This window comes from Pseudomonas sp. UF-293 (assembly GCF_058245595.1).
The window spans coordinates 1-55,734 of sequence record NZ_JBSICA010000019.1 but is presented as its reverse complement, the minus strand read 5'-3'; the positions used below and the strand labels follow the sequence as shown (position 1 = coordinate 55,734).

At 59.6% G+C, this 55,734-nt stretch carries 57 protein-coding genes, 2 tRNA genes and 2 pseudogenes (1 of these 61 only partly in view); 45 read left to right on the top strand and 16 right to left on the bottom strand.

Annotated elements, in window-relative coordinates; genetic code table 11:
- Positions 1–600, bottom strand: the 5' portion of a protein-coding gene (hemA, locus tag AC4IHP_RS19225; protein ID WP_016773209.1) for a glutamyl-tRNA reductase. 687 nt of this gene lie to the left of the window's left edge; only the first 600 of its 1,287 coding nucleotides appear in the window; its start codon is at positions 598–600; its stop codon lies beyond the left edge, outside the window.
- A 182-nt stretch (positions 601–782) separates the two neighbouring features.
- Between hemA and AC4IHP_RS19220 the strand changes: the two genes are divergently transcribed.
- From AC4IHP_RS19220 to ychF, 8 genes are all read left to right on the top strand, one after another.
- Positions 783–2,507, top strand: coding sequence for a tetratricopeptide repeat protein (locus AC4IHP_RS19220; protein WP_490832472.1), 1,725 nt, complete (start codon positions 783–785; stop codon positions 2,505–2,507).
- A 3-nt stretch (positions 2,508–2,510) separates the two neighbouring features.
- Positions 2,511–3,128, top strand: coding sequence for a lipoprotein insertase outer membrane protein LolB (gene lolB / locus AC4IHP_RS19215; RefSeq protein ID WP_042609700.1), 618 nt, complete (start codon positions 2,511–2,513; stop codon positions 3,126–3,128).
- A 3-nt stretch (positions 3,129–3,131) separates the two neighbouring features.
- On the top strand, positions 3,132–3,983 hold the full coding sequence (gene ispE / locus AC4IHP_RS19210) for a 4-(cytidine 5'-diphospho)-2-C-methyl-D-erythritol kinase (protein WP_490832471.1): 852 nt from the start codon (positions 3,132–3,134) through the stop codon (positions 3,981–3,983).
- 37 nt (positions 3,984–4,020) lie between these two features.
- Positions 4,021–4,095, top strand: a tRNA-Gln gene (locus AC4IHP_RS19205).
- A gap of 45 nt (positions 4,096–4,140) precedes the next feature.
- Positions 4,141–5,082 carry a ribose-phosphate pyrophosphokinase gene (locus AC4IHP_RS19200; RefSeq protein ID WP_003171603.1) on the top strand — a complete coding sequence of 314 codons (942 nt, stop codon included), beginning with the start codon at positions 4,141–4,143 and terminating at the stop codon, positions 5,080–5,082.
- Between the two features lie 141 nt (positions 5,083–5,223).
- The gene (locus AC4IHP_RS19195; RefSeq protein ID WP_310868415.1) at positions 5,224–5,823 is read left to right on the top strand and encodes a 50S ribosomal protein L25/general stress protein Ctc; all 600 of its coding nucleotides are present in this window, start codon (positions 5,224–5,226) and stop codon (positions 5,821–5,823) included.
- 171 nt (positions 5,824–5,994) lie between these two features.
- Positions 5,995–6,579: an aminoacyl-tRNA hydrolase gene (pth, locus tag AC4IHP_RS19190; protein ID WP_016773203.1), complete on the top strand. Its 585-nt coding sequence runs from the start codon at positions 5,995–5,997 to the stop codon at positions 6,577–6,579.
- A gap of 22 nt (positions 6,580–6,601) precedes the next feature.
- Complete coding sequence (gene ychF, locus AC4IHP_RS19185) at positions 6,602–7,702, top strand: redox-regulated ATPase YchF (protein ID WP_490832470.1); 1,101 nt, start codon at positions 6,602–6,604, stop codon at positions 7,700–7,702.
- 171 nt (positions 7,703–7,873) lie between these two features.
- Here the strand turns inward: ychF and AC4IHP_RS19180 are convergent, their stop codons facing one another.
- Positions 7,874–9,091, bottom strand: a complete 1,218-nt coding sequence (locus tag AC4IHP_RS19180; protein WP_039761258.1) for an MFS transporter — start codon at positions 9,089–9,091, stop codon at positions 7,874–7,876.
- A gap of 439 nt (positions 9,092–9,530) precedes the next feature.
- Between AC4IHP_RS19180 and AC4IHP_RS19175 the strand changes: the two genes are divergently transcribed.
- The 21 genes from AC4IHP_RS19175 to AC4IHP_RS19075 all read left to right on the top strand — a co-directional run bounded on the left by AC4IHP_RS19175 (position 9,531) and on the right by AC4IHP_RS19075 (position 25,959).
- Entirely contained in the window at positions 9,531–11,588 is a 2,058-nt protein-coding gene (locus AC4IHP_RS19175) for a methyl-accepting chemotaxis protein (RefSeq protein WP_490832469.1), read from the top strand.
- A gap of 114 nt (positions 11,589–11,702) precedes the next feature.
- A tRNA-Met gene (locus tag AC4IHP_RS19170) sits at positions 11,703–11,779 on the top strand.
- A gap of 170 nt (positions 11,780–11,949) precedes the next feature.
- Entirely contained in the window at positions 11,950–13,191 is a 1,242-nt protein-coding gene (locus AC4IHP_RS19165; RefSeq protein ID WP_490832468.1) for a tyrosine-type recombinase/integrase, read from the top strand.
- 168 nt (positions 13,192–13,359) lie between these two features.
- Positions 13,360–14,304 carry a hypothetical protein gene (locus AC4IHP_RS19160; RefSeq protein ID WP_490832467.1) on the top strand — a complete coding sequence of 315 codons (945 nt, stop codon included), beginning with the start codon at positions 13,360–13,362 and terminating at the stop codon, positions 14,302–14,304.
- Between the two features lie 84 nt (positions 14,305–14,388).
- Positions 14,389–14,658: a helix-turn-helix transcriptional regulator gene (locus tag AC4IHP_RS19155; RefSeq protein WP_490832466.1), complete on the top strand. Its 270-nt coding sequence runs from the start codon at positions 14,389–14,391 to the stop codon at positions 14,656–14,658.
- On the top strand, positions 14,659–15,027 hold the full coding sequence (locus AC4IHP_RS19150; RefSeq protein WP_490832465.1) for a hypothetical protein: 369 nt from the start codon (positions 14,659–14,661) through the stop codon (positions 15,025–15,027). It begins immediately after the preceding gene.
- A gap of 472 nt (positions 15,028–15,499) precedes the next feature.
- A complete protein-coding gene (locus AC4IHP_RS19145; protein ID WP_490832464.1) occupies positions 15,500–15,814 on the top strand; it encodes a hypothetical protein in 315 nt (104 codons plus the stop codon).
- A complete protein-coding gene (locus AC4IHP_RS19140; protein WP_490832463.1) occupies positions 15,811–16,071 on the top strand; it encodes a hypothetical protein in 261 nt (86 codons plus the stop codon). Before AC4IHP_RS19145 ends, AC4IHP_RS19140 begins: the two co-directional genes overlap by 4 nt.
- A complete protein-coding gene (locus AC4IHP_RS19135) occupies positions 16,068–16,283 on the top strand; it encodes a hypothetical protein (protein ID WP_490832462.1) in 216 nt (71 codons plus the stop codon). The genes AC4IHP_RS19140 and AC4IHP_RS19135 overlap by 4 nt, the downstream gene beginning before the upstream one ends.
- Positions 16,280–16,777, top strand: coding sequence for a hypothetical protein (locus tag AC4IHP_RS19130; RefSeq protein ID WP_490832461.1), 498 nt, complete (start codon positions 16,280–16,282; stop codon positions 16,775–16,777). Before AC4IHP_RS19135 ends, AC4IHP_RS19130 begins: the two co-directional genes overlap by 4 nt.
- 4 nt (positions 16,778–16,781) lie before the next feature.
- The gene (locus AC4IHP_RS19125; RefSeq protein WP_124304115.1) at positions 16,782–17,057 is read left to right on the top strand and encodes a hypothetical protein; all 276 of its coding nucleotides are present in this window, start codon (positions 16,782–16,784) and stop codon (positions 17,055–17,057) included.
- Entirely contained in the window at positions 17,050–17,271 is a 222-nt protein-coding gene (locus AC4IHP_RS19120; RefSeq protein ID WP_480417742.1) for a hypothetical protein, read from the top strand. The genes AC4IHP_RS19125 and AC4IHP_RS19120 overlap by 8 nt, the downstream gene beginning before the upstream one ends.
- Entirely contained in the window at positions 17,268–18,149 is an 882-nt protein-coding gene (locus AC4IHP_RS19115) for a toprim domain-containing protein (protein ID WP_490832460.1), read from the top strand. Before AC4IHP_RS19120 ends, AC4IHP_RS19115 begins: the two co-directional genes overlap by 4 nt.
- Positions 18,136–19,938 carry a DUF927 domain-containing protein gene (locus tag AC4IHP_RS19110; RefSeq protein WP_490832459.1) on the top strand — a complete coding sequence of 601 codons (1,803 nt, stop codon included), beginning with the start codon at positions 18,136–18,138 and terminating at the stop codon, positions 19,936–19,938. The genes AC4IHP_RS19115 and AC4IHP_RS19110 overlap by 14 nt, the downstream gene beginning before the upstream one ends.
- Before the next feature lie 336 nt (positions 19,939–20,274).
- Positions 20,275–20,586, top strand: a complete 312-nt coding sequence (locus AC4IHP_RS19105) for a hypothetical protein (protein ID WP_490832458.1) — start codon at positions 20,275–20,277, stop codon at positions 20,584–20,586.
- Positions 20,583–21,188, top strand: coding sequence for a hypothetical protein (locus AC4IHP_RS19100; protein WP_490832457.1), 606 nt, complete (start codon positions 20,583–20,585; stop codon positions 21,186–21,188). The genes AC4IHP_RS19105 and AC4IHP_RS19100 overlap by 4 nt, the downstream gene beginning before the upstream one ends.
- A gap of 110 nt (positions 21,189–21,298) precedes the next feature.
- Positions 21,299–24,256, top strand: a complete 2,958-nt coding sequence (locus tag AC4IHP_RS19095) for a phage tail tape measure protein (RefSeq protein WP_490832456.1) — start codon at positions 21,299–21,301, stop codon at positions 24,254–24,256.
- A 1-nt stretch (position 24,257) separates the two neighbouring features.
- Positions 24,258–24,545, top strand: coding sequence for a hypothetical protein (locus AC4IHP_RS19090; protein ID WP_490832455.1), 288 nt, complete (start codon positions 24,258–24,260; stop codon positions 24,543–24,545).
- Entirely contained in the window at positions 24,542–24,892 is a 351-nt protein-coding gene (locus AC4IHP_RS19085; protein ID WP_490832454.1) for a hypothetical protein, read from the top strand. The genes AC4IHP_RS19090 and AC4IHP_RS19085 overlap by 4 nt, the downstream gene beginning before the upstream one ends.
- A 3-nt stretch (positions 24,893–24,895) precedes the next feature.
- On the top strand, positions 24,896–25,480 hold the full coding sequence (locus AC4IHP_RS19080; RefSeq protein ID WP_426160050.1) for a tail assembly protein: 585 nt from the start codon (positions 24,896–24,898) through the stop codon (positions 25,478–25,480).
- Positions 25,481–25,524: 44 nt separating this feature from the next.
- Positions 25,525–25,959, top strand: coding sequence for a hypothetical protein (locus AC4IHP_RS19075; RefSeq protein ID WP_434698875.1), 435 nt, complete (start codon positions 25,525–25,527; stop codon positions 25,957–25,959).
- Positions 25,960–26,174: 215 nt separating this feature from the next.
- Here AC4IHP_RS19075 and AC4IHP_RS19070 read toward each other — a convergent pair whose 3' ends face one another.
- Positions 26,175–26,447, bottom strand: coding sequence for a hypothetical protein (locus AC4IHP_RS19070; RefSeq protein ID WP_490832453.1), 273 nt, complete (start codon positions 26,445–26,447; stop codon positions 26,175–26,177).
- An 859-nt stretch (positions 26,448–27,306) separates the two neighbouring features.
- On the opposite strand from AC4IHP_RS19070, the gene AC4IHP_RS19065 reads away from it, so the two are divergent.
- The 4 genes from AC4IHP_RS19065 to AC4IHP_RS19050 all read left to right on the top strand — a co-directional run bounded on the left by AC4IHP_RS19065 (position 27,307) and on the right by AC4IHP_RS19050 (position 30,760).
- Entirely contained in the window at positions 27,307–27,534 is a 228-nt protein-coding gene (locus AC4IHP_RS19065) for a helix-turn-helix transcriptional regulator (RefSeq protein WP_490832452.1), read from the top strand.
- 500 nt (positions 27,535–28,034) lie between these two features.
- Positions 28,035–28,739 carry a hypothetical protein gene (locus AC4IHP_RS19060; protein ID WP_166221129.1) on the top strand — a complete coding sequence of 235 codons (705 nt, stop codon included), beginning with the start codon at positions 28,035–28,037 and terminating at the stop codon, positions 28,737–28,739.
- A 242-nt stretch (positions 28,740–28,981) separates the two neighbouring features.
- Positions 28,982–29,971 carry a hypothetical protein gene (locus AC4IHP_RS19055; protein ID WP_166221128.1) on the top strand — a complete coding sequence of 330 codons (990 nt, stop codon included), beginning with the start codon at positions 28,982–28,984 and terminating at the stop codon, positions 29,969–29,971.
- A 588-nt stretch (positions 29,972–30,559) separates the two neighbouring features.
- Complete coding sequence (locus AC4IHP_RS19050) at positions 30,560–30,760, top strand: hypothetical protein (RefSeq protein WP_490832451.1); 201 nt, start codon at positions 30,560–30,562, stop codon at positions 30,758–30,760.
- 481 nt (positions 30,761–31,241) lie between these two features.
- Here AC4IHP_RS19050 and AC4IHP_RS19045 read toward each other — a convergent pair whose 3' ends face one another.
- Positions 31,242–31,580, bottom strand: coding sequence for a helix-turn-helix domain-containing transcriptional regulator (locus AC4IHP_RS19045; protein ID WP_206421567.1), 339 nt, complete (start codon positions 31,578–31,580; stop codon positions 31,242–31,244).
- Between the two features lie 398 nt (positions 31,581–31,978).
- On the opposite strand from AC4IHP_RS19045, the gene AC4IHP_RS19040 reads away from it, so the two are divergent.
- The 5 genes from AC4IHP_RS19040 (at position 31,979) to ggt (ending at position 36,184) form a co-directional block, all read left to right on the top strand.
- On the top strand, positions 31,979–33,226 hold the full coding sequence (locus tag AC4IHP_RS19040) for an S-type pyocin domain-containing protein (protein ID WP_490832450.1): 1,248 nt from the start codon (positions 31,979–31,981) through the stop codon (positions 33,224–33,226).
- A 6-nt stretch (positions 33,227–33,232) separates the two neighbouring features.
- Positions 33,233–33,508: a bacteriocin immunity protein gene (locus AC4IHP_RS19035; protein WP_122693172.1), complete on the top strand. Its 276-nt coding sequence runs from the start codon at positions 33,233–33,235 to the stop codon at positions 33,506–33,508.
- 97 nt (positions 33,509–33,605) lie between these two features.
- Positions 33,606–33,872, top strand: a complete 267-nt coding sequence (locus AC4IHP_RS19030; protein WP_490832449.1) for a bacteriocin immunity protein — start codon at positions 33,606–33,608, stop codon at positions 33,870–33,872.
- The gene (locus tag AC4IHP_RS19025) at positions 33,869–34,135 is read left to right on the top strand and encodes a bacteriocin immunity protein (RefSeq protein WP_490832448.1); all 267 of its coding nucleotides are present in this window, start codon (positions 33,869–33,871) and stop codon (positions 34,133–34,135) included. The genes AC4IHP_RS19030 and AC4IHP_RS19025 overlap by 4 nt, the downstream gene beginning before the upstream one ends.
- A gap of 216 nt (positions 34,136–34,351) precedes the next feature.
- Positions 34,352–36,184 (top strand): gamma-glutamyltransferase, encoded by a 1,833-nt coding sequence (ggt, locus tag AC4IHP_RS19020; protein ID WP_490832447.1) that lies wholly within the window; start codon positions 34,352–34,354, stop codon positions 36,182–36,184.
- A 54-nt stretch (positions 36,185–36,238) separates the two neighbouring features.
- Here the strand turns inward: ggt and AC4IHP_RS19015 are convergent, their stop codons facing one another.
- The 4 genes and pseudogenes from AC4IHP_RS19015 to AC4IHP_RS19000 all read right to left on the bottom strand — a co-directional run bounded on the left by AC4IHP_RS19015 (position 36,239) and on the right by AC4IHP_RS19000 (position 39,763).
- The gene (locus AC4IHP_RS19015) at positions 36,239–36,838 is read right to left on the bottom strand and encodes a flavin reductase family protein (protein WP_490832446.1); all 600 of its coding nucleotides are present in this window, start codon (positions 36,836–36,838) and stop codon (positions 36,239–36,241) included.
- Positions 36,839–37,018: 180 nt separating this feature from the next.
- Positions 37,019–37,456: pseudogene (locus AC4IHP_RS19010) on the bottom strand (methyl-accepting chemotaxis protein); the annotation flags it as partial.
- 102 nt (positions 37,457–37,558) lie between these two features.
- Positions 37,559–38,245: pseudogene (locus tag AC4IHP_RS19005) on the bottom strand (PAS domain-containing protein); the annotation flags it as partial.
- Between the two features lie 204 nt (positions 38,246–38,449).
- Complete coding sequence (locus AC4IHP_RS19000; RefSeq protein WP_490832445.1) at positions 38,450–39,763, bottom strand: MFS transporter; 1,314 nt, start codon at positions 39,761–39,763, stop codon at positions 38,450–38,452.
- A 343-nt stretch (positions 39,764–40,106) separates the two neighbouring features.
- Here AC4IHP_RS19000 and AC4IHP_RS18995 point away from each other — a divergent pair, with 343 nt between their 5' ends.
- The gene (locus AC4IHP_RS18995) at positions 40,107–41,525 is read left to right on the top strand and encodes a short-chain fatty acid transporter (protein WP_016773194.1); all 1,419 of its coding nucleotides are present in this window, start codon (positions 40,107–40,109) and stop codon (positions 41,523–41,525) included.
- 36 nt (positions 41,526–41,561) lie between these two features.
- On the opposite strand, the gene AC4IHP_RS18990 is transcribed toward AC4IHP_RS18995, so the two are convergent.
- Complete coding sequence (locus AC4IHP_RS18990) at positions 41,562–41,906, bottom strand: HepT-like ribonuclease domain-containing protein (RefSeq protein WP_129997694.1); 345 nt, start codon at positions 41,904–41,906, stop codon at positions 41,562–41,564.
- The gene (locus tag AC4IHP_RS18985) at positions 41,903–42,169 is read right to left on the bottom strand and encodes a nucleotidyltransferase family protein (RefSeq protein ID WP_122745976.1); all 267 of its coding nucleotides are present in this window, start codon (positions 42,167–42,169) and stop codon (positions 41,903–41,905) included. The genes AC4IHP_RS18990 and AC4IHP_RS18985 overlap by 4 nt, the downstream gene beginning before the upstream one ends.
- Before the next feature lie 241 nt (positions 42,170–42,410).
- On the opposite strand from AC4IHP_RS18985, the gene AC4IHP_RS18980 reads away from it, so the two are divergent.
- Positions 42,411–43,583 (top strand): hypothetical protein, encoded by a 1,173-nt coding sequence (locus AC4IHP_RS18980; RefSeq protein ID WP_490832444.1) that lies wholly within the window; start codon positions 42,411–42,413, stop codon positions 43,581–43,583.
- 170 nt (positions 43,584–43,753) lie between these two features.
- Complete coding sequence (locus AC4IHP_RS18975; RefSeq protein WP_460121460.1) at positions 43,754–44,278, top strand: SET domain-containing protein; 525 nt, start codon at positions 43,754–43,756, stop codon at positions 44,276–44,278.
- Positions 44,279–44,286: 8 nt separating this feature from the next.
- Here AC4IHP_RS18975 and can read toward each other — a convergent pair whose 3' ends face one another.
- Positions 44,287–44,931: a carbonate dehydratase gene (can, locus tag AC4IHP_RS18970; protein ID WP_039761245.1), complete on the bottom strand. Its 645-nt coding sequence runs from the start codon at positions 44,929–44,931 to the stop codon at positions 44,287–44,289.
- A gap of 140 nt (positions 44,932–45,071) precedes the next feature.
- Between can and AC4IHP_RS18965 the strand changes: the two genes are divergently transcribed.
- Positions 45,072–45,476 (top strand): serine kinase/phosphatase, encoded by a 405-nt coding sequence (locus AC4IHP_RS18965; RefSeq protein WP_460121462.1) that lies wholly within the window; start codon positions 45,072–45,074, stop codon positions 45,474–45,476.
- Positions 45,477–45,595: 119 nt separating this feature from the next.
- Here the strand turns inward: AC4IHP_RS18965 and rimI are convergent, their stop codons facing one another.
- A complete protein-coding gene (rimI, locus tag AC4IHP_RS18960; protein ID WP_076564123.1) occupies positions 45,596–46,048 on the bottom strand; it encodes a ribosomal protein S18-alanine N-acetyltransferase in 453 nt (150 codons plus the stop codon).
- The gene (locus AC4IHP_RS18955) at positions 46,041–46,787 is read right to left on the bottom strand and encodes an energy transducer TonB (protein ID WP_490832491.1); all 747 of its coding nucleotides are present in this window, start codon (positions 46,785–46,787) and stop codon (positions 46,041–46,043) included. The genes rimI and AC4IHP_RS18955 overlap by 8 nt, the downstream gene beginning before the upstream one ends.
- A 232-nt stretch (positions 46,788–47,019) precedes the next feature.
- On the opposite strand from AC4IHP_RS18955, the gene mksB reads away from it, so the two are divergent.
- From mksB to mksF, 3 genes are read left to right on the top strand one after another with little or no spacing between them, the layout of a single operon-like run.
- On the top strand, positions 47,020–48,300 hold the full coding sequence (gene mksB, locus AC4IHP_RS18950; protein WP_177435465.1) for an Mks condensin complex protein MksB: 1,281 nt from the start codon (positions 47,020–47,022) through the stop codon (positions 48,298–48,300).
- Positions 48,290–48,991 (top strand): Mks condensin complex protein MksE, encoded by a 702-nt coding sequence (gene mksE, locus AC4IHP_RS18945; RefSeq protein ID WP_016773189.1) that lies wholly within the window; start codon positions 48,290–48,292, stop codon positions 48,989–48,991. The genes mksB and mksE overlap by 11 nt, the downstream gene beginning before the upstream one ends.
- A complete protein-coding gene (mksF, locus tag AC4IHP_RS18940; protein ID WP_041480021.1) occupies positions 48,988–51,828 on the top strand; it encodes an Mks condensin complex protein MksF in 2,841 nt (946 codons plus the stop codon). The genes mksE and mksF overlap by 4 nt, the downstream gene beginning before the upstream one ends.
- A gap of 176 nt (positions 51,829–52,004) precedes the next feature.
- On the opposite strand, the gene AC4IHP_RS18935 is transcribed toward mksF, so the two are convergent.
- From AC4IHP_RS18935 to AC4IHP_RS18925, 3 genes are read right to left on the bottom strand one after another with little or no spacing between them, the layout of a single operon-like run.
- Positions 52,005–54,308 (bottom strand): PqiB family protein, encoded by a 2,304-nt coding sequence (locus tag AC4IHP_RS18935; protein WP_460121465.1) that lies wholly within the window; start codon positions 54,306–54,308, stop codon positions 52,005–52,007.
- The gene (locus AC4IHP_RS18930) at positions 54,301–54,924 is read right to left on the bottom strand and encodes a paraquat-inducible protein A (RefSeq protein WP_071173597.1); all 624 of its coding nucleotides are present in this window, start codon (positions 54,922–54,924) and stop codon (positions 54,301–54,303) included. The genes AC4IHP_RS18935 and AC4IHP_RS18930 overlap by 8 nt, the downstream gene beginning before the upstream one ends.
- The gene (locus tag AC4IHP_RS18925) at positions 54,911–55,570 is read right to left on the bottom strand and encodes a paraquat-inducible protein A (protein WP_460121467.1); all 660 of its coding nucleotides are present in this window, start codon (positions 55,568–55,570) and stop codon (positions 54,911–54,913) included. The genes AC4IHP_RS18930 and AC4IHP_RS18925 overlap by 14 nt, the downstream gene beginning before the upstream one ends.
- Positions 55,571–55,734 lie beyond the last annotated feature (164 nt).

Genomic DNA, 55,734 nt, shown 5'->3' with positions numbered 1-55,734 from the left:
ATGCAAATGGCGCGCGACCAGAGTGATGGTCTCACCCGCGCCGATCAGCAGCGCCTGGCTGCGTTGCAGATCACTGAAAATCTGTTTGGCCAGGCTGACCGCGGCAAACGCCACCGACACCGGGTTCTCGCCAATCGCAGTATCGGTACGCACCTGCTTGGCGGCATTGAACGTTGCCTGGAACAACCGCCCCAGCAACGGGCCGATGGTGCCGGCCTCGCGGGCCACGGCGTAGGCCGATTTCATCTGACCCAGGATCTGTGGTTCGCCCAGCACCAGCGAGTCGAGCCCGGAGGCGACGCGCATCATGTGACGAACGGCCGCATCGTCTTCATGCACATAGGCACTGGCCCGCAGCTCGTCCAGGCTCAGATGGTGATAATCGGCCAGCCAGCGCAGCACGACATCGGCCGACAGCTGATCCTGTTCTATATAAAGCTCACTGCGATTGCAGGTGGAGAGGATCGCGGCTTCGCGGCTGTCGGTCAGTCGGCAGAGCTGCTGCAAGGCCTCCACCAGCTGCTCAGGGGTAAAGGCCACGCGCTCGCGGACGTCTACTGAAGCAGTCTTGTGGTTAATACCGAGTGCAAGGAAGGCCATTCAAGGTCGCTGGTGGTGACGTGAAGCCGGCAATTGTCCTACTTCGAAAGATTCAGAACAACTACCGCTGACTATTGTCCCAATTGTCAGCCCCTATAATGGCCACAATTGAGTCTCGGTTATGTTTGGCCGAAGGCTTGTGTCATGATGATCCGACCGCAGGTTAGTCGTCCTCTTCCTATATGAATAGATCTTCCGCGTTGCTCCTCGCTTTTGTCTTCCTCAGCGGCTGCCAGGCCATGGCGCCCGTTGCGCCGGACGGCACCCCGCCGGCCGAAGACACCACGCCCGCGCCTGAAAAGCCCAAGGTTTACAGCTCCTTCAGCGAGGAAACCGTGTTCAGCCTGCTGAGCGCCGAACTCGCCGGCCAGCGCAATCGCTTCGACATTGCCCTGGATAACTACGTGACCCAGGCGATCAACACCCAGGATCCGGGCGTCTCCGAGCGTGCTTTTCGCATCGCCGAGTATCTGGGCGCCGATCAACCGGCCCTCGACACCGCGCTGATCTGGGCCCGCAATGCTCCGGACGATCTCGAAGCGCAACGCGCCGCCGCCGTGCAACTGGCCCGCGCCGGGCGCTACGACGACTCCATGGTCTACATGGAGAAGGTCCTGCAGGGCAAGGGCGATACCCATTTCGATTTCCTCGCGCTGTCGGCCGCCGACACCGATCAGGAAACCCGCAACGGTCTGATGAAAAGCTTCGACCGTTTGCTTGAGCGCCACCCGAACAACAATCAGCTGATTTTCGGCAAGGCCCTGCTGTTGCAGCAGGACGGCGACAATCAAGGTGCGCTGACTCTGCTTGAAGACAATCCGCCGGAAGATGGCGAGATCGCTCCGATCCTGCTGCGCGCGCGCCTGCTTCAGTTGCTCAACCGTGGCGACGAAGCACTGCCGCTGCTGCAGAAAAACATCAAGAAGTACCCGGAAGACAAACGCCTGCGCCTGACTTACGCGCGCATGCTGGTCGAGCAGGACCGCATGGACGACGCCAAGGCCGAGTTCTCCACACTGGTTCAGCAATACCCCGAAGATGACGAACTTCGTTACTCATTGGCGCTGGTGTGCCTGGAAGCCAAGGCGTGGGATGAAGCCAAGGGTTATCTGGAAGACCTGATCGCCCGCGAAAGCCATGTCGATTCGGCGCACCTGAACCTCGGCCGGATTGCCGAAGAACGCAACGACCCGCAAGGCGCGCTCATCGAGTACGCACAGGTCGGCCCGGGCAATGACTATCTGCCGGCACAGCTGCGTCAGGCCGATATCCTGATGAGCAATGGCAAGACCGCCGAAGCGCAGAGCAAACTGGCGGCCGAGCGCGACGAGCAGCCCGATTACGCGATTCAGCTGTACCTGATCGAATCGGAAAGCCTGTCGGCCAACAAACAGGACGACAAGGCCTGGAAAGTTCTGCAACAAGCGTTGCAGAAATATCCGGACGATCTCAATCTGCTTTACACCCGCGCCATGCTCGCGGAGAAGCGCAATGACCTGGCGCAGATGGAAAAAGACCTGCGTCTGATCATCAAGCGCGATCCGGACAATGCCATGGCGCTGAATGCGCTGGGCTACACCCTGTCCGACCGCACTACCCGTTACGCCGAAGCGAAAACCCTGATCGAGCAGGCTCACCAGATCAATCCGGAAGACCCGGCAGTTCTCGACAGCCTAGGCTGGGTGAACTATCGCCTGGGCAATCTGGACGACGCGGAGAAGTACCTGCGCCAGGCGCTCGAGCGTTTCCCTGACCACGAAGTCGCCGCGCACCTTGGCGAAGTCCTCTGGGCCAAGGGCAATCAACGCGAAGCCAAACAAGTGTGGGGCAAGTTCCTCAAGGATCAGCCCGACAGCACCATTCTGCGCAGCACCATCAAGCGCCTGACCGGATCCGAGACTCTTTAACCCATGTTTTTGCGCCACGTTATTGTTTTCAGCTTCATCGCCCTGCTCGCCGGTTGCTCGGGTTTCGGCACTCGCGAATCGGTCGAGGGCCACGGCAGCCCGGCTCAATGGGCAGCGAACAAACAGCAACTGACCGGCCTCGACGGCTGGCAGATCGACGGCAAGATCGGCATCCGCGCACCGAAAGATTCAGGCAGCGGCACGCTGTTCTGGCTGCAGCGCCAGGACTACTACGACATTCGTCTGTCCGGCCCGCTGGGTCGTGGCGCGGCACGCCTGACCGGGCGCCCGGGCAAGGTGTCGCTGGAAGTCGCCAACCAGGGCCGCTACGAATCGCAATCTCCCGAAGCGCTGCTCGAAGAACAGCTCGGCTGGAAATTGCCGGTATCCAATCTGGCCTGGTGGGTTCGCGGCCTGCCGGCTCCGGAAAGCAAAAGTCGCTTAAACCTCGACGCCGACAGCCGTCTGGCCAGCCTTGAGCAGGACGGCTGGAAAGTCGAATACACCGCCTACACCGAACAGAATGGTTACTGGCTGCCCGAGCGCATCAAGCTGCACGGCACCGACCTTGACGTGACACTGGTAATCAAAACCTGGCAACCGCGCAAGTTGGGGCAATAACGCATGACCGCCGCACGCCTGACCCTGCCCTCGCCGGCCAAACTCAACTTGATGCTGCACATTCTTGGTCGCCGTGAAGACGGTTATCACGAATTGCAGACGCTGTTTCAGTTCCTCGATTACGGCGATGAAATCACTTTCGCCGTGCGCGATGACGGCGCCATCCAGTTGCACACCGAATTCGCCGGCGTGCCTCACGACAGCAACCTGATCGTGCGCGCAGCGAAGATGTTGCAGCAACAATCCGGCTGCTCGCTCGGTATCGACATCTGGATCGACAAAGTGCTGCCCATGGGCGGCGGCATCGGTGGCGGCAGTTCGAATGCGGCCACGACTTTGCTCGGGCTCAACCATTTGTGGCAACTGGGCTGGGATGAAGATCGTCTGGCGGAACTGGGCTTGTCACTCGGTGCCGACGTACCGGTGTTCGTCCGTGGCCATGCGGCGTTTGCCGAGGGCGTCGGCGAGAAATTGACCCCGGTCGAACCCGAAGAACCGTGGTATCTGGTGCTCGTGCCGCAAGTCGCTGTTAGTACGGCAGAAATTTTTTCCGATCCTTTGTTGACACGTAACACACCGCCCATTAAAGTGCGCCCCGTTCCCGAGGGAAACAGTCGAAATGACTGCTTGCCGGTGGTAGCAAGGCGTTATCCAGAGGTACGTAACGCATTGGATTTGTTAGGTAAATTTACCGAAGCAAAGCTCACCGGAACTGGAAGTTGTGTGTTTGGGGGCTTCCCAAGCAAAGCTGAAGCTGATAAAGTCTCGGCCCTTCTGACAGAGACCCTTACAGGGTTTGTAGCGAAAGGAAGCAACGTTTCGATGTTGCATCGCAAGCTGCAGAGTCTGCTCTAAAGGAATCAAGTGCCCGGCACTTGAAAGCAACAGATACAGGGGCGTCGCCAAGCGGTAAGGCAGCAGGTTTTGATCCTGCCATGCGTTGGTTCGAATCCAGCCGCCCCTGCCATTTTCTCTACTCATCCAGGTTACCCTCAGCCTCTAGGTACTGCGCGTGTCCAAGATGATGGTCTTTACGGGGAATGCCAACCCCGATCTGGCTCGGCGTGTCGTACGTCAGCTGCATATCCCTCTCGGTGACATCTCTGTCGGCAAGTTTTCCGACGGCGAAATCACAGCCGAGATCAATGAAAACGTTCGCGGTAAAGACGTCTTCATTATTCAGCCGACTTGCGCTCCGACCAACGATAACCTGATGGAACTGGTAGTGATGGCTGATGCCTTCCGCCGCTCCTCAGCTACTCGTATCACTGCTGTTATTCCTTATTTTGGTTATGCCCGTCAGGATCGCCGTCCGCGTTCCGCACGTGTGGCTATCAGCGCGAAAGTCGTCGCTGACATGCTTACCGTAGTCGGCATCGACCGTGTTCTCACGGTTGATCTGCATGCTGACCAGATTCAGGGCTTCTTCGATATTCCGGTAGATAACATCTACGGCTCCCCGGTTCTGGTGGATGACATTGAAGATCAGCGCTTCGAAAACCTGATGATCGTGTCCCCGGACATTGGTGGCGTCGTGCGTGCACGGGCTGTTGCCAAGTCGCTGGGCGTCGATCTCGGGATCATCGACAAACGCCGTGAGAAAGCCAATCACTCTGAAGTGATGCATATCATCGGTGATGTCGAAGGGCGTACCTGTATTCTCGTCGATGACATGGTCGATACCGCCGGCACCCTGTGCCATGCGGCCAAGGCCCTGAAAGAGCATGGCGCAGCCAAGGTCTTTGCCTACTGCACACACCCTGTGCTGTCGGGCCGGGCCATCGAGAATATCGAAAATTCCGTGCTGGACGAGCTGGTGGTCACTAACACCATCCCGCTGTCCGCTGCAGCACAAGCCTGTGCACGTATCCGTCAACTGGATATCGCACCGGTTGTTGCCGAAGCGGTTCGCCGCATCAGCAATGAAGAATCGATCAGCGCGATGTTCCGTTAAGGGCCCTGCCCTTCGCGAAATGTCTCGTTGACGAAAAGCGCCCCGCCCCGGCATTCCTGTCGGGGCGGGGCTTTTTTGCCCATACCGTGTTCGGCGCTGGTCGCAAACGCCACTCGGTCATGGCTATTTTGGAGATACAAAATGAACGATTTTACTCTGAATGCTGAAGTGCGTTCCGACCTGGGGAAAGGTGCGAGCCGCCGCCTGCGTCGTCTCGCCGCTCTGGTTCCAGCTGTTGTTTACGGTGGCGAAAAAGCCCCTGAATCCATCAGCATGCTGGCCAAAGAAGTTGCCAAACTGCTCGAAAACGATGCTGCCTACAGCCACGTTATCGAACTGAACGTTGGCGGCAAAAAGCAGAACGTCATCATCAAAGCTCTGCAACGTCACCCGTCCAAGGGTCACGTTATGCACGCTGACTTCGTACGCGTCGTAGCCGGCCAGAAACTGACCGCTATCGTGCCTGTGCACTTTGTTGGTGAAGAAGCTCCGATCAAGAAAGGCGGCGAGATCTCGCACGTCCTGAACGAAATCGAAGTAACTTGCCTGCCGAAAGATCTGCCTGAGTTCATCGAAGTCGACCTGTCGGCTCTGGAAATCGGCGCAATCGTTCACCTGTCCGACCTCAAAGCCCCTAAAGGCGTTGAGTTCGTTGCACTGGCTCACGGTGACGACAAAGCTGTTGCAAACGTACACGCTCCACGCGTTGCTCCAGAAGCTGAAGAAGGCGCAGCAGAGTAATTCACTCTGCCATGCCGGAGTGAGCAAGTAACATCGCGGACTGGAACGTAGCGAGAAAGCGGGCGAGAACGCGGAGTTTACATCCATGGTAAATGAGCATTTTTCGTCCACTTTCGCCGCTTTCCCCGATCGCGGCGATGTTATCCACCACTCCAAGGAAGGGCCCCTATCGTGACTGCCATCAAACTGATCGTTGGCCTGGGAAATCCAGGCGCTGAATACGAACAGACCCGGCATAACGCAGGGGCCCTTTTTGTTGAGCGCATCGCCCACGCACAGAATGTGAATCTCGTGGCCGATCGCAAATATTTCGGCCTGACCGGGCGCTATTCGCATCAGGGTCAGGATGTTCGTCTGCTGATTCCCACCACCTACATGAACCGCAGCGGCCAGGCCGTGGCGGCACTCGCCGGTTTCTTCCGCATCAAGCCTGAAGAAATCCTCGTGGCGCATGACGAACTCGATCTGCCTCCGGGCGTTGCCAAGCTCAAGCAGGGCGGCGGCCATGGCGGTCACAACGGGTTGCGCGACATCATTGCGCAACTGGGCAATCAGAATACGTTCTACCGCCTGCGGCTTGGCATCGGCCACCCGGGCGTTGCCAGTATGGTTTCAAATTTCGTCCTGGGTCGTGCGCCACGCGCCGAACAGGAAAAACTCGATGCCAGCATCGACTTTGCCCTCGGCGTGCTGCCGGATATCCTCGCCGGGGAATGGAACCGCGCGATGAAAAACCTGCACAGCCAGAAGGCCTGACTTTTACCCGAGGGGAAACACCATGGGATTCAATTGCGGCATCGTCGGCCTGCCTAACGTCGGCAAGTCCACCCTGTTCAACGCCCTGACCAAATCCGGTATCGCGGCCGAGAACTTCCCCTTCTGCACCATTGAGCCGAACAGCGGCATCGTGCCGATGCCGGATCCGCGTCTGGAAGCTCTGGCGGCCATCGTCAATCCGAAGCGCATCCTGCCGACCACCATGGAATTCGTCGACATCGCCGGCCTCGTCGCTGGCGCCTCGAAAGGTGAAGGCCTGGGCAACAAGTTCCTTGCCAACATCCGCGAAACCGACGCTATCGCTCACGTGGTGCGCTGCTTCGAAGACGACAACGTGATCCACGTGTCGAACAGCGTCGACCCGAAACGCGACATCGAAATCATCGACCTGGAGCTGATCTTCGCCGACCTCGACAGCTGCGAGAAGCAACTGCAGAAAGTCGCGCGCAACGCCAAGGGCGGTGACAAGGACGCCGTCGTTCAGAAGGCTCTGCTCGAGCAACTGATCGCGCACTTCACCGAAGCCAAGCCGGCGCGCAGCCTGATGAAGAACATGAGCGCGGATGAGAAAGCCGTGATCAAGGGCTTCCACCTGCTGACCACCAAACCGGTCATGTACATCGCCAACGTCGCTGAAGACGGTTTCGAGAACAACCCGCACCTGGACGTGGTCAAGGCTATCGCTGAAGAAGAAGGCGCCATGGTCGTTCCGGTGTGCAACAAGATCGAAGCGGAAATCGCCGAGCTCGATGATGGCGAAGAAAAAAACATGTTCCTCGAGGCCCTGGGCCTGGAAGAGCCTGGCCTGAACCGTGTGATCCGCGCCGGCTACGAAATGCTCCATCTGCAGACCTACTTCACCGCTGGTGTCGAAGAAGTCCGCGCCTGGACCGTCAAGGTCGGTGCCACCGCACCACAGGCCGCTGGCGTGATCCACACCGACTTCGAAAAAGGCTTCATCCGCGCCGAAGTGATCGCCTACAACGACTTCATCCAGTACAAGGGCGAAGCCGGCACCAAAGAAGCCGGCAAGTGGCGCCTGGAAGGCAAGGATTACATCGTCAAGGACGGCGACGTGATGCACTTCCGTTTCAACGTGTAAGCGTTACGCCCAAGAAAAAGCCGCGTTTGATACGCGGCTTTTTTGTGTTTGCGATCTGACACTGTACCTGTGGGAGCGGGCTTGCTCGCGAAGGCGTCGTGTCAGCTGAGCATTCGTCAACTGACACACCCATTCGCGAGCAGGCTCGCTCCCACAGTTCGATTCGTCTGTTCAGGCCTTTTTGGTACGCGGCAAAAAGATCGCCAACACACCAAACAACGGCAAGAACGAGCAAAGGAAATACACGTACTCAATCCCGTGCACATCCGCCAGATGTCCGAGCAGCGCCGCGCCAATCCCGCCGAAACCAAACATCAGGCCAAAGAAAATCCCGGCAATCATCCCGACATTGCCCGGCACCAGTTCCTGCGCGTACACCACGATCGCCGAGAATGCCGAAGCGAGAATAAAACCAATCACCACGCTGAGAATGCTGGTCCAGAACAGATCGACATGCGGCAGGATCAGGGTGAAAGGCGCTACGCCGAGGATCGAAAACCAGATCACAGCCTTGCGCCCGATCTTGTCGCCAATCGGCCCGCCGAAGAACGTCCCCGCCGCCACCGCGCCCAGGAAAAGGAACAAGTGCAGCTGCGAGCTGGCCACCGACAGGTCGAACTTCTCGATCAGGTAGAAGGTGAAGTAGCTGGTGAAACTGGCCATGTAGAAATATTTGGAGAACACCAGCAACCCCAGCACCACCAGCGCACTGGTCACCCTGCCCTTTGACAAGCCATGAGTCGCCGCCTGGCCGGCCTTGAGCTTGAACAGGTTGAGGTGATTGGCGTACCAGCGGCTGATGCGGTACAGCACGAACAGTGCAAACACTGCGAACAGACCGAACCACGCCACATTGCCCTGGCCGAAGGGAATGATGATCGCCGCCGCCAGCAGCGGGCCGAACGCGGAACCGGCATTGCCGCCGACCTGGAAGGTCGATTGCGCCAGACCAAAGCGCCCACCCGAGGCCAGTCGCGCAACACGCGAGGCTTCCGGGTGAAAGGTCGACGAGCCGATACCAATCAGCGCCGCCGCCAGCAGAATCAATGGGAAGCTGCCGACCACCGACATCATCAGAATGCCAATCAAGGTACACACGGTGCCCGCCGGCAACAGCCACGGTTTCGGGTGACGATCAGTGTGATAACCGACCCACGGCTGCAACAGCGACGCGGTCAACTGAAAGGTCAAGGTGATGAGGCCGACCTGAGTGAACGTCAGGCCATAGTTGGCTTTGAGCATCGGGTAGATCGACGGCAGCACCGACTGGATCAGGTCGTTGATCAAATGCGCCAGCGCCACCGCGCCGATGATGCGCATCACCAAGGGGCTGCTTTGCGGAGCAGCGGTCGCCGAGGCAGCGGCGGTCTGAACGTTGCTGATAGCCATGGAAATTTCCGGACAGCAGATGGGTGCCCGCAGGCAGGTGCGCCAATGTGCCATTTTTCGGTGCGCCAGCGCTATCCCCTTAGCCAGCTAACTAAGTTATTCACGACTCTTCACCCTGCGTAGGAGCTGCCGAAGGCTGCGATCTTTCGATCTTGCTTTTAAGCATCAAAGTCAAAAGATCGCAGCCTTCGGCAGCTCCTACAGGGGGTCGATGGTGGCGAAGGTGATAGCTCAACGCCATGGTCTGAATCTTGCCTTGATTCTGCCCTTGAACGCGATCGCCTTACAAAGGCGCTCGACAATGGGAAGTTTCGCTACAGAGCCGGCCTACAGAGCGGGCGTGGGTGAACTTTCGAGGCCTTTTAGCAGGGCACAACATCAAGGTCACACGACTGCGATGCACGCCAATGGTGCGTGGTGTCCAGAGGAGTCATGAGGCATGCAGGCTTTCCTTTCACCGGGGATCAAATTGCTGGGGCGGTTTGGCTTCGCGGGTAAATTCCAATTGTTGTTTCTGCTGTTCATTCTGCCGTTGGCCGGCAGCCTGTTGATGATCGGCCATGACTACCGCGAGAAGCTCAACCTGATCTCCGGCGAACGTGCCGGAGTACGTCAATTGCTCGCGCTGGATGCGCTGGACAACCTGCTCGCCGCGCAACGCGACCGCGCCGCCCGCTGGCGCGCCACCGAGACCAATCGCCAGCCGACACCGGCCACCCTCGCCGCAATGGCGGCCTTCGACAGTGTGCAACCGGCGGTGCTGCAAGCCACCACGGAGCTGGGCAATGCCCTCAATCAGCAAGGCGCCGACGGCGCAATCCTCGAACGCTTTCAGGCGCTGCAAACCGCGCTCAATGGTCTGGATTCGAAAAGTCTCAGCAGCGTCGGCTGGTGGCCGGACGGCTATGACCGTTTCACCAATGCCCTGGGCGCGCTGCAAGCGTTGCGCGAGCAGATCGTCATGGACAATCGCCTGACCCTCGCGCCGTGGCTGGAAACCTACTTGCTGACGCAGATTTCCACGCAACACGCACCGGACCTGATCGAGCGGGTCGGCCGTCTCGCCGCAGTCGGCCAGGCTTCGGTGGTCTCCGGGCAGTTCACCCTGCAGAGCCGCTTGCAGTTGCGCGACCTGCGCAGTCGCATCGGGGACGCCCGCGAGCAACTGGTGAAAACCGCCGGCCTGCTGGAGGCGCGTCTGCCAGCTGAGCTGCAAGCCTGGGCCGGTCAGTATCACGACAGCCTGAAACACCTCGACAGCGGCCTGAAAGTCCTCGACGACGGTGTGTTTGGCGGCAGCATCAACCTCAAGCCGGAAGACTTCGAACGCAGCCTCGACGCGCTGCTCACCGACCTCGCTTCCCTGCGCCAGCAATCATTGGTGGCGCTGGATCAGCGGCTCGATGCGTATTACAGCTCGGCGATCCGCCAGTTCATCCTTGTCGCCGCAATCTTCGGTTGCCTGCTGTTGGCCGCGCTGTATCTGTTCGTTTGCCTGCAAGCCTCGATCCGCCGCAGTGCCAGCGGCATCACCTTGCTCGCTGAGGCTTTGCGCGACGGTAACCTGAGCCTGCAAGTGCCAGTGGTGGGGCGCGATGAGCTGGCAGCGATCAGCACCGCGCTCAACGTCGCCGTGGTGCAATTGCGCAGCAGCATGCTCGGCGTCGACCACGAGACCTCGCAGTTGAGCAACGCGGTACGCAGCCTCAACCAACACTCCAGCGGCGCCCTCAGTGAAGTCGAGGCGCAGCAGTTGCAGATCAGCCAGATCGCCGCTGCCGCCACGCAATTGGCCGCCACCTCGCAAGGCGTCGCGCAGAGTTGCGAACAGGCCTCCGGCAGCGCCCAGCACACTCGGCGCATCGCCGCCGACAGCAGCCGCGACAGCCAGCGCACCACGGCCAGCATTCAGCAGCTCAATCAGCGCCTGAACGACACCGCCGCCGCGCTCGGCCGGGTCAGCGAGCAAGGCCAGCAGATTCAACTGGTCGTGGACACCATTCGCGGCGTCGCCGAGCAGACCAACCTGCTCGCACTCAACGCCGCCATCGAAGCCGCCCGCGCCGGCGAACAGGGTCGCGGTTTCGCCGTGGTCGCCGACGAGGTGCGCAGCCTCTCGCAACGCACGCAATCGTCCACCGCGCAGATCGCCGGCACCGTCGACAGCCTGCGTGCCACGGTCAACGAAGCGGTGAGCCTGATGGAAGCCGCCTGCGGCCAGGCGCAATCGGATGCCGAGGCGGTCACCGGACTCGGCGAACGCCTGGGAGAAATCGCCAGCGCCGTACAGAGCGTCACCGACACCCTGGCGCAAATCGCCACAGCTGTGGAAGAACAGGCCAGCACCGCCGACGAAGTCAGCGGCAATATCCAGCAGGTCGATCAAGCGGCGGTGCGTTTGCTTGAAGGCGCACGCGCGGTGAACCTCGCGGCGGACACCTTGAGCCAGGGTAGCGAAGCCCTGAGCGCCAATACCGCCAGATTCCAACTGCGCTGACGCCCTCCCGCCCCCGATTTTCGGGGCTGGAGGATAAGCAGTTGAAAACAGGAAGAAATATTTTCGATTTACGCTTGACGCTTTGCCATTTCAGGGGAATAATGCGCGCCACTTGGCTACATAGCTCAGTTGGTTAGAGCATAGCATTCATAATGCTGGGGTCCGGGGTTCAAGTCCCTGTGTAGCCACCAAGTACCTGTTTACAGATGTCTCTATGAGTCTCTAAACAACCTCAAGAAGCCCGCCTAGTGCGGGCTTTCTTGTTTCTGGCTATCTCTCCCTGTATCCCTCTATACCTTCCCTCCGTGTATCCCTCTGTGTATCCTCGACAAATAATTGAACCGAGGGGATACAAGCCCAAATGAAGCGCTCCGAGATAAAACGTCGCCCCCTTTCCGATACCGCATTGGCCGGCCTTGAGCCTGACGCCAAGGAGTATCGCGAGCTCGACGGGAGCGGCCTTTATTTTCGCGTGAAGCCTGACGGGCAAAAGTCTTGGCAGCTCCGTTACAAGAAGCCAGACGGCAAATGGTCGTGGCTCGGGCTCGGCGGTTACCCAGAGGTGAGCGGATCGGCCGCCAGGCAGAAAGCTGCCGAACTACGCACCGATGCCGCCGACGGCAAAAACCCCATCGTCACGAAACAGGCTCGCAGAAAGGCAGATCGGGATATCGCCGGCGAGACATTCGAGCCATTGGCGCGTGAGTGGTACGCGTCACGCCTGACCAACTGGGACGCCGGCACGGCGAAGCGGATCATCGGCGCCCTGGAGCGTCATGTCTTCCCCGTGTTCGGCAAGCGCCAGTTCGTGGATATCACCCCACTTGAATGGATGGAGTTCCTGCGCGGCATGGAGCAGAAAGGAATCCTTGAGCAAATGAGCCGGGTTCGCTCCTACTGCCGCGACGTTTACGACTTGGCCCGGGTTACTGGTCGCGCGACGCACAATCCGCTGGAAGGCCTGCAGAAGTATCTCCAGTCAGGCAAGGCCGAGAACTACGCCCACGTAACGCAAGACGAGTTGCCCGGCCTGATCCGCGCGATTGCCGCATATCCACATGCCCACGATGTCCGCCTCGGCCTGCGCTTGCTGAGCCTGTTTGCCGTGCGCCCCAGCGAGCTGCGCGAGGCGGAGTGGTCAGAGTTCGACCTTGATAAAAAGATCTGGACCGTCCCGGTGAATAGGAAGGGGCGGAAAAAGGGATTGGAACATCTGGTCCCCCTCTCCACTCAAGCGATCGAGGCGCTGGAAGAGTTGCGCAAGTACACCGGTGGCAATCCCCTGCTTTTCCCCGGGCGCAGCGACCGCACGAAGCCCCGCAGCGACACGGTGTTCCTGATGGCATTGCGGCGAATGGGGTATGAGGGGCGTCAGACCGGGCACGGGTTCCGACACATCGCGTCGACGATCCTCAATGAAAACGGGTTCGATGAGAACCACATTGAGGCCCAGCTCTCCCACAAGAAGCCTGGCGTGGCTGGCATTTACAACAAAGCCAAGTATCTGCCGCAGCGCACAGTGATGATGCAATGGTATGCGAACTACCTTGACGGCTTGGCTGGCGGTACGGTGATCCAAGGGCACTTTGGCAAACGCGCCTGACTTTTCTCTACCCTTGGCGTAGACAGCTATAGACTGTTACATACACTGTTCAGATACACAGTACACGGGCAGTACATGCGTTTTGACCAGCCTAGCCCGACGGGGCGAAAAGCGGGCACTCACCCGCCTGGCTGGTCAATCTGATGAGCAATGCCGGAGGGCATTCAATTGACGGTAACTCCTACACCAGAAAGCTTCTACGACCTTTCATTGGTCGCTGACCGCCTCATTGAAGAGGCGTCTAAAGCAATCACTTTCGAGATCGATAAGCTGGCATTCGACGGGTTTCGTGATACAGACCTTCCCGGCGTGGCATCCATTTGCGCGGCACTCATCCAAGAAAAATACAGCGCGCTCATCGAAGGCGAGCCGAAGAGAACCCTGGAATGGTTGGAGTCTGAGCCAGCGTTCGCTATGGCATTTAAATCGCTGGGCTACCAGAAGGTGGCAGAAGACCACTGGGAGGAGCCGATCCTCCGCGAGCTGGAGCGCTGGGTGCCGAAATTCAGGGCCGAGAAGTACGCCAGTGCGAGCTACATTGCTCTGAAGATCGCCCGCCTCCCTTGCCACTATCTACAGTACGTTTCTCGCGTCGCGTTGGCGTCTCACCGATACATCAGCGGTGTAGGGCATCGAACGGCAATCGAGGGGCCATCAACAATACGCCGGCTCAAAGACCTGATCGCTGAATTCGAGGACGTGATCAGCACTGAGTGGTTGCCCCAAAGCCTGCGGAAGAGTCTCGCTTATAGCATCAGGACAAAATCAGCTTTGCATGACCTGGAGTCGTGCTACGACATAGCAGCGCCTGCAAGTAGGAGAAACGATGCCGACTTGCCTACCCGACTTTTCGCCACGGATCTGCTGAGGATTAATCAAGAAACGTTCCACTCGTTCCATAAAAAGGCGGTATTCCATCTGATGGGCCTGTCGTTTGTGGATCGGCCCTTGGAGATGAGAACCATCGAGCGCTTGGCCAAAAGTGAGCTTGACGCTCATCGAGAGATCGCGGCGAAACGGATCGCCGACAAAAGAGGCCTCGATTTCGACCATGTTCTGGCGACATTAAAGGAGACCAAAAGCTTCAACTTCCCGCGCAAGAACACCAGCTGAAATAGCGGCGCTTTGTCGTGCTCAAGGCGCTGGCGAATTGCGAACCTGTCTCCCGTCATCTCCAGCTATTACGGGAAGCGCAAAATGCACACTATCCATACTCCACACCAGCCATCTGCCGGCGCAGCGCAGAACTTTGATCCGGCGATCACCCTGATTCGCATGCCGGACCTTGAGGCCATCACCGGCCTCGCCCGCCCCACCGTGTACAAACGCCTCAAAGACGATCCGACCTTTCCCCGCCCGGTGCCGCTGAGCAACAGTAAGTCGCGCGGCTCGCCGGTGGGCTTCGTGCTGGCCGAGGTCCAGGCATGGGTGCGCCAGCGCATCGCCCTGCGTGGAGAGGCCGCATAAATGAACGACCAAAAAAAAGGCCAACCCAAAAAGGCCAGCCCGGAAAAATCTCAAGCCGATATTACCACCAGCACCGGGAAAGCACCGACAAAGATCAGTCGCGTCCTGGGCCACTTCCTCAAAGACCTGAGCCTAAACCGCTTCGAGGCCGAGCGCTTGGGCGACCACTGCCTTCACTCGACCATCAGCAGTCTGGCCAACGGCTACGGGCTGAACTTCAACCGCCTGATGGAGCGCGTTCCGAACCATTGGGGCCTGCCTTGCCTGGTGACCCGCTACAGTCTGCCGGCCTCCGAACACAAGCGCGGCCACAACGTCCTGGCCATGCTTGAGAAGACGGGCGCATCCCGCAGGCAGGCGGCGGCATGAACGCGCCACTAATGTTCTGCGATGAACGGTCGATAAGTCTTCTTGCCAGCAGTCGTCCTCGTCGGTATGGTTCGCCAGTCGCTGCAAATTCAGCGACCGGGCGTAGGAACCCGATTAGCAAAAGGCGCATCAGCGCCCAGATCACTTCTGCAGGCGTTTTTTTTCGCTTGCAGTTCCGTGTTATGGCGGCTGTGTGCGGGCAGGCTTCGGCCTGGCCGGGTCCCTTTTGCCCCGGTATTCCTACCCCGCGCACGGCTGCCACCCAATCCCGTAGGAAGGATCGTGGCAGCTCCTCATCAGCAGAAGGAGCTTCACAGATGCCAGCCCTCATTCCGTCCAAAATCCGCGCACTCGCTCACCGCCGCATGGCCTTGAGCGCACTCCGCGCAAACTCTTCCCTATCCACCCGCCTCGCCCGTTATAACGCCCAAATGGCCATTGTCCGCGCCCTCGAGAGTGCCGGGGGTGCGCAATGACCCGCGAACTATGTCTCCTCGGTAATGATGCGATCGAAGGGGAAGTGCTGCGCGAGGCGGTTATAGACGCCCGCGATATGTGCTCCATGAATTTCGCCAGAGAAGAACATCAGAAGCTGGAGAAGATCCTGCTGACGTTCGTCATCCCCGCCTTGGGTGGCTATGACAATGACCTGGCGTGTGATATCGCCCGCCATGTCGAACAGATTCGCACCTTCAGCGGTAATTTTTGCTGGCGCCATCGTTATCTGGGCGCCTCGCACGGCGTGGTAGGTAAGCGCACCGAAATGGGCGAAGGGGGTGCGCAATGACGACCAGATCGAAAGCCGACAACTGCCAGCAGGTGGCCCAAGAGGCACTTTTCCAGCTCGATTGCTGCCGCGAGTTCAGCGACTGGATGCTGGCCCTGATGACCGCCATTCGTGACGACCAAAAACACTCCGATGGGAAGAACGTTCCCGGTCTGTCGAACCTCGGCGTGTACCTGGCGGAAACGCATCTTGGGGATGTTGAGCAGTCGTTCGAGCTGCTGAGTGACAATCTGTCGAGCCTCGGAGGTGCGGCATGACTGGCACACCCCAGACCAACACAGGCGTGGTCGACGATCTGCGGGATGCACAGGACATTCTGGTACTTCTGGCGATGTCGTTGGCGCTGATCGCCTCGCCCTCGACTCACATCCTTGTGGCTCGCGTGACGGCTGTGTTCGCACAGCACACAGCCATGGCTTGGGCCGATCTCCTCGGCGATGTCATCGCCGAACAGGAGGCGTCCCAATGATTCAGCCAATGATGCTCAAACGCCGCCGAACCCTTCCGGCTCACCGCCTCCCCTACGTCGGCAACACCGTCTACACCGACCCGATGGGGCGCATCGGGTACTGGGATGTTCCCTTGATCGGTGGTTATAGCGGTGGCTGGGCAACCGGCGGAGCGCTGGCGCTGATCGCCTTGAAACACATGAGCAATTACGCCCAGCGAGTTGATGGCGACCACCTCAAATACATCGCCGCTTCGTGGATCGACCGCGCCAGCCAGGCGTCCCCCGAGGAGCTGGAAACGCTCAAGGCGCAAGTCATGGGGTTCATGGCAGAGATCGGCAAGTTCACCGAGGCGTCGGCTGTTGGCTCGCGATTGCGGCTTTCCCAGGTCGACGACAAGGCCGCGCTAAAAAAGGCGAATGAAGGGCTTGGATTTATGGCTGCAGAACGGGCACGCCGGACGCAGACGAACGACGCGCACTCGGCGCGAAACGCTGATTCGATAAAGGGTTAAGACCATGAAACTTCAAAACGGCGCATCAGCGTCGACGGGATCGGCTTGCCTGAAGAAAGCCAACGAGCTGTTTTATGTGACCCATCCGAAGGCGCCAAAAGCGCTGCTCGGTCCGTTCCTGACCGAAGCCGACGCCGAGTGCGGGCGTGTAGTTATGCGTAGCGCCGACGCCCAGGTCACTGCGTGTCTGGTCGATTCCATCGACGATTTCACCCACTGGCACGCACTGAACAACGGCAGGATCTGCCGCGCCTTCGCAGGGAGCGCCAGCCATGGGTGACGTAATTCAGTTCGACCCGCACGCCACTTCCGGGCGCGAGAGCGAGCCGGCCCACATGGACGACTACGGCCGGTCGCTGTTGCTGTGCGCTTTTAGCGATCTGGTGACGCTGCGCGACAGCGCCGCCGACGACCATAGCCGCAAGCAAACGGATGCGGTCGTTAAGCAGATCGGGGTGGTGCTGGCGCGCTATGAACCGGAGGGCGCGGCATGACAGATGCGACGATCCTTTTCCGCGACGCGCTCCAGGCCGCCTATGGCCCTTTGGATTGGCTTCCAGATCCAGACGGTGCCATTCACCGGTTTCACGTCCCAAGCGATAAGCCCGGCAGCCAAAACGGTTGGTATGTGCTGTATCTGGACAACATCGCATCCGGGGCTTTCGGAAGCTGGAAGGACGGCACCACCAGCACCTGGTGTAGCCGCGAGCCGGTGGACGCCCGCGAAGCCGCGCAGATCCGCGAGCGAATCGAACTGGCCAGACGCCAGCGTGAAGCGGAACAGCGCCAGCGCCATGCGCGGGCGGCGGCAAGAGCGAATCATTGGTGGCGCAACGCGCGGCGCGCATCACCCGACCATCCGTATCTGGTGGCGAAGGGTGTTCGCTCCTACGGCTTGCGCCAGCGCGGGGCTGACTTGCTCGTTCCGCTGTACCTCGACGGTCGACTGGTCAACCTACAACGCATCGCACCGGACGGCGGCAAGCGCTTTCTCTTCGGCGGGCGGATCAAGGGCACCTATTCCCCGCTGGGCATCATCCAGCCCGGCGCGGTGCTTTGTATCTGCGAAGGGTGGGCGACCGGCGCCAGCCTCCATCAGCACGGTGGATACGCGGTGGCCGCAGCCATGAACGCGGGCAACTTGATGCCGGCCGCAATGGGTCTCCGCTCCCGCTACCCAGCCCAGCCAATTGTCGTTGCTGGCGACGATGATCGGCTCACCGATGGCAACCCAGGACGCGCCGCTGCAAACGCCGCAGCCGCAGCCGTGGGTGGTGAGGTCGCTTTCCCCGACTGGCCAGACAACGCACCTGAATCCCTGACTGACTTCAACGACCTTGCAAACTGGAAACTCGCCAATGGCCAAGCCTGACGCCAACGTGATCACCCTTCGTCCGGAAGCCGCCACCATTGCGCCAGCGCGTCCCTGCTGGGCGGTATACGAGCACTGGGTAACCAACGAGAACGGCCGCAAGCTGCGCCCCGGGGTGTACTGGCATAGCTTCAAGCGTACCGCCGCCGATCAGGACGACGCGGAGAGCGACGCCGCGGACCGCCCCATCACCGACGAATGGATCTCCAGCCCTGTCACGGTTGTGGCGCGCACGACCAACAGCGACGACGGCAGCGAAGGGCGCCTGCTCCGCCTGGTCACGGAGGGCGGCATCAAGGAATGGATCATCGCCATGGAGGTGTTCGGCGGGAGCGGCGAGGACGCTCGCCGGGCACTGTTCGGCATGGGCGTAATCATCGCGCTCAAGAAGCGCGGAACGTTCATGGAGTACCTGCTCGATCAGCACCCCGCCGAGGTGTTCGCCACCACCGGCCGGCCTGGCTGGCATGAGTCAGGCGCGTTCGTGCTACCCGGGCGAACGATCGGCACCGCCAACGTGCGATATCAGGCGAGCAACAGAGCTCAGGTGTTGTTCAGTCAGCGCGGCGAGCTGGCGCGGTGGCAGGCCGAAGTGGCAGCCAAATGCGCGGGCAATCCCGTGCTGACGTTGGCGATCGGCTGCTCGCTGGCCGGGCCTCTCCTGAGTCTGGTCGGCGTGCTGGGCGGCGGTGTTCACTTGGTCGGTGACAGCTCGAGCGGCAAGTCGCTGGCTCAACTGATCGGCTCCTCCGTGTGGGGTGACCCCGGCGTGTTCGCCGCCAGTTGGGATATGACCAAGGGCGGGCTTGAGATCGAGGCGTCCAGTCGTAACGACACCATCCTGCCGCTGGACGAGATCAAGCGCGCCGACCCCAAGCGGGTACAGGAAATGGCCTACTCCCTCGCCAACGGGCAAGGCAAAGGCACCATGACCCGAGAGCGTGAGGGACGGGCGAAACTGAGCTGGCGCCTGCTGACACTTTCCAGCGGCGAGCGCTCGCTCTCCGAGCACGCCGCCATTTCCGGGAATGCGGCTCACGCTGGCGCCGAGCTGCGCATGGTCGACGTGAACGCCGGCACCCGCACACATCGCGCCTTTGACGAGTTACACGGCCTTGAGGGCGCTGACTTCCATCGGCAACTCACCGTGGCGGTAGGCGCCCACCATGGACATCTTGGACCTGCGTTCGTGGAGCGTCTGGTCGCAGCAGACGACAAGCCCGGCCTGCTCAGTGACTTCGATGGCATTCGCGCCCAGTTCGTGGAAGACAACGCCCAAGCCGGCCGCGTCGCTGACCGGTTCGCCGTGATCGCGCTGGCTGGCGAGATGGCCATCGCCTACGGACTGCTCCCGTGGGAGCCCGGTACCGCCCTCGCCGACTGCCGCCTGCTCTACGGCGAATGGCTTTCCCGTGTCGGCGGAGGGAATGCCGAAGATCGCCAGATCCTGGCCGGCATCATCGACTTTATCGACAAGCACGGCAGCAGCCGATTCTCGGACGTGGACGCCCCAGAGGCGGACGCAAAGGTTTTCAACCGCGCAGGGTACTGGGAGGTGGTCGCCAACAAGCGACTGTTCCTGTTCAACAAGTCCGCGCTCATCGAAGCCGCCCACGGGTTCGGCCTCACCCGCGTCATCAAGGCGCTGGAGGTTGGCGGAGCCCTGGCCAAGCGCGACACCGATCGGGATAGCCGAAAGACCAAAAAGTACCGCATCCCCGCCGGCGGATCTGCTCGGCTGTACGTCATCGACCCGGAAACTTTGGATGGCGAAGGCGGTGCCGTATGACCTCCACCAACACTAGATACGAATGCCCAACTTCACAGGAACCTACAAACGTGGGGAACAGGGGGAACGGGGGAACAGCCAGCAAAGACGCGGCCTGTAGCCGTTCCCCCTTATTTGGTGTTTGGGGAACAGGGGGAACACAAACATGTTTTTGAATATAAGCGATCAGCGCTTTCCTGACGTTTGGTTATCACTGTTCCCCACAAAAAAACGTGGGGTACAGAATCCCCCTCTGAAAGCCCCGGAATCATTGGGCGTTCCCACTGTTCCCCCGTTCCCCCGTTTTTTTTTCACAGACACATTTGGGCAATGGTGCAAATCGGGCGAGGTGAAGCCGTGAGCCTCCTTTCCAGCCTGCTCGATCACATGCCGCCGACCATCGCGAATACCTCCACGGAGAACCCGCGACGCCCTGCGCCTCGTCCGTCGCTGGCGCTGATCACCCATGCAGAGCGTCGGCCCCAGTTCGTGACTGAGCCTCACGCAAGCGCCGCCACAGCCATGCCTGAGTGGCGGCGGGCGCGCGACGCATACCTCAACCACATCATGGCCTGCCGATCGTGCTATGCGCCCACCAGTCGCTATTGCGGCGCTGGTGCCGAGCTGCGCGCTGATTACGACCGCACGCCCATGGAGACACAGCCATGAAGACCAATATCGTCATAGCCCTGCTGGAAATCGCGCAGAAGCCAGGCGCCAGCAAGAGCACAAGCTTGATCACCACCCGCCGGCTCTGTCGCATCCTCGGCCAGAGAGCAGACGACATCCGAACCGAGCGCCGAGCCATACGGCGAGAGGCCAGCAAGCTGCGCCACTACCTGCCCTTCACCGCAAACAAGATCTACGAGATTCAGCAGAAGTCTTCGGACCATCGGAGCGGTGAATGGGATGACGTGCGCAAGGTGCTGGGCGCGTTCGGGCGGTCGCTGGTGCTGGACACCGAAGGCTTGATGGATGGCCTGGGCTTCGACCGGGTGTGCGATCTGCTGGCGGTAAACACCGTAGAGCGTGAGGCAGCGCGGAAAGAAGGCGTGACGGAGTTGGCGGAGCTGGTGTTCGCCCCATCGCTCGAGGAAAGCGCAGCGCGCCGAGGGCAGGAATGGAACGACGCGCCACTGTTTTACGCGTGCCAGATCGCGACCGCGAATTTCATCAGGGACTGCCCAGAACATTTGCGACCAGACCCTTTCGCACCTGGCGCGCCGTTCGGCCCAAAGCTCCCGCCCGTCCTGAGCATCGTCGGCAAGTAGGCAGCCAATTACGCGACACGTTTTGCGAATCACGAAAACGTGTCGCGACACCGAGCAATACAACAGGGCATACGCCCATCAATGGCGCCGAGGCGTCGAAGGAGTAACGCATGACATCAATTGCTGAACTCGGCATCAGGGTCGATTCGACCGATGCCGCGCAGGCTGGTACGGATCTGGACAAGCTGGCGGCGGCGGGTGGCCGCGCCGAAAAAGCGGCAGACCGGGCATCCGCGTCGTTTCGAAAGCAAACGGACGACTTGGCCGGCCTGCTGGGCGAGATTGATCCAACAGTGAAAGCCCTGGGGCGGCTGGACGATCTTGAGTCGCGCCTTGCCAAGCACAAAAAGCTGGGATTGGACCCTGCCACATTCACCGAATACCAAGCGAAGATTGAGCAGGCGAGGAACAACATCGGCCGCTTCGACGACGCCCTAACCCGTTCCGGTAACACCGCGAAGCAGACCGCCGCCGCGCTGCGTGGCGTGCCTGCGCAGTTCACTGACATTTTCGTGTCTCTTCAGGGTGGCCAGGCCCCGCTGACTGTTCTGCTTCAACAGGGCGGGCAGTTGAAAGATATGTTTGGGGGCGTCGGTGCGGCGGCTCAGGCCCTCGGCGGCTATGTACTCAGCCTGGTTAACCCGTTCACGGTCGGCGCCGCCGCCGTTGGCGCGCTCGGCCTGGCCTACTACAAGGGGAGCCAGGAAGCGGTCGAGTTTAAAAACGCTCTGACGCTGACCGGCAATGCTGCTGGCGTCTCCGCCGACGCACTGTCGAACATGGCCAGCCAGGTAGCTGCCACTGTGGGAACCACCGGCGCCGCCGCCGACCTACTCACGAAACTGGCGGGCAGCGGCAACATTGCCAGCGGTAGCTTCGAAGACGTGGCCACCGCCGCTCTACAAATGGAAAAGGCCACCGGCCGCGCCGTCGAGGAGACCATTGCCGAGTTCGTGAAGATCGGCAAAGACCCGGTGGCAGCCGCCAAGGAGCTGAACAGCCAGTACCACTTCCTGACCTCAAGCACCTATGCCCAGATCGTGGCGCTAAAGGAACAGGGCGACACCATCGGCGCGGCCAAGCTGCTGACGGACACCTACGTCGACACCATCAAAAACCGTAGCGGCGAGGTCACAGAGAACCTGTCCATCTGGGAGCGTGGCTGGAAAAGCCTGAAGGGCGAGATCTCGGCCACTGCCGACGCGGCCAAGAATATTGGCCGTGACGACCCGTTGGCGAAGCAAATTGTCGCAGCTCAGCAGCGCATTGCAGCAGCGGCCAGCGCCCTTAAAGCCGATCCGGACGACACGGACAACAAGCAAAAGCTTCAGGATTCTGAGCTGGAATTGAAATTCCTCACCCAGCAGAAGAACACCCTGGACGGCATCGCAAGAGCTCAGGGATTGAGCGCGGAGACTGAAAAGAAAGCGATGACCGCCCAGGACAGCCTCCACGCTTCCTACTTGGCCGGCCTCGACAAGGAGGCGAAGAAAAAACGCGAGATTGAAGAGCTTGACCGAAAACGAGCCGACGCACTCAAGGGCGAAAACGCGGATGTCGCGAAGATCAATCGCGAGTACGAGGTCAGCCGCAAAGCGCTGAATGAGCGCTTCAAGCCGACCGCCGTGCGCTCGTCAGTGAACCTGACCGGCTCCAACGATGCGCAGAATCAGCGCGCCGCGATCGTCAGCGAATACAAGAACTCTCAGAAGGAGCTGGAGGCGGCACAAAAGGCAGGGATCATCTCGCAGCAGTCGTATCTCGACCAGCGCACAGCGTTGATCCGGGCCGAACGCGACGAGGTAACCGGCGCATATCAAGGCGAGATTGCCGCATTGGAAGCGGCCAAGGGCAAGACCAGCACCAGCGCCGCCCAACGCATCGAGCTGGACCAGAAGATCGCCGACGCACGCACGAACATGGTCAAAGCCCAGAAAGCAGCGGACAGCGAGCTGAAAGTTCTGCAGATCGAAGAATCCGGTCGCCTCGATCGCCAGACAGCCTCCTCCAAAGCCTACGTTGATCAGCTCGAGCGCCAGCGCCAGGCCCTATCCCTGTCAGGCGGTCGCGCGGTTACATCTCTCGGCCTGGGCGATCGCGAGGCCGGGCTCCAGCGCGACCTCGATGCCTCACGGGACAAGTTCAACGACGAGCGCTTGAACCTGCTGGACCGTCGCAAGACCGCACCGGATAAATACACCCAAGCCGATTACGAAAGGGATCTGGCGAGCCTGGAGACAGCCGAGGGCAAGTATCGCGACACGGTCCTCGAGAACTACGGAAAGATGTCCGAGGCCCAAGGCGATTGGCGTAAAGGGGCGACCGCCGGCTTCAAAAACTACCTCGAATCGGCGCGCGACTTGTCAGGTCAGGCGAAGTCGTTGGTTACCGGTGCCTTCGGAGAGATGGAAGACTCGCTGGTCAATTTCGCCATGACCGGCAAGCTCTCGTTCGCTGACTTCACCAAGTCGATCATCGCTGACATGGCCCGTATCGCTTCACGCCAAGCCAGTTCCGCCCTGCTGAACAGCTTGGTCGGCGCCGCAACCAGCTCCTTCACCGGGAGCGGTACCGGGAATGGGCTGGCGGCCGGATCAGCTGGCGCGGTCTCTTCGAACCTCGGCGCTTCGCAGGCCGGCTACTCCGGGAGCTACTTCCCACAGGCCGATGGTGGAGCGTGGTCGAGAGGAGTACAAATGTTCTCCAATGGCGGCGCGTTCACAAATTCGATCGTGAACAAGCCGACAGCTTTTGGCATGGCCGGCGGTGGCCTTGGAGTGATGGGCGAAGCGGGCGACGAGGCAATCATGCCTCTGACCCGTACCGCGGGCGGCCAGTTGGGAGTGCGCGCGATCAGCGGCGGCGGGAATGGCGCAGGTAATTTTTACAGCTTCCCCGTAGCGGTATCGGTGCAAACCGCCGGTGATGGCAGTGCGACCAGCACAGAGGACACGACGCGTTTGGGCAAGGGCATTCAGCAGGCGGCGAAGGTCGAGGCGGAAACGGCCATCGCTCGCGCGCTTCAGCCAGGCGGTTCGATCTGGCGCCTCACAAACGGGAGAGCATGAAATGGCATTTGAATATGACAAAGGTGTCCTCGCTGGGGTCATCAGCGACGCGGTGACGAACCATTTCTTGGCGATGATCCCCAGTCAGCCGGACGCAGCAAAGGTTCGGGAGGTGCTGGAAGAAGCCATAGATGTCGTGGTTCGCACAACGTCCGTGCTCCACGAGGAATTTGAACAGCGGTCTGCGGAAATTCTCAGCGAGGGGCGCAAACACTCAAAAGCGAATGCCGATCGATACCTCAAAATGATCATGAGTCCGGGAAGCCCGGCGTGGAGACCGAGCAAATGACGCACTACGTACGATTCACCAAGGCCTGCGAAGCGACAGACTTTGTTGGCGCCCCTGGCACTATCGGGGGTTACATCGTCTGGACCGTTAAGCACGTACGAGAAGGCGAGCGGATTGAGCTCGAGGGACCGTTCTTCACTGAGGAGGAGGCCCGGATCTCCGCTGAGCTGATGCGCATCGAGTACCGCGGAGCCCGGGCCTACCAATCGATTCACAGCTCAGCCTGGAATCCAGACGTAAACCGCGAGATCGCCATTCGAAACGACGCGATGGCCGCCCGCATGATCCTTGCCGGCCAGCTCGGTATGGAAATCCCCAAACACAGCGCCCAGGGCGCCCAGGAGTAAGAAATGGCAATGGCAACCGACTACGGCAACAAGACCTTGATCCTACTGGGCGGCAGCGCTGGCAAGCTCTTTGGCCGCAAACACCTCTACGAACTCTCAACGGGCGATGTCCGCGAGGCGGTTAAGGCGGTAGACGTGAATCACCCGGGATTTGCCAAATATCTTGCCGACGCAAAGGCCCGCGGCCTGGAGTTCGCCATTTTTCGAAACCGGCGCAATATCGGCGAGAAGGAGCTCGGGATGGGGCGAGCAAACGAGATCCGCATCGTCCCAGTTATTCATGGGAGTAAGCGAGCGGGACTATTGCAAACAGTGTTGGGGGCGGTGCTGATCGTGCTCAGTCCGTTCACGAACGGCGCCACACTCGCGCCGGGCATAGCGCTCGCCGCCGGCGGCGTGATCCAGATGCTCAGCCCGCAGGCCTCAGGCCTAAGGCAGAGCGCCGGACCTGAAAACGCCCCGTCCTACGCCTTCGGAAGCGCCAAGAACACCACAGCCAGCGGCAACCCGGTGCCGATCTGCATCGGCGAACGCCGGTGGGGCGGGATGATCATCTCAGCCTCGATCTACGCCGAAGACAAAATGTAGGCGTGGTGTTGTAAAGTCACAATTCACTTTTGAGGACGAACCAAATGCACAGGATTTTTCTCGCGTTCATCGCCGCCGGCGTGCTGGCCGCCTGCTCCAGTACACCGGTCGACCAAGCGTCGGCGAAGAAAGTGCCAGCAGCCAGAACGTTTGCGTTTCAGTCAGACGTTCCGGGCGGCGCCAAACTGGTGGTGAGTCGAGATAGTGGCTTTTGGGCGTCCGGTGGATGCTATGCGACGGTGTTGGTCGATGGCAGGAAAGCCGCGCGTATCGACACAGGCGAGATCGTGGCGTTTCAGGTCAAGCCTGGTCGCCACATCATCGGTATAGCGGGTGACGACGACGGTAACGGCGTATGCGCGCTACAGATCGGCCAGCCGGTGAAGGAGACGGCCACGCAGGTCGGCGCCGGGGATGTTCAGAAGTTCAGGGTGTCCGGTACGCAAAACGGTACCGATATTCGCCCCAGCTCCTTCTGACCCAATTGCAGCATTGGGCGGCTCCAAGGATTGAGTCGCCCACCGCCCCTTCGTAAAGTTGGTAACCAAGCGTGGTAACCACCTTTGGTAACCATTCCAAAAGCCTCACACAGACGTGGCCAACCTTGACAATTGTTAACAGGGTTGCGGGCTTGAGCGCGTGGCCATGTCAACAATTGTCAACCTTCCGCCCCCGTGACGCACTCCTCACGATGTCAGGTTTTGTCAGGTTCATCCGCGCGTGCAACCGCTGGTAGACGTGACAGGTCATCGATATTTTGCACAGCGACACCCAAGGCGGCTTTCGCCTCCGTCAGGATACTGTCCGCTTCATCTTGGGTAACGATTTCGCAATGAACAAACGCGCCTAGGGTCCTGAGCAGCTGATCGAAGTGAAACTGCGGATTCGCCGATCCAGCAAGGATGATTTGGATTTCCGCGTGGGCGTAACTCAGAACTTTATCGTGAAGCCGATCACCGGAAGTCATAAGCCGCGCTCTCCATGGCACTACACCATGGACGCCAAACGGTTCGATTGCACGGTTTATCGATTCGTTTCCACGTCAGGGTGGGGCTGTGATTGGCCGCTGGTGTAGCGCGAACAACGCGCATTTGGTGGCCAGCCTAATAGTTGGCCCGTACGCGCTCGATGAGTTGAATCGAGTCTCTGCAGTACATCATCCACTTGCAGCATCCGGACGAAGTAAAGGCCTCGCTGCGCCTCGAGCTGTCTCAGCACAACACGAACCTCCAGGCGGAGAGATATTGCCTCCGCCCTCAGACTCCTGGCCTGCTGAGCCTCAGCGAAGAGGTTGCGGGCGCCGATCAAATTCTTCGTCATATTTCAATTCGTCCCAAAGCCCGGGCCATCGATTTCACGTCACAGATGTCCACAGAGGACCGAGCCAGCAAAAAGCGGACTCAGGCGAATTGACGAATGGTTTCCGGTATCCACGCTGGTATCCACCATCTGTTAGCAAAAGTTAGTACGCGCAGCATCGATCTCAGGGCAGCATCGAGCCACGTATCCAGCCAGTGACCATTCGCGGTGACCATCGGTAGTGACCACTCCCACCGGTCACCGAATGAGCCTTCGCGCACGTCTTCACGCAGGATCCTCACGCACCCAAGAGCCCGCGAAGCCCCTGTGGGAGCGAGATTCCCAACGCTGGTACGCAGTTCAGTACGCACGATCGGTACGCAGACAGAGCTCTTGCCTGCCCATGCTGTTAATCGGTATCGATCACGTTCATGACAACGCTCCCCTACCGGCGCAGAATCGATGAATAATCACAGCAGCGGCCGCAGAGCTCGGCTCGGATCTATCGTGAGGTCAAAGGTGAAGTCATGAGCGACACCCCCGACGAACCCATTCAATTCATGCGCCTCCGAGAGGTAAAGGAAATGGTAGGGCTCAGTACAATGACCATCTACAGATTGATAGCGGCCGGTCAGTTTCCGAGTCAGGTAAGGCTCGGGCCAAACTCAGTCGCCTGGGTGAAATCGGAAGTCCAGGAATGGTGCCGACGCAAGGTAGAAGACTCGCGAGCTCCCAGCGGAAAAGCTACTAAATAGGTCGATCGCACAGGTGGTTAGCACGATTAGTTCGCACCTGGTTCGCAACCACCATTGCGCGCGAACCGTCGCCCCGTGCCGACCTTTCGCGACAAAGTCGTAAAACCCCGGGCTGGCGCCCCGGCGTCACCGTTATCCAAAGTTATGGTTGGCGCCTGGAGCTTTCCACTATGGTTTCCACCATAAGCAGTGGTTTTTTCTGGAAACCTGCGGACCGAACGGCATATTGCTCTTCAGTACGGAGTGAACGTTTTCCCCCACTGGGGAAACACCCCATGACTGAGTAAGGGTTCGCATATTCGGCTACATTGATTCGCATCATGTGGAGGGATACGGGTATGCCATCAATGGAAGTAGCGCTTGTCGGCGGGGAGCGCTCTGCGCCGGCGCCTGGACTCAAAGGCGAATGTCCTCTCTGCGGAAAGCCCGCACAGGCGAAATGTGGCCCGATCATACGCTGGCATTGGGCTCATGCTGGCCGGCGGCACTGCGATCCATGGATGGAGAATGAAGGCCCATGGCATCGCGCCTGGAAAGCTCTGTTTCCGTTTGAGTGGCAAGAGGTTGTGGCCCATGACCATGCTGGCGAAAAGCATATCGCTGACGTGAAGCGCCCAGACGGCACAGTAATTGAGCTCCAAAACTCTCCGATGAGCCTTGAGGAGATGAACAGTCGCGAGCTGTTCTACGGGGAGCGCATGATCTGGATCGTAAACGGGGAGAAGTTCAAGGAGAACATTCGAATCGGTGACGCTCTGCCTGATCCTGATCATCCGAAGGTCAGAGAGTTCAAACTGGCCATGCCGGTATACGCTCCGTGGACAAAGGCATGGCGGAAACCCTGCTTGGATGGAGGAGCCTTCGCATATTTTCGTAGGAGCGATATCGCTGCCGCTACCTCACCACGGCCGATGCTGGAACTACTCCACGGCAGAGACTTTGATGGAGCGGTCGAGGAGTCGTATCGCGGGCAGCATACATGGTCATGGCGGAAGCCACGCGAAGGCTGGTTGTTATCCCAACGAACCGTGATATTCGATCTTGGGGAGAGTGGGATGTGGGCGATTGCGGAATATGACCAGGCTCCATGCCTCCAACGAATCTCTCGCCGAAACCTGATGGAGTCGCTACTGTCTGGCGCAGCGCCCGATCTCACCTGGTCACTCGCCCCTTATACCGGTTGGATGATGCCCGAACCTCTTTGACCACGCTTTGACGGAATGTGAGACAAGCATGAGACGGAATCCAAGGCCGGTGGGCGTCAGGGGCTTGTTCCGCCTTGGCCACGTCAAAGTGGGGAGGTTGACCGTCTCACACCAATTGAACTCCGATGGATCGACGGGAGTAGCTGACGGATGACAGACGTTATAGAGTCGCCGCGATCACGTATAACTTCGGCTCGCACGACCCGGGCCACAGCTCTGCAATACCTTGCTAGGAGAAATGGATGTCAGACGTAGTTCAGCTAGTTATTAAGTCCGAGGCCGACGCCTTTGCGGCAGTAGAGCAGGCGTTAGAGGGAAAATTTGACGATCAAAGCGTTGTCATCCAATTCGAGGGATGGCCTCATTTCGATGTCGATATAAAAGGGGAGCGGTACCATAGCTCTCTACCCACAGGCGTTCTGAAGTCGTTCATCGAATACCAGAACGCTATGAACAGAGCTTTCGCGTCCGTCGCGTACGGCAAGACCGCCAAAGGCATGACGGATCAAGAGCGCAAGGATATTGAGCTAGTCTTTGAGATCCATGAAGGATCAACAGACACCAATGCCACGCTGGTCGAACCACTTACCAAATTGGGAGAGAAGGCCATAGAACGCATGACGGGGAAGCAATTGGTCCTCACTATCCTAGGCTCGGCGCTTATCCTGGGCGGAGCATGGACGGCCGTTCATTGGATCGATAAGGACGCTGAGGTAAAGGTCGACGCCCAAAAGTCAGCGCTGATGACTCGCGTGCTACAGCAGAACGAGCACCTGGTTCAGCTACAGACAGACGTAGCCAAGTCGGCAATGACACTTGTTAAAGGCGCCCATGATGCGGAGCGCATCAAATACGGTGACGTCACCTTAGAAAAGGACCAAATCGATGCTATTAATCAGCGTGGTCGAGTAGCAACGGTTCCAGCTCGAATGGACGGAAGCTATCAGGTGCTCCAGCTCAAGCGTCTGGAGGATCGATGGCGCATCGTGCTGTATAGCGAAGTACACGGTCAGTTCCAAACCGATCTATTCCGAGGCCAGAATGCCGCCGAGTGTATAGAGGAGATTTCCACGGCTTTTGCTCGACACAGCGACATTAACCTCTTCGTGCTCGGCAGGTTCAAGGGCGGGACGGTTCAAGCGGCAACTATTTTAGGCAGCAAAGCGCGTGGGTTGATTGTTCCCGACGTAGCGCCACCGCCTGAGGCGGATGATGATGAATCTCAAGAATGAGCCTACATCGCCCGGTAGCTTGCCGGGCTATTGACTCGTACCAGCTATCCGCGCGCCGCTGCGGAACCCTTGACCATCCTTGACGAGATTTTTGACAGGTCTTGACGGATTCGACGCGCTCCACCACCCACCGACACGCTGGAGGTCACGCAGAGCAACGCTTTGCGGTCATCGCGCAACTTGGCCAGCACCAGCCTCGTCAAAAAATTAGGGGGTGCCCGTCAAGGTGATTGCTCGGTCAATCGTCAGGTCTACGCCGGCGGGATGGGTTGCTGAAATACCAAGCCGATCAAATCCTTAGCGCGCCAACCAATTCTAGACAGGCTCTAGACGGATTCCATTTGGCGGAATGCCTTCCAGTAGTCTGGCAGCCTTATGGCGTGTGGCTTCCAGCCAAAACAGGGTGCCGATCGGCCGATGCCCCGTCTAATATTTTGTGGGCTCCTTGCGCCTGACAGCGGGCCGGAGCCGGTAGCAGGAAACTACCGGAATCCCGGTAGTTTCGATTGCGCGCTGATAACATCTGCAGATCATCGCTGGCGCCGATTTGGTCCAGCGCCAGCATTCCGCGAGCCAGAGGATAGCGCCGTGTCTGTGATCGATTGCGATTACCTGCCAACCGAGAAAGTGAAGATCCCCGCCGAGCTGGCGCTGCTGATCATCAGAAAGGCCAGCGCCATGGCGGCTACCTTCGAGGAGCAGGCGCTCGACCAACTGACCAAGGACGCGCAACGAGCGCTCAGGCAAGGCGCAGACCCGCGAAAGGTCATCAGGGAAATGAGGCTGTGAGAGGCGCCGGTGAGTTTTCGCCACCTGCCCTACCGAAATGGGATGGCAGGTAGCCGCGGCCACTCCCCCGTCCCGGGGTAGCGCTTCTTGGCGTCGGTTCGAAGCGTGGTTACCGTTCGTCGGGTACAGGTGAGTAGCGTCAATGGTGAATTCTGAACGACGGCGAGCAGGCCAAAAACAGCCCAGCAGACGGCGCCGTGTATCCCCTGGTGTATCCCTTGAATATCACAGATTAAGAATATCCAATAGATACAGTAGGTTAGTCGTCCAGTTCAATTGCCTGTGTAGCCACCAAGTACTAAAAACGGCTTACCGAAAGGTAGGCCGTTTTTTTATGCCTTGGGAAAAGTTGCGCTCTGCTTCACTCGCAACCTACCGCTTAATGTCAGCGGATCGATTCCACGTGCCCCATCAGAGAAATGCCGCAGGGAAAAAATCAGAAAGCCCGACATCGAGCCGAGCTTCTTATTACCACGGTGGATCACGCTGCTGTGTGTTCCTGATCATCCTGACTGTGAGCGACCACCTTCGACAAACCGAGCCCCACAGCAGACAGTACCTTCAGTAGCGTCGAAAGGCCTGGGTTTCCATCTGCTGAAAATTGGCGGTAAAGATTGCCTCTATTGAGTCCGGTTGCGTTGGAGACAGCGGCAAAACCGCCTCTCGCTTCCACCACACGTCGCACCGCGGTGAGAAACACAGACTCACCGCCCTCTTCATCAATTTCTTCCAATGCTGCAACGAGATATTCGAGAGCGAAATTCTCGTCCGTGCGCAGCATTTCGAGAACACTGTCCTCGTGATTGCTTACGCTTTTCATTGAGCTACCTCTTCAGCGCCTTCCAGATTTCATTTGATTGATCGATGTCGTGTTGCTGCCTTTGTTTTGTTCCACCGCCCAGCAAAAGTGAAGCCCCTCCTGGCAACCGTACAGAAACCATCCTCAGGCAACGCCGCGTAGGCTGTCGACCTGAATAATCTGTAAGAGAAATCCGGCGTAGTCAGCGATTCAACGGAAAAGACTACAGCCGCGACCGACAATGGTTTTGCCTGAATCAGGCGCAAAACCGCTGGACTGAGATAGCCCTGTAGGAAGCAGGCTTTGCTCACGTAAGAACTGTATTTTTCATCACTTCAAGCACTCGCCCCTTTCTCCCCGAATTGCCCTTCGACCGACAAGCTCCCCTGGCTCGATTCAGCGCCATGCAGGGAGTTGGCATGCCTCAATACAAATACCTTCTCGACGATGACTGGTTATTAAATCCGTATAGCGGTGGCAGGGCCTGGTTTACTTTGCTTCCACCGAAAGCGACGGAGCCGGTGTACATCGAGAAGGATGAGTGGCCTGCGCCCAAGCCACGCGAAGACAGGGTATTTGCCAAGTCCTGCACGCCGGACAACTGGTGTCGCACGGACGCTGGCACTGCCGAGGAGCCAGCCAGCAACTTCGGCAAGATCATGGTCGCCGGCGCCATGCTCATGCCATCCGCCAGTACCGCTGTCGCGACGGCAATAGGCGCCGACCTGGCTTTGGGGCGTCTGGCCGGCGGCGGGATTCTGCAACAGCGCCTGAACTGGGCCATCCGTGGCGCCGGCGGGCCGGCCAGCGTGTTGGTGCTGGGAATGCTGCCAAGCAAAATGGCCGACGGCACGCTTCACACCGACGAAGAACTACGCCGCATGAGCCGCGCCACCACGCGCGTGCGCTTCCAGTTTCGTCGTGATGCCGAAGGTGTTCTGCGGGTCTACGGCATCCACTCCGGCGCCTCTGGCGACGACGCCGTACGCACGGTGAACGTCAAGTGGAACGCCGACAAGACCGCCATGGAGGCCAAGCTCAACGGCATCACCATTCTCTGGACGCCGCAACGCGGGCCGTTGGGATCGATGCCTCCGCTGGTTTATCCCGACCACGGTGAGGCACTCGACCCGATCCTCGTCCACCCGATCCCGGACAACACCGATAGCCAGATTGAGGGTCTGCCGGGCAAGGATGTAACAGCCGAGGATTGTATTCTGGTGTTCCCGGCGGACACCGGGCTGAAGTCGTTGTATGTGGTTTATTCGAGGCCGGCGAGGCAGACGCCGGGGATCGTTACGGGGGTGGGTGAGGATGTGTCGGGGATATGGCTTGCGGGGGCTGATTCGGGCGTGGGGGTTCCGATTCCAACAGACGTTGCCAACTCTCTACGAGGACGAGAATTCAAAAACTTCGACTCATTCAGAGCAACCTTTTGGAAAACGGTTGCAGAGTCAGCATCGGGGGGTGAGTTGATTGAACAGAATGTTGGTCGCATGCGTAAGGGTAAGGCGCCACGAGTGCGTAAAGCCGATAGAGTCGGCGGTAGAAAGTCTTATGAAATTCACCATCTCGAAAAAATATCCAACGGCGGTGGCGTATATGACCTAGATAACCTTCGAGTAAATACTCCTCGGAACCATATAGATATACACCGGCGTGAATAGGCAAATATGAAAGACACCTTATTAAAAGCCAGCATTTCTGAGTACACAGAGGCCGAATTCGTCGCGCTACTACAAGAGCTCGCGAAAGAGGATGAAGAGGCTGAAAACGATGATCGTGCTGATTTACTGTTGGCACACTTCGAGACAATCAGCGAGCATCCAGCAGGATCGGACTTGATCTACTACCCGGAGCCTGGTGCTGATAACTCGCCTGTGGGGGTAATGCAAAGTGTCAGGGACTGGCGAGCAGCACAGGGATTGCCGGGGTTCAAAGACTCTTGATAAGTCGTGCCGTTGAGAGTTCGAGCCATTGAGTTAACTTTGGCTGTTAGGATTTATTGCGTCACAACATATCCAAGATTCGTGCAGGAGATAGGCAATGGCAACGGAATTCCTTATTAAAGACGATTTGTCAGATTACACCGAGCAAGAATTCATCAACCTCCTTGAGCGCATTGTCGGAAATGAGGGGAGCGAGAAAGAAGAAAGCAAGCTCGTTCTTCACTTCAATTTGATTTGTGGACACCCAATAGGATCCGATTTGATTTTTTACCCTGAAGATGGCGCCGATGACTCGGCACAGGGGATCATTGACTCATTGAAGAAATGGCGTAGTGACCATGGGCTGTCGGGCTTCAAGCAATGATAAGAGAACGTACCAAGCAAAGCATAGCTGACTACACCGAAGCAGAATTCTTGATATTTGTGCAATCTGTTCTTGCAGCCAACACAAGCCCAGACGAGATTCTCGATCCGCTGTTGTTTGAATTTGTACGTCTGTGTGAGCACCCAGCGGGCACTGACCTTATCTATTGGCCCGAGGATATGAAACAACAAACAGCCGAGGGCATTACCGAAATCGTGAAAAAGTGGCGCTGTACCCATGGTCTACCCGGCTTCAAGCAATAAGTTTCTGACTCACTAACCCTGCATCACTCTCAAGAAGATCGCATCGCCTGAGTTACCGCTTTCGCGAGCAGGCTCGCTCCCACAAGGGCATCGTTGTCGGCCAATCGATTGGCGCGGCCGCTGAGCGGGAGGGCTGTAATCCCCACGCAGTTTGCACCCCGCCGGCCCGCTCGATAAAGTCCCCGAAGACTTTTACCCCACGGACGGAGAGCCCGCGTGTTTCCAGCCCAGCCCTTGAAGCGCTTTCGCCTGCCAGCCCTGACACTGCTTGTCAGCGCTCTGACCCTCACCGCATGCAACGCCCCGCCCTCTTCTTCGTTGCCGCTGGCACCGGAAGCCGCTTCCGGTTACCGCACTGATCTGCAAACCCGACACGCCAATAAACACATGGCCGCTGCTGCCAATCCACTCGCGGCCGAAGCCGGGCGGGAGATGTTGCGTCAGGGTGGTTCGGCGATTGATGCGGCGATTGCGATGCAGGCGGTGTTGACGCTGGTTGAGCCGCAGTCTTCCGGGATCGGTGGCGGGGCGATGATTGTGTTGTGGGATGGCAAGCAGGTGCGCACCTATGATGGCCGCGAAACGGCCCCGGCCGGGGCCACCGAGAAGCTGTTCCTGAAGGCTGACGGCAAACCGATGGCCTTTACGCAAGCGCAGATCGGCGGGCGCTCGGTCGGTACACCTGGGGTATTGCGCGCGCTGGAGCTGGCGCATCGACAACACGGTCGCTTGCCTTGGGCGAAGCTGTTTGAGCCAGCGATCAAACTGGCCGAGCAAGGCTTTGCAATTTCCCCGCGCCTGCATTCGCTGCTGACTGCCGATCCACTGATACGCCAGTCGCCAGACATGGCTGCGTACTTCCTGAATGAGGATGGCAGCGTCAAAGCCGTCGGCACGCGCCTGCAAAACCCGAAGTTGGCCGCCGTGTTCAAACGCATCGCCAGCGAAGGTGCCGATGCGCTGTACAAAGGTCCGATCGCCGAAGAGATCGTTGCCAAGGTACAACAACACTCTAATCCCGGCAGCCTGTCGCTGAACGATTTGCAGCGTTATCAGGCCAAGGAGCGCGCGCCGCTGTGTACCGACTACAAGCGATGGCAGGTCTGCGGCATGCCGCCACCGTCGTCGGGCGGGATTGCCGTTGCGCAAATTCTCGGCACGTTGCAGGCGCTGGAGTCTCGCGATCCACGCCTGTCGCTGACCCCGCTCAAACCAGTGAACAGCAATAGGCCGGCCGGCATCGAACCGGCGCCGCAAGCGGTGCATCTGATCGCCGAGGCTGAACGTCTGGCCTATGCCGATCGCGCGCAATACGTGGCCGACACCGACTTCGTCCCGGTGCCGGTCAAAGGGTTGCTCGATCCTGCCTATCTGGCCAGCCGCGCCAGCCTGATCGGCGAGCGCAGCATGGGCAGCGCCAAACCGGGCACACCGCCGGGCGTACAGGTTGCCTACGCACCGGACCGCTCGCCGTTGCGCATCTCGACCTCGCAAGTGGTCGCGGTGGATGATCTCGGCGGCGCCGTGTCGATGACCACCACCATCGAAGCCGCGTTCGGCTCGCACCTGATGGTTCAGGGTTTTCTGCTGAATAACCAGATGACCGACTTCTCGTTCATCCCCGAAGAGAACGGGCAGAAAGTCGCGAACCGCGTCGAACCGGGCAAACGCCCACGCTCGTCGATGGCGCCGACACTGATCTTTGATCGCAACACTGGTGAATTCGTCGCCACGGTCGGCTCGCCCGGCGGTTCGCAAATCATCGAATACGTAGCCAAAACCACCATCGGCCTGCTCGACTGGAACCTCGATGCACAAAGTGCGATCAACCTGCCCAATTTCGGCAGCCGCAACGGCCCCACCGAACTGGAACAGGGACAGTTCAGCCCGGCGCTGATTCAGGCACTCAAGGACAAGGGCCACACGCTCAGCGAAATCGACATGACCAGCGGCACCCAAGCGATCGTGCGGGTGAAGGATGCGCAGGGCAAAGCGACATTGACGGGGGGTGCCGATCCTCGGCGTGAGGGAGAGGCGTTGGGGGACTGAAACACTGCATTGAAAAAAGGCCTGTCGAGCAGCAGGCCTTCTCCCAGGAATTAATCAGACCGCCAACGTCTTGCCGTCCACTCCGTCACCAATCTTCAGGAAATGCCCGCCCGCGACATGGTGCAAGGTACGCAATCCATTCTGCCCTTCGAAATGCCAGCGCCCATCGCTGAACACACGCTCGTCGGCCCGGGCGGCGATGACTTCGGCAAGGAACAGGTCGTATTGCTCGTGATTACGCGGCTCCGGCAGCAGGCGGCATTCGAGCCAGGCGACACAGCCCTCGAGCAGCGGCGCTTCAATCTGTTCGCCAGCGAAGGTTTGCAGGCCGTACGCCTGAAACTTGTCCTGACCTTGGTTGCGGGTGATTTCCAGGCCGGAGGTGTTGCCGACGGTTTGCACGATATCGGCCTGATTGACGCAAGGCACATTCAGCACAAAAGTGCCGGAGACTTCGAGCAACTGGCGAGTCCAGGTGGATTTGTCGAGGACGACGGCGACTTTCGGCGGTTCGAAATCCAGCGGCATGGCCCAGGCGGCGGCCATGATATTGCGCTGGCCGTCGTGAGCGGCGCTGACCAGCACGGTCGGCCCGTGGTTGAGCAGGCGGTAGGCTTTGTTCAGAGGCACCGGACGGCGGTGGGAGGCGCTCATGGGATCTGCTCCGGAGGAAAAGGAGCCGATTGTAGCGCCAGCCCCGAAAGATCTGTTGGTGAAAACTGTAGGAGCTGCGGAACGCTGCGATCTTCTGATCCTGGCTCTGATGCTTGAATTCCCAACAAAAGATCGCAGCCTCGTTTCACTCGTCAGCTCCTACAGGGGTCGGCGTGCAGGTCAGTGAGAGAGCTGATTGGCAAACTGCCCCACCGCATCCACCACTTTCTGCGCACCGTCCTGAATCTCGACGATCACCGTGCCCGCCTCCGCCGCCAGCGCCAGGCCCTGTTCAGCCTGAAGCTTGCCGTCGGTCATCAGGGCCACGGCGTTGCGCGCCATTTCCTGGTTCTGCCGCACTACGGTGACGATCTCTTCAGTCGCCTGGCTGGTGCGCGAGGCCAGTTGCCGGACCTCGTCCGCGACCACGGCAAAACCACGGCCCTGCTCGCCGGCCCGGGCGGCTTCGATCGCGGCGTTGAGCGCCAGCAGGTTGGTCTGTTCGGCAATGCCGCTGATGGTTTTGACGATCGTGCCGATCACCAGCGACTGCTCGTTCAGCGCCTCGATACCTTCGCCAGCGGCCTGCATGTGCCGCGACAGATCGCGCATCACGTTGACCGCTTCGGTGACGACCGTGGTGCCACGTTGCGCGGTGCTGTCGGTTTGTTGTGAGGTGCTGTAAGCGATGCTCGCTGCATCGGCAACCGCCTGCTCGCGGTTGACCTGATCGGTGATCACCGTGGCGAACTTCACCACTTTGTACAGTCTGTCGTTGGCATCCACCACTGGGTTGTAGGACGCTTCCAGCCACACCGTACGACCATGGCTGTCGATACGTTTGAAGCGGCCAGCGACGAACTCACCGCTGTTCAAGCGCCGCCAGAAGTTCTGGTACTCGGCGCTGTTGTATTCTTCCGGGGCGCAGAACGTGCGGTGATGTTTGCCTTTGATCTGCGCCAGGCTGTAACCCATGCCGTTGAGGAAGCGATCATTGGCGCTGAGCACATTGCCGTTGAGGTCGAACTCGATCACGGCGGTGGAGCGCACCAGCGCGCCGATCAGGTTCTCATGCTCGCGGGAGGCTTCGATGGTGCGGGTCAGGTCGCTGGCGTAGAAGGAAATGTGTCTGATCCGCCCATCAGACGAGCGCACCGGTTGCACGATGGAACGCAGCCACGCCTCGTCGCCATTGCCGCGCAACAGGCGCACGGCGCCGGCAAAATGCTCGCCACGGCTCATCGAGTTCTTGAAGCGCTGATGGAATTCGTCGGATTTGACATGGGCCGGGACGATGTCTTCGATTGCTCGGCCGATCAGATCATGGCTCTTGTAGATCATTTCATCGAGAAAATTCTGGTTGACCGAACGAATCCGCCCATCGGGCTCAAGGGTCAGCGCGAGCATTTCGCTTTCCAGGCTTTCCTTCACTTGTACAAGGCTGGAGAGTTCTTCGCGCAGAGCAGCCAGCTCTTGGTTCAAGCGTTTATTGAACATGGGAAAGCACCGATGGCAGGGTAGTTAGCGGATACAACCTAGCCATCGGCCTTGCGCAGCTTTTCTGAAGCCAGCTCCAGCCCCGTCAGTCGAAAATAACCCGACGCTTGCGGCTCAGGCCGCGCCGGCAGCCTGACATGGTCCGGTACGTGGCATGCGCGCACCGAAATACGCCGCCGTCACAATCCCCACCGCGCCCATCACTGCACAGAAGATCACGCAGACCCACGGGCTCCACGGCATCAGACCAATCAGCAACAGCGGTGTGATACTCGCCCACGCCGCGTAGGCAATGTTGTAGGTGAAGGAAATGCCCGACACGCGAATCCGCGCCGGGAACAACCCGACCATCACCGAAGGCACCGCGCCCACTACCCCACAAGCAAGACCGGCGACCGAATAAGCAATGCCGATCCAATGCCCGCCCATGATCAGGCAGCCATACAGCACACCAATGCCCAATGGCAGCAACAGGCTGTAGAGCATGACCGTGCGCCAGGCGCCGATGCGGTCGACCAGCAGACCGGCGATCACGCAGCCGATATTGAGGAAGACGATTCCCAGCGCACTGAGGCCGAAGGTGTGACTGGCGGTCATGCCGAAGGTTTTCTGCATCATGGTCGGAGTGATGACGACGAACACCACCACTGCCGAGGTGAGTACGCAGGTGAGCAACATGGCCGGGAGCATGGCCAGACGATGTTCGCGCAATACCGTGCGCAACGGCAGTTCGACTCGCGCTTCGCGTTGCGCTTCCATGGCCATGAACACTGGGGTTTCGCTGAGCCAGCGGCGCAGATAAACGCCCACCACGCCGAACACGCCACCGAGCAGAAACGGATAGCGCCAGGCGTAATCGAGAATTTCGGCAGGCGTGAAAACCTGCGCCAGGAAGGTCGCCGTGAGTGCGCCGATCAAGTAACCGAAGGTCAGGCCAGCCTGCAGAAATCCCAAGGCGTAACCACGATGGCCGACAGGCGCATGCTCGGCGACGAACACCCAGGCACTCGGCACTTCGCCGCCTACCGCCGCACCTTGCAGGATGCGCAGCGCCAACAACAATAACGGGGCGAAATAGCCGATCTGTGCGTAGGTCGGCATGATCCCGATCAGCAGGCACGGCAGCGCCATCATCAGGATGCTCAGGCTGAACACCTTTTTGCGGCCCAGACGGTCGGCGAAATGCGCCATCAGAATCCCGCCCAGCGGCCGCGCCAGATAACCGGTGACGAAGATGCCGAAACTCTGCAGCAAACGCAGCCACTCGGGCATTTCCGGGGGGAAGAACAGCTGACTCAGGGTTAGCGCGAAGAATACGAAGATAATGAAATCGTAGATTTCCAGCGCCCCGCCGAGCGCCGCAAGGCCGAGGGTCTTGTAGTCGGCACGGCTGAACGGCGCCGGTCGGGCTGGAGAATTGGCAGTCATGACAAAGAACTCAGGCATCGGCAAAAACCAAGGCGCTCATGGTCTACGCAAAAGCGCTGATCGACAACCCGTCAGACCATAGTCTCGGTTTGCGAAAACTTGCTCAACAAAAGGGCGGCGCTTGATTTACTGTTAGTGCCTGTCCAAGGGACCACGCCAACACCGACCAGCCGCCCATGTGGGAGCGAGCCTGCTCGCGAAAGCGTCAGTTCAGACAACCTGATGCTGAATGTGCCGACGTCTTCGCGAGCAGGCTCGCTCCCACAGGGGATCTCTGTGGCTGTCGAGCCGGGCGACTGCTCCCACGGATCAAAATAACCATAAAAAATCCGAGGTACTTCCCGTGGCCGTTGATATCGAAGATAGCCGCTCCGCGCGCTTTGCCCTGCGCTGTTCCAGTTTTGCCGAACGCTGGTTTCCCGACTCCTGGGTATTCGCCGCGCTGGCCGTGATCATCGTTGCGCTGGCCACTCTGGCCATGGGCGCCAAACCCACCGCTGCAGCGATGGCGTTCGGCGACGGCTTCTGGAGCCTGATCCCGTTCACCATGCAGATGGCCTTTGTGGTGATCGGCGGCTATGTCGTCGCCAGTTCTCCGCCTGCGGTCAAACTGATCGACAAACTGGCACGGATCCCGAAAAACGGCCGCTCCGCCGTGGCCTGGGTGGCATTGATTTCGATGGTTGCATCGCTGCTCAATTGGGGCCTGTCGCTGGTATTCGGCGGGCTGCTGGTACGCGCCCTCGCCCGCCGCACCGACCTGAAAATGGATTACCGCGCCGCCGGTGCCGCTGCGTATCTAGGTTTGGGCGCGGTGTGGGCGCTGGGCTTGTCATCGTCAGCCGCACAGTTGCAGGCCAACCCCGGCAGCCTGCCGCCGTCGATCCTGTCGATCACTGGCGTGATCCCGTTCACCGAGACCATTTTTCTCTGGCAGTCCGGGGTGATGCTGCTGGCACTGATCGTGATTTCGATCATCATCGCCTATGCGACCGCGCCTGGCCCCAACTCGGCACGCGACGCCAAGGCCTGCGGCATCGACCCGGCGTTCAATCTGCCGCCGCTGCAACCGCGCACGCGTCCAGGCGAATGGCTGGAACACAGCCCGTTGCTGATCATCGTATTGGTGCTGCTGGCAGCAGGATGGCTGTTTCACGAGTTCTCGACCAAACCGGCGATCACTGCGATTTCCGGGCTGAACACCTACAACTTCCTGTTCATCATGCTCGGCGCGCTGTTGCACTGGCGACCGCGCAGCTTCCTCGATGCGGTGGCCCGTGCGGTGCCGACCACCACTGGCGTGTTGATCCAGTTTCCGTTGTACGGTTCGATCGCCGCGCTGATGACCACGGTCAAAGGCGCCGATGCGCAAACCCTCGCGCATCACATCTCGACCTTCTTCGTCAGCATCGCCTCCCACGACACCTACGCGCTGCTCATGGGTGTGTATTCGGCGATCCTTGGTTTCTTCATCCCGTCCGGCGGCGGCAAATGGATCATCGAAGCGCCCTACGTGATGCAAGTGGCCAACGACCTGCAATACCACCTCGGCTGGGCAGTGCAGATCTACAACGCCGCCGAAGCCCTGCCGAACCTGATCAACCCGTTCTATATGCTGCCGCTGCTTGGCGTGCTCGGGTTGAAGGCGCGGGACTTGATAGGCTTCTCGTTCGTACAACTGCTGGTGCACACTCCGCTGGTGCTGCTGTTGTTGTGGGCGCTGGGGACGACATTGGCGTATACGCCGCCGGTGATGCCGTAGGTAGACTTTAATTCGCCTGTCTGCGGACAGGCGTATTCAACCTTGAGCGGTCGGAAGGGACTTCAACAGTGCAGGCAACGCAACCTGAACGGTTTCCCAGACAACGTCCAGATTGATATCGAAATAACCGTGAGCAATTCGATTACGCATCCCACGCATGCTGCGCCACGGCACCTGCGCGTTTTCAACAGTGAACTCAGGGTAACGATCCATGATCTTGGTCGCTGCCTCTCCAATGATGATCAGGCTCATGATCACCGCTTGTTGCGTTCTCTTATCTTCAGCGAATTCATCTTTGTTCAGGCCCTCGACGAAGATAAGCGCATCGCTCGCGGCCTGACGAATATGTTCAAGATAATCATCTCGCCGGTTCTCGTTCATACGGGTCGCGCCTGATCAAGCACCTGCTGACGAAATTTCACTGGCAGGTCGCCGGGGGTCAGCACCTCGACCGCAACACCCAGCAGGTCTTCAAGCTCAACCTGAAGTCCGCCCAGATCAAAAAGCGTCGTGCCGGGCAGCGGGTCAACCAGCAGATCGAGATCGCTACCGTCCAGATCCGTCCCCAGCAATGCTGAACCAAATACACGCGGGTTGGCCACACGAAAGCGCCTGATCACTTCGCGGACGGCGGACCTTTGCATGTCGAGAGCAGTAGAAGGCTTCATGACTCACCCTTGGAAAATTCGATGTCGCTGCAGTCTAGCAGTGCGGACGCGCACCAGGCAGCGTGCTTGTTGGCACAGCCGTAACAATATGTGCGCTGCTTGGGTAATACCGCATTCAGGCAAGAATCCATACTCAACCGCTTTTCTGTCAAACACCGCTGATCCACTATGAAGCGCCCCCAAATCGAGGGGAACCCACGCTGAAAAGGATCTGAGCATGTTCAAACTCGCACGACTTACCCTCGTTGCACTGACGCTAAGCGCCGCCGCTCACGCCGATGTCGACGTGAAACTGGGCAGCACAGAGCGCGTCACCCGCCTCTTCGCCTACCCCAACAATTGCAGCGTGATCTGCTTTCGCAACTGGACGCTGGAGCAGACCGTCGCTCATTACTTGAGCCAGAGCGTACAGCGCGACGGGTACGCCGATGCCAAGGTGCTGGTAAAGACCGACAACGATCAGCTCTACGCCGAGATCACCGGAGTGCCGGATGGCTATGATAAGCCGCTGTCGGCTTTGCTCGACGCCGGGGATCTGGCTTATGCCGGCGCCAGCAAGCTCAATGCCGATGGCAAATGGGCCTATAGCTGGTATCTGTTCCTGCCGCTGGGCATGGCCCTGGAAAATCGCAAGAGCGTCGAGTTGCTGCACTTCCCACCCGATTACTCGCTAACCCAGGCGCAGGACTATCTGCGTTCGAACACCACCGATCGCTGGGCGACTTTGCTGACCGATAACGGCATCCCTGCCGGGCAGACGCCGGCTTACCAGACCATCATCGACATCGCCCCGATCGCCGCGCCGTCCAATGCCGGCGGGGATCTGGAGGACGTCTACGACTACTTCAAGGATTACCAGACCACGCTGGTCAAGCAGTTCAGCCAGACCGCCAGCGGCACGACATTGCCGATGGTTGCGTTCGGGGCGCCGGTGCGCAATTGGATCAAGGAGCAATATGGGCCGACGGTTGGCGTATTGGGGCTGGCGAGCATCAGTCCGAGCGAAGGGGTGAATGTGCCGGTGCTCGGCTCGAATCATCCGAGTTACATCTGGTACGCCGCCGATCCGAAGAGCTATACCGGCGACGATGCCCAGGCCAAGGCTGACGCGGCGGGCCTGAAAGTCATGGGCCAGGATTTGAGCGCGGCTTGCTGGCAGGCCGGCATGGGCAGCAAACCGGACAGCGATGCGCAGGCCACGCTGAACAGTTGCACGCAAACATGGCAGGTGACGCAAAAGGTCAAAACCTGCGAGTTGTTCTACACCTCGATCCGCGATCTCAGCGCCGCAGAAGCGGCTGCCAAGTGCGCCACACCACCGGTCAAGACACAACTGCAGCAGCTGAAAGCACCACTACCTGCGGCCGCCGTGCCCGCACCCGCTCTGTAATCGCTACCGGAGCCCCGTGTCAGCCAATGCTGACGCGGGATAACGGTGATCGCGCCTGTCAGGTTTGACAGTAGACCGGTAGTTTCAATTGCGCGACGCTTGGATCCAATCATGCCTCGCCTGGCGGGCGTGGGGACAACCCGGAGGCAATACCACCAACAAGGATCGTTATGAACAATCAAGCCATGGGCCGGCACCTGCCGCGCGATACAGAAGGCATCTATCCGTTCGCCGGACTTCCCGTGCGGCTGGGCTTTCCATCCTGCGACGACTTCCAGATCATCCACGACGAACGAGGCGTGGCCACGGGAGTGGTCGCGCGCCGGGAATTTCTGCGTATCAGCCGAATGTGCCGGGTGTCAGGGCAATTGCTGCCCTACCGCAGTCGGCAGACACGTCAGCTGCAAACCGGCATCCACGTTTACGATCCGCGCTTTTGCGGTGTCCTTGAACACGCCTGCGATCCGAATGTATTTCTCGACATGAGTGAGTTGTGGCTGTGGGCCTTGAAAGATATCCACAGCGGCGAACGCCTGAGCATCGACTACGCATCGACCGAAGATAAACTGCTGCGCCAGTTCGCCTGTGATTGCGGCTCGCCGCGCTGCCGTGGCTGGATAACCGGTTACAACGAACCACCCACGCCAGAAGGCCAGCGCTTTTTACAGCGCTGGCGTCACACGGGGCGAGGTTGAAGCCGAGGTTACGGCGCCCCGACCGGGCGCAGACGATATTGCGGCGGCAATTGTTCGAAACCACTGATGGTGGTATTGAGACTTTTCCAGCGGCCATCCTTGATCCCGTAGATGCAGCCGTGGATCGACAGCGGCTGTCCGCGATGCCAGGCGTTCTGGATGATGCTGGTGTGCGCGACGTTGGCCACTTGCTGGATCACGTTGAGTTCGCACATGCGGTCGACCTGCTCTTCTTCGGTCGCCAGCTTGGCCAGCTCTTCGCGTTTCTCGTAGTACAGATCGCGAATCGACCGCAGCCAGCCGTCGATCAGGCCGAACTGACGATCCTGCATCGACGCACGCACGCCGCCGCAGCCGTAGTGGCCAGTGACGAGGATGTGTTTGACCTTGAGCACATCCACCGCGTACTGGATCACCGACAGGCAGTTGAGATCGGTGTGCAGGACAACGTTGGCGACGTTGCGGTGCACGAACAGATCGCCCGGCAGCATGCCCACGATTTCGTTGGCCGGCACGCGTGCGTCAGAGCAGCCGATCCACAGGTATTCCGGAGTCTGCTGGCGCGCCAGTTTGGCGAAGAAGTCCGGGTCTTCCTTGGTGATCGCGTCAGCCCAACGCTCGTTGTTATCAATCAGGTCTTGTAGATCGTGCATGGATAAGGCCTCAAGAAAGATGCGCAGGTTTGATAGACGACCACCCGTCGAAGTCACGCCACCAGTGCAAAGTGTTTCCGTTGGAATTCTCGCGCGCCCGGTGAGTCCACTCAGTAAGGCCCACAGTATGAGGAATTGCCATGACTGATTCACGACGCCCATATGATGCGGTGCAACCGGAACCCATCGACGATAACGAAGACCGCATGGGCTCGGTGCACGAGCTGGATTTTGACGACGAAGAGCCCAGTGCGAAAATCGGCGATGAGCTGCCCGAGCGCGAACGCGACCAGTTGATGCCGGCTGAGCGGGTGCGTGAAGCGGGTATGACCGGGGCTTCGGTGGATGATCATCAGCCAACCGATGATGACCTGAGCCCGGAAACGTTGATTCGCGAGGACGGCGCGCGCGATGCCGATGAACTCGGTGAGGGCAATCCGGCGGATTGGGATTTGAGCGAGGTCGGTGAAAACGACATCGGCGGCGGTGACGGGCTGGATGAAGCGGAACTGGCGGATCTGGATCCGCTGGATGGCAAGCGGTGATCAACTGACTGAAATTCGCTCCCTGCAGGAGCTGCCAAAGGCTGCGATCTTTTGATTTTGTTTTTGTAAAATCCAAAGCAAGATCAAAGATCGCAGCCTTCGGCAGCTCCTACAGGGCCTCAGTCAACAAGGGTACAGGCCATCACCACAGCATCCTCACGCCCGCCCACCGCCGGATAATAATCGCGACGCCGGCCAATCTCGTTGAAGCCATACCGCTCATACAACCTGAACGCAGCAGTATTGCTGTCGCGCACTTCGAGAAAACATTCCCGAGCCTCAGCCGCATACGCCCGCGACATCAAATGCTCGAGCAACGTCAGCCCCAAACCACGCCCCTGATTTTCCGGTTTGACCGTGATATTGAGCAGGTGCGCCTCATCAAGAATGATCTGCACCACGCCGTGGCCAACCTGCTGCTGGCCTTCGAACATCAGCCAGATCTGGTATTTGCCCAGGCCATCGAGAAAAATCCCCCGGGTCCACGGATGGCTGTACGCGGCGTATTCGATCTTCAACACAGCGTCCAGATCCGCCTCGGTCATCGGGCGAAAGGTTACAGCCTCACTCATCGGATTGTTTCCAGCGCGCCATCAGCCGACGCATGGCTTGCCACACAGCGGCCTTGCGCTGTGGCTCTTCCATTAACAGTTCCAGACCGGGAATCGCCCAGGCCAGGCCCAGACCTTCGATCTGCAGTTCACGATTGAATGCTTCGGCGTCCGCTTCTCCGGCAAACTTCACCGCCGGCAAGCCAATCAGCCACAGACAGGCGCAGGGTGCCGCTTCCATCTGCACCGAAAGGAAACCCTGCACGAAGTCGCGCGCCGCTTCCGGGCCTTGATCCAGCGTGCCGCGATTGAGCCACGGCCAGCGCACCGGTTCGCCGACGATTTGCGGCGCATCCGGCAGACCGGCGGCGCGCAGCATGTCCTTGAGCAGCAGGTAGGCCGGATCGCGACTTTGAAACGCTTCGCCTGTGGGTAACTCGACCAGCAGCAGGCAACGCCCGGCGCGCAGCAGTTGCAGGGCGAAACGCGGCGGCGGCACTGGCGCAGGCTTGACCACCACCGGCGTCTCGTCGACTTCTTCCACCGGTTTTGCGCCATTGCGGGTGCTGGCCAGCGAGGGGCGCGGCACTTCGATTTTCGGCCGCTCGGCCGGGCGTGCGGCAGGCTGCACCGGTGCTTCGGCCTGAGGCGCCGGAGTAACCGGAACCTCAAGCTCAGGCTCGGGCATCTCCAGCAGCTCGGGCCGCGACGGTGCGGCGAAAGGCAGTTCGGTGCGCGGCAGCCAGTTGACCACCTGCATGGCGTTCAAATAGGCGCGGCGGCGGGACTCGATAAGCAAAGGTCGGCCACTTGTGGATAACGGAAAGTGCGCTGATTCTACCGCCCTTCGTACAAGATCGCTCGCTGTTGATCGATACCCCGCGCCGCTGCCCTTTGGCCAAAGAATGCGACAGCCCGTCCCGAGAGTGAATCGCCGCGCCTGTGATGCAGTACAATCGCCGCTTTTAATCGCCAACCAGCCGGCCATTCCGATGATCGAACCCAAGCGCGTCTTGCGCGCCCTCGCTGAACACTGGGCACTTCTGGAGCCACTGTGCGAGCACTTCGACCAAGGCACCCTGAGCCTCAACGAACTGCGCACGCAACTGGCCGCCCAACAACTCGACAGCACGCCGCAGGACATCACCAGCCTGCTCGACGTGTGGATTCGCCTCGATATTCTGGTTCCGGTGGCGAAAAGCCCGAACCGCTTCGAGCTCAACGCGCAGATCCACGACTTCCTCGCCTACCTGCGCCGCGAACACCGCCTCGGTCTGTGCCTGGAAATCGAAGCCTACCTGCGTCACCTCGAACGTCTGGCCGGTTACATCCAGGATGCCTTCGACGTTCGTGACGGCAACGATCTGGCGCGCCAGTTGCGGTTGCTCGACATGCGCGTGCGCGACGTACTGAAGAAACTCGACAACGACGAACAGGCACTGGTCGCCGTCGCCGAACGGGCGAAGACCAGCGACCGGCAGATTCCGCTGCGTCAGCGTTACGCCGAAGTCCTGGCGACGTGGGACGAATACGTCGAGCCGATGATCGATCTGGTCAACGCCGACGGCGCCTTCGAACAAGGCGTGCGCAAGGTCGAAACGGTGCTGCTGAAGATGCTCAGCGAACAGCAGCGCCTCGGCCATCTGGTCGATGACGACATGCTCCTGCGCACCCACGCGCGCATTCTGGAAATGCAGACCAGCGCGCAGTTGACCCTGCGTCATGCCCGCGAACTGCTGCTGCCGTTGCGTGAAGAAGCGCGTCGGCACAACGCCGTGACCCGTGGCGCCGCACTGGCGCTGGCGGCAATTCGCCGCAAAGGTATCGACGCCGTGCCGCAAGCGGCGATGCCACTGTTCACCCGTCCGCAAAGCACCTTTCTCGGTAGCGCCAGTCAGGTCGAAGCCTACGTTTATGCGCTGGCGCGTTTCGAGCCAAAGCCGGCGCGCTTCCCCAAGGCGCACAAAACCCAGAAGGCGGGCGACGCGCCACGAGCCCCCCGCACCGTGCGCGAGATGGTCGATCGTTGCGAAGAATCGTTGCCGATGCCGGATCTGATGACCTGGCTGCTGGAGCAGGAACCGGACGGCGCGACCGACGAATTGCTTTACTGGTTCTCGCGCCTGTCGCGGGAAAAACGCTTCAAGCGCGAGCGTCTGGAACGCCGCGAATATCACACTCACGAGCACCAGGTCAGCCTGCGCTCCTTCGCCCTGCTCTCGGCCAGCGATCCCGCCGCCGAGGATTCTGCGAGCATCCCAAATGCATCTTGATCTTTCCGAACTGTCGCAACTGGCGCCGATCTTCCGCGAGTTGTTCAAGGGTTACCACGTCAGCCGCCGTGATCCCGAGCTGTACGCGCAACTGTCGAATTTCCAGGACCAGTACCGCACGCTGTTCAAGGCGCTGGGCTTCGAACTGGTCTGCGACACCCGTGGTTTCTACTACTTCGTGCCGGACATGGCCGCCGCAGCGGTGAACAAGACCGCCCAGCGTCTGGCGCTGTTCACCTTCATCCTCGTCGAGCACCTGGCCGATCAGGGCCGCGACCCGATTGCCGTGCTCGATGGCGGCAGCCTCGGCCGTGAAGAACTGCCGTCGCTGCTGGACAAGTACCGCGACCTGTTCATTCAGGCCGAAGTGCAGACCGTCGAAGAACTCGAAGAAAAAATCATGCGCCGCATGACCCAGCTCGGTTTCGCCGGCGAAGAAAACGGTGTCTACCGCTTCCTGCCGCCGATGCACCGTTTCCTCGACGTGTGCCTGTCGGTGCAGCAGGACCGCGACCTGGCAGCCAGCGTGCACAGCGTATTGCCGCTGCCGGCGCCGGTGCTGATCGACGAAGAAGCCGAAGCGAAATTCCTCGAAACCGACGATCCATTGGATTTGAGCGAGTTTGAAGAAGAAAGCGAAGAAGACGCACTGGCCCGCGCCATTGCTGAAGAACAGGAGTCCGATGCATGAGCCAGGAACGCTACGGCATCCGCCGCTTTGCTCTTTTGAACACCGCCGGCTACAGCCTCGGTCTGTTCCCGCTGGAAGAACCATTGTCGGTTTACGGCGCGAACAACCTCGGTAAATCGGCGTCGATCAACGCCTTGCAGTTCCCGATTCTGGCGCGTATGTCGGACATGAGTTTCGGCAAGTACAGCCTCGAACAATCGCGGCGCTTCTACTTCGCCTCCGACACCAGTTACATCCTCGTCGAAGTCAACCTGCCCCATGGCCCCCACGTGATCGGCGTGGTCGGTCGCGGCCCGGGCGGTGGTTTCGGTCACCAGTTCTTCGCCTACGCCGGCAAGCTCGACCTGGCCCACTACCAGAAAAACGACACCTGCCTGCGCCAGAAAGAACTGTTCAGCAATCTCGAAAAAGAAGGCCTGAAGGCTTACGAACTCAAGCCCGATGAACTGCGCCGCTTGCTGGTTGGTGGCCACACGTCGATCCCGCTCGACCTGACGCTGATCCCGCTGCGCTCCACCAGCGAGCAGAGCCTGAAAACCTTCCGCGCGCTGTTCATCAACCTGCTGCACATGCGCGAAATCACCGCGGCCAAGCTCAAGCAGCTGTTCCTCGATGCCTTCGAACACAGCCTGCGTTCGGGTAGCGTCGATTACATCGCCGCGTGCGAAGAAGCCTTCCGCGATGTGCGGCGCATGGAGCAGGACTACAACTCGCTGGTCGCCGCCGGCCCATTGGTTGAAGCGCTGGCCAACGGCGTGAAACAGCGCGATGTGCTGCGCGGCAAGCTGCATCGCCTGTCGCCGCTGCTCGATTCCCTGCTCGGCACCTGGTCGGACTACGCCACTGCGCGCAAGGAAGAGCTGACCATCCAGGCCGAGCACTACCGTCGCGAGCAGGACGATCTGCAAAACGATCAGCGCGGCGGCACCCAGGAACTGATGCGTCTGGAGCGGGAGATTTCCGGCATTCAGCGCTGGCTCGGCGAGTTGTCGGTGCTGAAGAACCGCTTCGCTCTGGTCGATGACGTCAAAGTGCTCGAGCAACAATTGCTCGCCGCCAAGGATGCCCACGATGAATTGGCCGGTGCCTTGGCGCAGTCGCGTCAGTTCAGCGCCGAAGATCTGGAAGAGCGCCTTCGCGATCTGGAAAAACGCCTGAAATCGGTGAAGCAGCAACTCGATCACGCTGATAACAACAGCTACGCCCGTCTGCGCGAAGAGTTCTCGCAACAGGACGTCGAACGCCTGATGCGCCTGTTCAACAGCGCGCTGTTCAGCTTGCCGCTGGGCGAGCACGGCATCACCCTCGACGAGAACGGCGAGTGGGTCAAATCGGTCGAGCTGATTCTTGATGGCTTCAAGGGCGAGCGTTTCGAAGTGCCGGGCCTGTCTATCGACATCTCGCACATCGAGCCGCCGGCCCTGCAAGCACTGGCCGACCGCGCCGCGTTGCGTGATCAGAAAGAGCGTCTGGAAAAAGAGCTCAAGCAACTGAAAACCCAGCAAGCCGTGGCTGCCGACCGCGCTGCGAGCAAGACCCAGACCGAGGCGCTATACCAGCAGGTGCTGGACGCACAGAAGGCGCTGGAAGATTTCCGTCGCACCCAGACGCTGAGCGCCGAAGAAAGCGACAAGCTCGAGCAACTGGCGCAGATGGAAGCCGCGCAGGACGAACTCAAGCGCTCCAGCGATGCCTTCACCGAGCGCGTCCAGCAACTGTCGGCCAAGCTGCAACTGGTTGGCCGGCAGATCGCTGATATGGAAGCCAAGCAACGCACGCTCGACGATGCGCTGCGTCGTCGTCAGTTGCTGCCGGCGGATCTGCCGTTCGGCACGCCGTTCATGGATCCGGTCGATGATTCGATGGACAACCTGCTGCCGCTGCTCAACGACTATCAGGACAGCTGGCAGGGCCTGCTGCGTGCCGATGGGCAGATCGAGGCGTTGTATGCGCAGGTGCGTCTCAAAGGCGTGGCCAAGTTCGACAGCGAAGACGACATGGAGCGGCGTTTGTCGCTGCTGATCAACGCTTACGCGCACCGCACTGATGAAGCGCTGACCTTGGGCAAGGCGCGGCGCGCGGCGGTCACCGACATCGCCCGCACCCTGCGCAATATCCGCAGCGATTACGACAGCCTCGAGCATCAACTGGCGCTGTTCAACCGCGAGATCAACAAGCGTCAGGTTTCCAACCTGCAGAGCTTCCGCATCGTCCTCGCGCCGAACAAGGAAGCGCTCAAGCACATCGACCAGATCATCCACAGCGCCGGGCAATATGAGGAAGGCGAAACCCTGTCGGTGTTCGACCTCAGCCAGAGCGCCGAGCAGGACAACAAGAACGAAGAGGCCAAGGAATACCTGGCGCGGCTGGTGGCGGCGAACCACAACCAGCTCGGCCTCAAGGACTTGTTCGAACTGGCCTTCGAGATCACCAAGGTCAACGGCCAACCGGTAATCCACACCGACATCGACGGCGCCGCGTCCAACGGTACGACCATGACCATCAAGGCGCTGACCAACATGTACTTGTTGCTGCACTTGATGGATCGCGATCTGGCCGGTCGCGTGCGCCTGCCGTACTACCTCGATGAGGCGGCAGACATCGATGAGAAGAACCAGGCGGCGCTGCTTGAAACCAGTCTGCAACTGGGCTTCGTGCCGATTCTGGCGAGTGTGAAGCCGCAGGTCTGCGCCAGTGTCGCGATCGACCTGGAAGGCGGCAGCGGCCCGGCCGGTATCTACATCGACGAAGCGGACTGGAAGTACATCCGCCGGCATGATGTGGTCAAGGCCACACTGAATGTGCAGGCCGATGAGCCGGAGCTGGATGCGGTTTGATCGGCTTTAGCTGAAGGCAAAAAAAGGGCCGCGATCCGATGGGATCGCGGCCCTTTTTTATGGCCTGGATTTTGTGTTGATTTGGCTGGCCCCTTCGCGAGCAGGCTCGCTCCCACAGTTGGAATGCGTTCCCTGTGGGAGCGAGCCTGCTCGCGAAGGCGTCTCAACAGATGCTGCTATTTACCAAGCTGAATCTTCGGCGCCCAGGTCAGCCATTCATCCTCGAACTTGTCGAACAGCGGGAACGTCTGCTCGGCCCGCGCCGGATTGCCCATGCGCTCGCCATCCGGGGTGGCGAAGGCAATTCCGCCCTGAATCAGCGTCTCCAGCGATTCGGTGCGCACCGTCACGCCTTTGAACAACCCGTAATCGAAGCCCACGCCGCTGGTGTTCCAGAAGCGGCTGCCGCTGCGCACTAATGGCGCGTACTTCGGCTCGATCAGGATGTGCACCAATACACGGTCAGCGGTCTGCCCCAACTCATAACCGGTCACCTTGCCGACGGTGATTTCACGATAGGTCACTGGTACGCCGGGCTTCAGCGAGCCGCGACGTGCAGCGCTCAACACCAGACTCAAACCGGCTTCCTGCCTGGTGACTTCCGGTGCTTCGGCCAACGCAACGAAGTTCTTTTGCGGCCCGAGATTTTTCGCTGCCGGCTGGACTTCGATGTATTTGCCGGTGACCAGCGTTTCCAGGTTCTGCGTCTTGATCAGGCCCAGCTCCGGCTTGACCACCCAGAACTGACTGCCGACCCGCGCAATCTTTTCCGGCACTTCGGTGATGCGAGCGGTGAGGATTACCGACTGCATGTCGTCGGTGAGATCCACGCTCTCGATCTTGCCGACATCCAGCCCCTTGAAACGCACCGGCGTGCCGCTGCTCAAACCGTCAGCGCGATCGACCTTGATAGTCACTACTGCGCCTTTCCTGTTGGCCTCGTCGTGATCGGCAAACAGACGGAAGCGTGGAATGCGTTTCTTCAGGGGCGCATTGGCTTGCGGCGTTTCGAATGCGATACCGCCGGCCATCAGGGTTTGCAGGGATTCACTCTTCACCTGAATTCCACCGGTCAAGCCACCCGTGAGGGTAATCCCACTGACGTTCCAGAAGCGCGTCGAGGCGTTGACCAGGTTTTCGTATTCCTTCTCGATGTGCACGCCAATGACCAGTTGTTTCTTGGTTCGGGAGAACTGGTAGCTCTGCACCGAACCAACCTTGACCTGCTTGTACAGAATCGGGCTGCCGACATCGATCGAGCCCAGCGAATCGGTGAACAGCACCAGATGCAGGCCCGGCGATCGCAGGTCAAGCGGCGGTGCTTTTGGTCGTGCTTCGAATTCACGCTTTGGCGCAGCGCCTTTGTCGCCCGGACGCACGGCAATGTAGTTACCTTTAACAAGCGCTTCCAGGCCGGTAATACCGGCGAGAGAAATCGACGGTTTGACCACCCAGAACTGCGTGCCCTCAACCAGATAGTCTTCGGCCAATGGATCAAGGGTCAGTTCGGCGGTGGCGCTGTTCAGGTCCGGATCGACCTTCAACGCTTTCAGGTTGCCGACCTGAATGCCTTTGTACATCACCGGCGTTCGACCGGCCTGCAGGCCCTCGAAATCGCTGAGTTTGACCTTCACGCGAATCCCGGCGGCGGCGGCGTCGAAGTCTTCATAGAGACGGAACGGCAGGCTCGGATCGGTCGCGGGGCTGTCCTTGCGATTCTCCGGCGTGGCGAAGGCGATGCCCCCAGCGACGATGCTGGCCAAGGACTCGCTGCGGACTTTCACACCGGACAGGTTGGCGTCGATGCTGATGCCGCTGGCGTTCCAGAAACGTGTGTGTTTGCGCACCAGTTTGGCGTAGGTCGGCTCGATGAACACCTTCAGCTCAACGGTGCTCTGATCCTCGGAAAGCACGTAGCTTTTGACCTGACCGACTTTGATCTGCTTGTAGAACACCGGGCTGCCACGATTCAACGAACCGAGGCGATCAGCCTTGATGGTCAGGTGCAGGCCGGGCTTGGCGTCGGACAGCGGCGGCTCCTCAGCCAATGCCTTGAACTTGCGCACAGGCTCGCCTTCACCGGGACTGATGGCGACGTAGTTACCCGAGACCAGCGTTTCCAGACCCGTAATACCGGCCAGGGTCACGCTCGGTTTGACCAGCCAGAACCGTGTGCTGGTCTTGAGATATTGCTCGACGTCCTTGTTCATCTCGATGGTGGCGATCACTCCTTTGGAGTTGCCTTCATCGTCGAGCTTGAGCGTCTTGACCTTGCCGACCGGCATGCCTTTGTAGACAACTTCAGTCTTGTTGGCCTGGATACCTTCGCCACTTTCAAAGCGCACCTGAATCTCGATGCCGGTCTCGGAATAAGCACGCCAGCCGAGCCAGCCGCCGATGATCAGCGCGATCAGAGGCAGCACCCAAATGGCAGACCAGTTCGAAGCCGGTCGGGTTTTCGCTACAGGCAAATCAGTCATGGTCGTCGTCCGACTCCGTGTTATCCCAAATCAGTCGGGGATCGAAAGTAACTGCGGCGAGCATCGTCAGAATCACCACAGAGGCGAAGGCGACGGCGCCCAGATTGGCTTCGACACTGGCTATCCGGCCGAAGTTGACGACCGCCACGAGAATGGCGATCACAAAAATATCGAGCATCGACCAACGGCCAATGAACTCGATGAAACGGTACATCCAGATACGCTGACGGGCCGACAATGGCTGCCGACGCTGCACGGAAAACAGCAAAAGCGCGATGCCCACCAGCTTGAACGTGGGCACCAGAATGCTGGCGATGAACACCACGCTCGCGATCGGAATCATGCCGTGCTGCACCAGCTCAATCACGCCGGACATGATGGTGCTCGGCTCTCCCTGGCCCAGAGAACTGACGGTCATGATCGGCAAGACATTCGCCGGAATATAGATAATGGCTGCCGTGATCAACAGCGCCCAGGTGCGGGTCAGGCTGTTGGGGCGGCGAGCGTGAACCTGCGCGCCGCAGCGGGTGCAGCTCTGCTCGTCGACGTCAGCTTCCTGCTTGTTCAGTTCGTGGCATTCGGTACATACCAGAATCCCCGCATCAATCGCCCGCATGGGCATCCTCTCCTGATAATGCCTGCCAGATCTGATGCGGTGACATCACCACTTCCAGCCAGACTTGTAGCAACAACAAGCCAATGAAACATGCCAGCCCGAGGCCGACGGTGATAGCTGCCATATCCGCCAGCTTCACGATCGCGACCAAGACGCCCATGAGGTAGACCTCGAGCATGCCCCAGTCTCTGAGATGGTGATAAATGCGATAGAGCAGCAAACCGTAGCTTCGGCCGACATCGAAACGAATCGTCAGTAACACAAACAGCTGGCACAGCAACTTGAGCAACGGTATCGCCATACTGCAGAGGAAGACGACGATCGACACTCCTTGCATGTCGGTGTTGAACAGGCCGACCACGCCACTCCAGACCGTATCCTGCGACGATTGCCCGAGGATATTGAGTTGCATGATGGGTAAAAAGTTTGCCGGTACGTAAAGTAATAACGCCGCGATCACCAGGGCGAGGCTGCGCTGCACCACGTTATGGCGGTGCGCATATAACTCGTAGCCGCAGCGCGGGCAGAGAGCCTTCTCACCATGGGCAAGTGTCGGCTTGCGCATCAGCAGGTCGCACTCGTGACAGGCTATCAAGTCTTCCAGCGGTAAATCTGACAGCCCGGGGGCGTCAACCGATTCTGACATACAGGCTCTGGCTCCGAAAAAGATGGGGCTATTCTAGTGTTCTGCTTCGAAAATAACTGTGCAATTTTGTTCGCCGAAGCTCTGAAAAACTTTCTCGCAGGCAAAACAAAACCCCAATTGCTTTCGCAATTGGGGTTTCGGAATTTAATCTTGACGATGACCTA

Bases quoted from the DNA above. Each gene is read 5' to 3' on its own strand.
- AC4IHP_RS19075 (WP_434698875.1), top strand. From the start codon at position 25,525: ATGCACAGGATTTTTCTCGCGTTCATCGCCGCCGGCGTGCTGGCCGCC.
- mksF (WP_041480021.1), top strand. From the start codon at position 48,988: ATGAGCCAGGAACGCTACGGCATCCGCCGCTTTGCTCTTTTGAACACC.
- AC4IHP_RS18965 (WP_460121462.1), top strand. From the start codon at position 45,072: ATGACTGATTCACGACGCCCATATGATGCGGTGCAACCGGAACCCATC.
- AC4IHP_RS19000 (WP_490832445.1), bottom strand. From the start codon at position 39,763: ATGACTGCCAATTCTCCAGCCCGACCGGCGCCGTTCAGCCGTGCCGAC.
- AC4IHP_RS19045 (WP_206421567.1), bottom strand. From the start codon at position 31,580: ATGAAAAGCGTAAGCAATCACGAGGACAGTGTTCTCGAAATGCTGCGC.
- AC4IHP_RS18955 (WP_490832491.1), bottom strand. From the start codon at position 46,787: ATGCAGGTGGTCAACTGGCTGCCGCGCACCGAACTGCCTTTCGCCGCA.
- mksB (WP_177435465.1), top strand. From the start codon at position 47,020: ATGATCGAACCCAAGCGCGTCTTGCGCGCCCTCGCTGAACACTGGGCA.
- AC4IHP_RS19015 (WP_490832446.1), bottom strand. From the start codon at position 36,838: ATGAGCGCCTCCCACCGCCGTCCGGTGCCTCTGAACAAAGCCTACCGC.
- ychF (WP_490832470.1), top strand. From the start codon at position 6,602: ATGGGATTCAATTGCGGCATCGTCGGCCTGCCTAACGTCGGCAAGTCC.
- AC4IHP_RS19165 (WP_490832468.1), top strand. From the start codon at position 11,950: ATGAAGCGCTCCGAGATAAAACGTCGCCCCCTTTCCGATACCGCATTG.
- AC4IHP_RS19025 (WP_490832448.1), top strand. From the start codon at position 33,869: ATGATAAGAGAACGTACCAAGCAAAGCATAGCTGACTACACCGAAGCA.
- AC4IHP_RS19180 (WP_039761258.1), bottom strand. From the start codon at position 9,091: ATGGCTATCAGCAACGTTCAGACCGCCGCTGCCTCGGCGACCGCTGCT.
- AC4IHP_RS19085 (WP_490832454.1), top strand. From the start codon at position 24,542: ATGACGCACTACGTACGATTCACCAAGGCCTGCGAAGCGACAGACTTT.
- AC4IHP_RS19055 (WP_166221128.1), top strand. From the start codon at position 28,982: ATGTCAGACGTAGTTCAGCTAGTTATTAAGTCCGAGGCCGACGCCTTT.
- can (WP_039761245.1), bottom strand. From the start codon at position 44,931: ATGCACGATCTACAAGACCTGATTGATAACAACGAGCGTTGGGCTGAC.
- AC4IHP_RS19100 (WP_490832457.1), top strand. From the start codon at position 20,583: ATGAAGACCAATATCGTCATAGCCCTGCTGGAAATCGCGCAGAAGCCA.
- AC4IHP_RS19125 (WP_124304115.1), top strand. From the start codon at position 16,782: ATGAAACTTCAAAACGGCGCATCAGCGTCGACGGGATCGGCTTGCCTG.
- AC4IHP_RS19195 (WP_310868415.1), top strand. From the start codon at position 5,224: ATGAACGATTTTACTCTGAATGCTGAAGTGCGTTCCGACCTGGGGAAA.
- AC4IHP_RS19120 (WP_480417742.1), top strand. From the start codon at position 17,050: ATGGGTGACGTAATTCAGTTCGACCCGCACGCCACTTCCGGGCGCGAG.
- AC4IHP_RS18935 (WP_460121465.1), bottom strand. From the start codon at position 54,308: ATGACTGATTTGCCTGTAGCGAAAACCCGACCGGCTTCGAACTGGTCT.
- AC4IHP_RS19080 (WP_426160050.1), top strand. From the start codon at position 24,896: ATGGCAATGGCAACCGACTACGGCAACAAGACCTTGATCCTACTGGGC.
- AC4IHP_RS19220 (WP_490832472.1), top strand. From the start codon at position 783: ATGAATAGATCTTCCGCGTTGCTCCTCGCTTTTGTCTTCCTCAGCGGC.
- AC4IHP_RS19135 (WP_490832462.1), top strand. From the start codon at position 16,068: ATGACTGGCACACCCCAGACCAACACAGGCGTGGTCGACGATCTGCGG.
- AC4IHP_RS19175 (WP_490832469.1), top strand. From the start codon at position 9,531: ATGCAGGCTTTCCTTTCACCGGGGATCAAATTGCTGGGGCGGTTTGGC.
- AC4IHP_RS19065 (WP_490832452.1), top strand. From the start codon at position 27,307: ATGAGCGACACCCCCGACGAACCCATTCAATTCATGCGCCTCCGAGAG.
- AC4IHP_RS18985 (WP_122745976.1), bottom strand. From the start codon at position 42,169: ATGCAAAGGTCCGCCGTCCGCGAAGTGATCAGGCGCTTTCGTGTGGCC.
- AC4IHP_RS18925 (WP_460121467.1), bottom strand. From the start codon at position 55,570: ATGTCAGAATCGGTTGACGCCCCCGGGCTGTCAGATTTACCGCTGGAA.
- AC4IHP_RS19140 (WP_490832463.1), top strand. From the start codon at position 15,811: ATGACGACCAGATCGAAAGCCGACAACTGCCAGCAGGTGGCCCAAGAG.
- AC4IHP_RS19060 (WP_166221129.1), top strand. From the start codon at position 28,035: ATGGAGAATGAAGGCCCATGGCATCGCGCCTGGAAAGCTCTGTTTCCG.
- AC4IHP_RS19115 (WP_490832460.1), top strand. From the start codon at position 17,268: ATGACAGATGCGACGATCCTTTTCCGCGACGCGCTCCAGGCCGCCTAT.
- AC4IHP_RS18990 (WP_129997694.1), bottom strand. From the start codon at position 41,906: ATGAACGAGAACCGGCGAGATGATTATCTTGAACATATTCGTCAGGCC.
- AC4IHP_RS19070 (WP_490832453.1), bottom strand. From the start codon at position 26,447: ATGACTTCCGGTGATCGGCTTCACGATAAAGTTCTGAGTTACGCCCAC.
- AC4IHP_RS19130 (WP_490832461.1), top strand. From the start codon at position 16,280: ATGATTCAGCCAATGATGCTCAAACGCCGCCGAACCCTTCCGGCTCAC.
- AC4IHP_RS19155 (WP_490832466.1), top strand. From the start codon at position 14,389: ATGCACACTATCCATACTCCACACCAGCCATCTGCCGGCGCAGCGCAG.
- rimI (WP_076564123.1), bottom strand. From the start codon at position 46,048: ATGAGTGAGGCTGTAACCTTTCGCCCGATGACCGAGGCGGATCTGGAC.
- AC4IHP_RS19095 (WP_490832456.1), top strand. From the start codon at position 21,299: ATGACATCAATTGCTGAACTCGGCATCAGGGTCGATTCGACCGATGCC.
- AC4IHP_RS19040 (WP_490832450.1), top strand. From the start codon at position 31,979: ATGCCTCAATACAAATACCTTCTCGACGATGACTGGTTATTAAATCCG.
- mksE (WP_016773189.1), top strand. From the start codon at position 48,290: ATGCATCTTGATCTTTCCGAACTGTCGCAACTGGCGCCGATCTTCCGC.
- AC4IHP_RS19030 (WP_490832449.1), top strand. From the start codon at position 33,606: ATGGCAACGGAATTCCTTATTAAAGACGATTTGTCAGATTACACCGAG.
- AC4IHP_RS19150 (WP_490832465.1), top strand. From the start codon at position 14,659: ATGAACGACCAAAAAAAAGGCCAACCCAAAAAGGCCAGCCCGGAAAAA.
- AC4IHP_RS18930 (WP_071173597.1), bottom strand. From the start codon at position 54,924: ATGCGGGCGATTGATGCGGGGATTCTGGTATGTACCGAATGCCACGAA.
- ispE (WP_490832471.1), top strand. From the start codon at position 3,132: ATGACCGCCGCACGCCTGACCCTGCCCTCGCCGGCCAAACTCAACTTG.
- AC4IHP_RS19145 (WP_490832464.1), top strand. From the start codon at position 15,500: ATGACCCGCGAACTATGTCTCCTCGGTAATGATGCGATCGAAGGGGAA.
- AC4IHP_RS19090 (WP_490832455.1), top strand. From the start codon at position 24,258: ATGGCATTTGAATATGACAAAGGTGTCCTCGCTGGGGTCATCAGCGAC.
- AC4IHP_RS19110 (WP_490832459.1), top strand. From the start codon at position 18,136: ATGGCCAAGCCTGACGCCAACGTGATCACCCTTCGTCCGGAAGCCGCC.
- AC4IHP_RS19035 (WP_122693172.1), top strand. From the start codon at position 33,233: ATGAAAGACACCTTATTAAAAGCCAGCATTTCTGAGTACACAGAGGCC.
- AC4IHP_RS18980 (WP_490832444.1), top strand. From the start codon at position 42,411: ATGTTCAAACTCGCACGACTTACCCTCGTTGCACTGACGCTAAGCGCC.
- lolB (WP_042609700.1), top strand. From the start codon at position 2,511: ATGTTTTTGCGCCACGTTATTGTTTTCAGCTTCATCGCCCTGCTCGCC.
- AC4IHP_RS18975 (WP_460121460.1), top strand. From the start codon at position 43,754: ATGAACAATCAAGCCATGGGCCGGCACCTGCCGCGCGATACAGAAGGC.